The 57,671-nt window shown below is 62.7% G+C and carries 44 protein-coding genes and 2 pseudogenes (1 of these 46 running past the window's edge); 8 read left to right on the plus strand and 38 right to left on the minus strand.

Annotated elements, in window-relative coordinates; genetic code table 11:
* Positions 1 to 497: helix-turn-helix domain-containing protein (locus Uis1B_RS01470; protein WP_133124790.1), on the minus strand; the 497-nt coding region annotated here is incomplete at its 3' end.
* Positions 498 to 783: 286 nt separating this feature from the next.
* Between Uis1B_RS01470 and glf the strand changes: the two genes are divergently transcribed.
* Positions 784 to 1,995, plus strand: coding sequence for a UDP-galactopyranose mutase (gene glf, locus Uis1B_RS01475; protein ID WP_101615069.1), 1,212 nt, complete (start codon positions 784 to 786; stop codon positions 1,993 to 1,995).
* An 82-nt stretch (positions 1,996 to 2,077) separates the two neighbouring features.
* Here the strand turns inward: glf and Uis1B_RS01480 are convergent, their stop codons facing one another.
* Positions 2,078 to 4,336 carry an LTA synthase family protein gene (locus Uis1B_RS01480; protein WP_243390201.1) on the minus strand — a complete coding sequence of 753 codons (2,259 nt, stop codon included), beginning with the start codon at positions 4,334 to 4,336 and terminating at the stop codon, positions 2,078 to 2,080.
* A gap of 206 nt (positions 4,337 to 4,542) precedes the next feature.
* Here Uis1B_RS01480 and Uis1B_RS01485 point away from each other — a divergent pair, with 206 nt between their 5' ends.
* Positions 4,543 to 6,867, plus strand: a complete 2,325-nt coding sequence (locus Uis1B_RS01485) for a transglycosylase domain-containing protein (RefSeq protein ID WP_101614871.1) — start codon at positions 4,543 to 4,545, stop codon at positions 6,865 to 6,867.
* Positions 6,868 to 7,495: 628 nt separating this feature from the next.
* On the opposite strand, the gene Uis1B_RS01490 is transcribed toward Uis1B_RS01485, so the two are convergent.
* The 8 genes from Uis1B_RS01490 to Uis1B_RS01525 all read right to left on the minus strand — a co-directional run bounded on the left by Uis1B_RS01490 (position 7,496) and on the right by Uis1B_RS01525 (position 16,341).
* Complete coding sequence (locus Uis1B_RS01490; RefSeq protein WP_101614874.1) at positions 7,496 to 8,827, minus strand: MFS transporter; 1,332 nt, start codon at positions 8,825 to 8,827, stop codon at positions 7,496 to 7,498.
* A 148-nt stretch (positions 8,828 to 8,975) separates the two neighbouring features.
* A complete protein-coding gene (locus Uis1B_RS01495) occupies positions 8,976 to 10,274 on the minus strand; it encodes an MFS transporter (RefSeq protein ID WP_101614876.1) in 1,299 nt (432 codons plus the stop codon).
* A gap of 196 nt (positions 10,275 to 10,470) precedes the next feature.
* The gene (buk, locus tag Uis1B_RS01500) at positions 10,471 to 11,598 is read right to left on the minus strand and encodes a butyrate kinase (protein WP_101614878.1); all 1,128 of its coding nucleotides are present in this window, start codon (positions 11,596 to 11,598) and stop codon (positions 10,471 to 10,473) included.
* 44 nt (positions 11,599 to 11,642) lie between these two features.
* On the minus strand, positions 11,643 to 12,635 hold the full coding sequence (locus tag Uis1B_RS01505) for a phosphate acyltransferase (protein WP_101614880.1): 993 nt from the start codon (positions 12,633 to 12,635) through the stop codon (positions 11,643 to 11,645).
* Between the two features lie 47 nt (positions 12,636 to 12,682).
* Positions 12,683 to 13,105: an ABC transporter ATPase gene (locus tag Uis1B_RS01510; protein ID WP_101614882.1), complete on the minus strand. Its 423-nt coding sequence runs from the start codon at positions 13,103 to 13,105 to the stop codon at positions 12,683 to 12,685.
* Complete coding sequence (locus Uis1B_RS01515; RefSeq protein WP_101614884.1) at positions 13,102 to 14,145, minus strand: alpha/beta hydrolase; 1,044 nt, start codon at positions 14,143 to 14,145, stop codon at positions 13,102 to 13,104. Before Uis1B_RS01515 ends, Uis1B_RS01510 begins: the two co-directional genes overlap by 4 nt.
* 36 nt (positions 14,146 to 14,181) lie before the next feature.
* A complete protein-coding gene (locus Uis1B_RS01520) occupies positions 14,182 to 16,050 on the minus strand; it encodes a CocE/NonD family hydrolase (RefSeq protein ID WP_207763353.1) in 1,869 nt (622 codons plus the stop codon).
* A gap of 42 nt (positions 16,051 to 16,092) precedes the next feature.
* Positions 16,093 to 16,341 carry an acyl carrier protein gene (locus Uis1B_RS01525; RefSeq protein WP_101614886.1) on the minus strand — a complete coding sequence of 83 codons (249 nt, stop codon included), beginning with the start codon at positions 16,339 to 16,341 and terminating at the stop codon, positions 16,093 to 16,095.
* A 261-nt stretch (positions 16,342 to 16,602) separates the two neighbouring features.
* On the opposite strand from Uis1B_RS01525, the gene Uis1B_RS01530 reads away from it, so the two are divergent.
* Positions 16,603 to 18,213 carry a PucR family transcriptional regulator gene (locus Uis1B_RS01530; protein ID WP_165782670.1) on the plus strand — a complete coding sequence of 537 codons (1,611 nt, stop codon included), beginning with the start codon at positions 16,603 to 16,605 and terminating at the stop codon, positions 18,211 to 18,213.
* Positions 18,214 to 18,239: 26 nt separating this feature from the next.
* Here Uis1B_RS01530 and Uis1B_RS01535 read toward each other — a convergent pair whose 3' ends face one another.
* The 3 genes from Uis1B_RS01535 to Uis1B_RS12255 all read right to left on the minus strand — a co-directional run bounded on the left by Uis1B_RS01535 (position 18,240) and on the right by Uis1B_RS12255 (position 20,227).
* Positions 18,240 to 18,650, minus strand: coding sequence for a 4'-phosphopantetheinyl transferase superfamily protein (locus tag Uis1B_RS01535; protein ID WP_101614890.1), 411 nt, complete (start codon positions 18,648 to 18,650; stop codon positions 18,240 to 18,242).
* Positions 18,651 to 18,677: 27 nt separating this feature from the next.
* Positions 18,678 to 19,937, minus strand: coding sequence for a nucleotide sugar dehydrogenase (locus Uis1B_RS01540; RefSeq protein WP_101614892.1), 1,260 nt, complete (start codon positions 19,935 to 19,937; stop codon positions 18,678 to 18,680).
* A gap of 125 nt (positions 19,938 to 20,062) precedes the next feature.
* Positions 20,063 to 20,227 (minus strand): hypothetical protein, encoded by a 165-nt coding sequence (locus tag Uis1B_RS12255; protein ID WP_165782669.1) that lies wholly within the window; start codon positions 20,225 to 20,227, stop codon positions 20,063 to 20,065.
* Between Uis1B_RS12255 and Uis1B_RS01545 the strand changes: the two genes are divergently transcribed.
* Positions 20,196 to 21,221, plus strand: a complete 1,026-nt coding sequence (locus Uis1B_RS01545) for a glycosyltransferase family 2 protein (RefSeq protein WP_101614894.1) — start codon at positions 20,196 to 20,198, stop codon at positions 21,219 to 21,221. The genes Uis1B_RS12255 and Uis1B_RS01545 overlap by 32 nt on opposite strands.
* A gap of 62 nt (positions 21,222 to 21,283) precedes the next feature.
* Here the strand turns inward: Uis1B_RS01545 and Uis1B_RS01550 are convergent, their stop codons facing one another.
* The 8 genes from Uis1B_RS01550 to Uis1B_RS01585 form a co-directional block, all read right to left on the minus strand.
* Positions 21,284 to 23,458 carry a S8 family peptidase gene (locus Uis1B_RS01550; protein WP_101614896.1) on the minus strand — a complete coding sequence of 725 codons (2,175 nt, stop codon included), beginning with the start codon at positions 23,456 to 23,458 and terminating at the stop codon, positions 21,284 to 21,286.
* 263 nt (positions 23,459 to 23,721) lie between these two features.
* Positions 23,722 to 25,104: a hypothetical protein gene (locus Uis1B_RS01555; protein WP_101614898.1), complete on the minus strand. Its 1,383-nt coding sequence runs from the start codon at positions 25,102 to 25,104 to the stop codon at positions 23,722 to 23,724.
* Between the two features lie 195 nt (positions 25,105 to 25,299).
* The gene (leuA, locus tag Uis1B_RS01560; RefSeq protein ID WP_101614900.1) at positions 25,300 to 27,219 is read right to left on the minus strand and encodes a 2-isopropylmalate synthase; all 1,920 of its coding nucleotides are present in this window, start codon (positions 27,217 to 27,219) and stop codon (positions 25,300 to 25,302) included.
* A 213-nt stretch (positions 27,220 to 27,432) separates the two neighbouring features.
* Positions 27,433 to 28,542 carry an alpha/beta hydrolase gene (locus Uis1B_RS01565; protein WP_101614902.1) on the minus strand — a complete coding sequence of 370 codons (1,110 nt, stop codon included), beginning with the start codon at positions 28,540 to 28,542 and terminating at the stop codon, positions 27,433 to 27,435.
* Complete coding sequence (locus Uis1B_RS01570) at positions 28,542 to 29,966, minus strand: sugar porter family MFS transporter (protein ID WP_101614904.1); 1,425 nt, start codon at positions 29,964 to 29,966, stop codon at positions 28,542 to 28,544. Before Uis1B_RS01570 ends, Uis1B_RS01565 begins: the two co-directional genes overlap by 1 nt.
* 168 nt (positions 29,967 to 30,134) lie before the next feature.
* Positions 30,135 to 31,085: an AraC family transcriptional regulator gene (locus tag Uis1B_RS01575; RefSeq protein ID WP_101614906.1), complete on the minus strand. Its 951-nt coding sequence runs from the start codon at positions 31,083 to 31,085 to the stop codon at positions 30,135 to 30,137.
* Positions 31,086 to 31,408: 323 nt separating this feature from the next.
* On the minus strand, positions 31,409 to 32,173 hold the full coding sequence (locus Uis1B_RS01580; protein ID WP_101615076.1) for a LuxR C-terminal-related transcriptional regulator: 765 nt from the start codon (positions 32,171 to 32,173) through the stop codon (positions 31,409 to 31,411).
* 152 nt (positions 32,174 to 32,325) lie between these two features.
* Positions 32,326 to 33,648, minus strand: a complete 1,323-nt coding sequence (locus Uis1B_RS01585; protein ID WP_133124792.1) for an ATP-binding protein — start codon at positions 33,646 to 33,648, stop codon at positions 32,326 to 32,328.
* A gap of 262 nt (positions 33,649 to 33,910) precedes the next feature.
* On the opposite strand from Uis1B_RS01585, the gene Uis1B_RS01590 reads away from it, so the two are divergent.
* Both Uis1B_RS01590 and Uis1B_RS01595 read left to right on the plus strand, forming a co-directional pair.
* A complete protein-coding gene (locus tag Uis1B_RS01590; protein WP_165782672.1) occupies positions 33,911 to 35,647 on the plus strand; it encodes a PspC domain-containing protein in 1,737 nt (578 codons plus the stop codon).
* 56 nt (positions 35,648 to 35,703) lie between these two features.
* Positions 35,704 to 36,873: a hypothetical protein gene (locus Uis1B_RS01595; RefSeq protein WP_101614911.1), complete on the plus strand. Its 1,170-nt coding sequence runs from the start codon at positions 35,704 to 35,706 to the stop codon at positions 36,871 to 36,873.
* A gap of 13 nt (positions 36,874 to 36,886) precedes the next feature.
* Here Uis1B_RS01595 and Uis1B_RS01600 read toward each other — a convergent pair whose 3' ends face one another.
* The 8 genes from Uis1B_RS01600 to Uis1B_RS01635 all read right to left on the minus strand — a co-directional run bounded on the left by Uis1B_RS01600 (position 36,887) and on the right by Uis1B_RS01635 (position 47,102).
* A complete protein-coding gene (locus Uis1B_RS01600) occupies positions 36,887 to 37,513 on the minus strand; it encodes a DUF5701 family protein (protein WP_101615078.1) in 627 nt (208 codons plus the stop codon).
* A 379-nt stretch (positions 37,514 to 37,892) separates the two neighbouring features.
* A complete protein-coding gene (locus Uis1B_RS01605; protein WP_101614913.1) occupies positions 37,893 to 38,963 on the minus strand; it encodes an aspartate-semialdehyde dehydrogenase in 1,071 nt (356 codons plus the stop codon).
* Between the two features lie 72 nt (positions 38,964 to 39,035).
* Complete coding sequence (locus Uis1B_RS01610; RefSeq protein WP_165782673.1) at positions 39,036 to 39,599, minus strand: ACT domain-containing protein; 564 nt, start codon at positions 39,597 to 39,599, stop codon at positions 39,036 to 39,038.
* A gap of 88 nt (positions 39,600 to 39,687) precedes the next feature.
* A complete protein-coding gene (locus tag Uis1B_RS01615) occupies positions 39,688 to 40,452 on the minus strand; it encodes an aspartate kinase (protein WP_101614915.1) in 765 nt (254 codons plus the stop codon).
* Positions 40,453 to 40,596: 144 nt separating this feature from the next.
* Positions 40,597 to 41,262: a recombination mediator RecR gene (gene recR / locus Uis1B_RS01620; RefSeq protein WP_101614917.1), complete on the minus strand. Its 666-nt coding sequence runs from the start codon at positions 41,260 to 41,262 to the stop codon at positions 40,597 to 40,599.
* A 48-nt stretch (positions 41,263 to 41,310) separates the two neighbouring features.
* Positions 41,311 to 44,352 (minus strand): DNA polymerase III subunit gamma and tau, encoded by a 3,042-nt coding sequence (locus Uis1B_RS01625; RefSeq protein ID WP_101614919.1) that lies wholly within the window; start codon positions 44,350 to 44,352, stop codon positions 41,311 to 41,313.
* Positions 44,353 to 44,565: 213 nt separating this feature from the next.
* The gene (locus tag Uis1B_RS01630; RefSeq protein WP_101614921.1) at positions 44,566 to 45,468 is read right to left on the minus strand and encodes an aminotransferase class IV; all 903 of its coding nucleotides are present in this window, start codon (positions 45,466 to 45,468) and stop codon (positions 44,566 to 44,568) included.
* Positions 45,465 to 47,102: an anthranilate synthase component I family protein gene (locus tag Uis1B_RS01635; protein WP_165782674.1), complete on the minus strand. Its 1,638-nt coding sequence runs from the start codon at positions 47,100 to 47,102 to the stop codon at positions 45,465 to 45,467. The genes Uis1B_RS01630 and Uis1B_RS01635 overlap by 4 nt, the downstream gene beginning before the upstream one ends.
* A gap of 492 nt (positions 47,103 to 47,594) precedes the next feature.
* Between Uis1B_RS01635 and Uis1B_RS12410 the strand changes: the two genes are divergently transcribed.
* Both Uis1B_RS12410 and Uis1B_RS12415 read left to right on the plus strand, forming a co-directional pair.
* Entirely contained in the window at positions 47,595 to 48,083 is a 489-nt protein-coding gene (locus Uis1B_RS12410) for a formate/nitrite transporter family protein (protein WP_101614925.1), read from the plus strand.
* A 16-nt stretch (positions 48,084 to 48,099) separates the two neighbouring features.
* Positions 48,100 to 48,492, plus strand: a pseudogene (locus Uis1B_RS12415) (formate/nitrite transporter family protein); the annotation flags it as partial.
* A gap of 107 nt (positions 48,493 to 48,599) precedes the next feature.
* On the opposite strand, the gene Uis1B_RS01650 reads toward Uis1B_RS12415, so the two are convergent.
* From Uis1B_RS01650 to Uis1B_RS01690, 9 genes and pseudogenes are all read right to left on the minus strand, one after another.
* Positions 48,600 to 48,989 (minus strand): Rv3654c family TadE-like protein, encoded by a 390-nt coding sequence (locus Uis1B_RS01650; RefSeq protein WP_101614927.1) that lies wholly within the window; start codon positions 48,987 to 48,989, stop codon positions 48,600 to 48,602.
* Positions 48,982 to 49,320 (minus strand): TadE family type IV pilus minor pilin, encoded by a 339-nt coding sequence (locus Uis1B_RS01655; RefSeq protein ID WP_243390202.1) that lies wholly within the window; start codon positions 49,318 to 49,320, stop codon positions 48,982 to 48,984. The genes Uis1B_RS01650 and Uis1B_RS01655 overlap by 8 nt, the downstream gene beginning before the upstream one ends.
* Before the next feature lie 92 nt (positions 49,321 to 49,412).
* On the minus strand, positions 49,413 to 49,637 hold the full coding sequence (locus tag Uis1B_RS01660; protein WP_243390214.1) for a DUF4244 domain-containing protein: 225 nt from the start codon (positions 49,635 to 49,637) through the stop codon (positions 49,413 to 49,415).
* A gap of 361 nt (positions 49,638 to 49,998) precedes the next feature.
* Positions 49,999 to 50,559: a pilus assembly protein gene (locus Uis1B_RS01665; protein ID WP_243390203.1), complete on the minus strand. Its 561-nt coding sequence runs from the start codon at positions 50,557 to 50,559 to the stop codon at positions 49,999 to 50,001.
* Positions 50,556 to 51,263, minus strand: coding sequence for a type II secretion system F family protein (locus Uis1B_RS01670; protein WP_165782675.1), 708 nt, complete (start codon positions 51,261 to 51,263; stop codon positions 50,556 to 50,558). Before Uis1B_RS01670 ends, Uis1B_RS01665 begins: the two co-directional genes overlap by 4 nt.
* A gap of 230 nt (positions 51,264 to 51,493) precedes the next feature.
* Positions 51,494 to 52,501, minus strand: a pseudogene (locus Uis1B_RS01675) (TadA family conjugal transfer-associated ATPase); the annotation flags it as partial.
* Positions 52,502 to 53,725, minus strand: a complete 1,224-nt coding sequence (locus Uis1B_RS01680; protein WP_133124794.1) for a CpaE/TadZ family protein — start codon at positions 53,723 to 53,725, stop codon at positions 52,502 to 52,504. It abuts the pseudogene before it with no gap.
* 559 nt (positions 53,726 to 54,284) lie between these two features.
* Positions 54,285 to 55,721 carry an amino acid permease gene (locus Uis1B_RS01685; protein ID WP_243390215.1) on the minus strand — a complete coding sequence of 479 codons (1,437 nt, stop codon included), beginning with the start codon at positions 55,719 to 55,721 and terminating at the stop codon, positions 54,285 to 54,287.
* 268 nt (positions 55,722 to 55,989) lie between these two features.
* Positions 55,990 to 57,671 carry the 3' portion of a DUF4012 domain-containing protein gene (locus Uis1B_RS01690; RefSeq protein ID WP_101614938.1) on the minus strand. 460 nt of this gene lie beyond the right edge of the window, so 1,682 of the gene's 2,142 nt are visible here — the last part of the coding sequence; its start codon lies beyond the right edge, outside the window; its stop codon occupies positions 55,990 to 55,992.

Below are 57,671 nucleotides of genomic sequence, written 5' to 3' on the forward strand. Positions count from 1 at the left end.
CGCTTGCCGCGCGGCAGGTACTGCCTGAGGTCCAGCGCCTTCTGGGGTTTGGCGTAGATCCACTGGTAGAGGCACTCGTGGCTNATCCGCATGCGCGGGTCGTCGGGCCATTCGATTTTGAGCCGTCCCTCGATCAGCTCCGGCGTCCATCCCTTGCGCAGCGCGTCCATCACCCAGGAGAGCAGCGGGTCGTACGCCATGCGCAGGGGCTTGCGCGACCTGCGGGCGCGGGTCTCGGCCTTGCGCTGCGCGGTCAGGGCCGAGTAGAACGGGCGCGCGGTCCATGCGCCCGTCTTCAGGCGTTTCGGCCTGTACGGACGGTAGGAGTCGTTCTCGTTGGACGCGAACCACAGGCCGCGCCTCAGCTCGCGGCTGACCGTGGACTTGTCCCGGCCGATCCTCAGGGCGATCTGGCGCACGCCGAGCCCCTCTCGGTTCCTCAGTTCGTCGATCCGGACTCGTTCCTCGGCCGACAGGTGGGAATACACTTTCGTCATGGGCGCAGCACTTTCTCTTCGGTTGTGGACTTGAACACTTCCAACCTTAGACAGGTGTTGCGCTTCTATTTAGAACCCGGGAACGTTCGAATTCAGCTGTTCAATTCGGACCACGTCCGGGTCTGCATCCGTACCACGTCCGGGGGTCACATCGCATGATCTCGATCACGCCGTACGCTCCGGGCCTGCCCACGCCATAGGACGTCGGCAACGTGCCGTGATCGTGCATGTATCCTGAAACAGGACGAAAACGAAACCTGACGACGTGCGAATGAAGGAGTTCCCGATGCAGACAGCCGCCCACACCACAGCAGCCGAGGTCACTGCTCCCAGGATCGAGGACGTGGATCTGGTCGTGGTGGGTGCGGGCCTGTTCGGTCTCACCGTGGCCCAGCAGGCCGTCGAACATGCGGGCGCCCGCGTGCACATCATCGACGTGCGCGATCACATCGGCGGCAACGCCTACTCCTACATGGACGAGGAAACCGGTGCGGAGATCCACAAGTACGGGGCCCACCTGTTCCACACGTCCAACAAGCGGGTGTGGGAGTACGTCAACCGCTTCACCTCGTTCACCGACTACGTGCACCGCGTGTATGCCACGCACGACGGCGAGGTCTACCCGCTGCCGATCAATCTGGGGACGATCAACCAGTTCTTCCACGCGCACTACACGCCGGCCGAGGCCAGGGCGCTGATCGAGGAGCAGGCCGGGGAGCTGGCCGGCACCGATCCGACGAATCTCAACGACAAGGGCATCCAGCTCATCGGCCGTCCGCTGTACGAGGCGTTCATCAAGAACTATACGGGCAAGCAATGGCAGACCGACCCGGCCGAACTGCCCGCCGCGATCATCAAGCGACTGCCGGTACGATTCAACTACGACAACCGGTATTTCAAGGACACCTGGGAAGGACTGCCAACCGACGGCTACACCGCCTGGATGGAGCGCATGATCGACGACGAGCGCATCAGCGTGAGTCTGAACACCGACTTCTTCGACACCGACCAGCCGTTCAACCGCGAGGCACTGTCCGCGGCCGGCAAGCCCGTGGTGTACACCGGACCGGTGGACCGATATTTCGACTATGAGCTGGGCGACCTCAAGTGGCGTACGGTGGACTTCAAGGAGGTCCGCTACGACGAGGGCGATCATTTCGGCTGCCCGGTGATGAATTTCTCGGACGCCGACGTGCCCTACACGCGCGCAATCGAATTCAAGAACTTCAATCCGGAGCGCGCAGAGAGCCAGAACCCGAATCGCACCGTGGTGTGGGAGGAGTATTCCCGGTTCGCCAAGCGCGACGATGAACCGTACTACCCGGTGAACACCGAAGCCGACAAAGCCCTGTACGCGCAGTATGAGGCTCGCGCCGCCGAAGTGCCGAACACCGTGTTCGGCGGGCGGCTCGGCACCTACAAGTACTACGACATGCACAACGTGATCGACACCGCGCTCACCGCCTACGAAAACGCGGTTGCTCCGCTGCTCGGCTGATACACGGCCTCACAACTCGCAAAAAAGCCCCTGAAATCGACTGATTCGGGGGCTTTTTTGCGAGTTGTGAGGCCGGTTTCCGTCAAGACCTCATCCGTTCGCGAATTTTCGGCACCTCGCCGGTGTTCTTCACGCCAGGCTCGGGCAGCTCCTCGATCTTCGCGTCGCCGTCCGCATCGATCTCGGGCAGGTTCATGAACTGCGTGTTCTTCAGGTACCCCTTGCCCGCGGTGATGTCGTACTGGATGAGTTTGTAGTCCTCCAGCAGCTCCTGCGTCTCCTCGTCGGCCTTGGTGATGTCGAAGCGGTTGCCGTTCTTGTCGAGATACAGCGCCTGCCCACTCGGAATGCGACTCCAGCTCTGGATCTCGTTGACCACCGGCGGCTCCATCGCGGGCACCTTCTCGTGCATCATCGTCAGGAACGCCAGATACGGCGAGACCTTCGCGTTCATGTGTTCGGCCGCCTGCGCCATGAAGTAGTTCGGCGAGGTGATCGCCGTGGCGGAGGCCGGCAGCTTCGTGCCATGCGAGCTTGACGCCTTGTTCGACCAGATGAAATAGTCGGTTTCGTGCAGCTTCACCGAATTGTTGGAGTCCTGCGAAGCGGAGGCGTAGATGCCGGGCAGATGATCGCCGTAGAAGATCACGGTGATCGGCTTGTTGATGTTGTCCAACTGGTTGAGGAACGCCTGGGTCGCCTGATCCGTATACTCCACACCCTTCGCGTACGTCTGGATCTGCGTGGTCTCGTCGATGCCGAGCGGCTGGGTCGTCGAACTGCTCGCCTGGAACTCGTTGTTGGCGTACCAGTTGTCGTAGTTCATATGGTTCTGCATGGTGAGCACCGACAGGAACTGGCTCTTCGAGGTGTCGATCTTCTCCAGCAGGCTCTGGTAGGCGTCGGAGTCCTTCACATACGGCGAGGAGTCGATCTTGCCCTGATGCGCGATCACGTCCGGCTCGTTCAGCGTCCAGAAATGCTGGAACCCGAACTTCCGATAGTTCTCCGCACGCGAGTACATCGACGACTCATACGGGTGGAACGCCTGTGAGTTCTCGCCGCCGTTCCACAGCTGGTTGAACGTCGGCGCCCATTTGAGCTTCGGTACGAGCTGCTGATACGGGGAGCTGAGCGAGGCGTCGAAGTTCGCCATCGTCAGGCCGGTCATCGACATGAACTCCATGTTCGCGGTGCCGCCGCCGTATCCGGCCGAAAGCATCAGGCCGCTGGTCGTGCCCTGCTTGATCTTCCGTGTGTTCGGCATCGGGTCCTTGTTGAGCTTCAGTCCCGGCACGCGCGTCGGATCGGAATACGATTCGGAGAGCACCATGATCACGGTGCTGTCCTCCATGTTCGAGGCGCGATCCTCGTTCATCTCGTTCGCCGCCGTGGCGTATTTGCGGGCGATCCGCTTCATCGTCTGCTCGGAGTAGTTCGCCGGCTCATCCATCACCTTCGGATTGATGAAGCGTTCGAAGCCGATCAGCGTGCCGTTGGATTGCGCATCCCACACCGAATCCCACAGTTTCGGCGAATCACCGAGCTTCTGCGCGAACGTGTTCGCCCACGATCCGGTGGTGGCGAGTCCGGCGGTGAACATGCCGAGGAACAGCGACGGGATCACGATCATCACCACGCGGGCGGTGATGCACAGATTGCGACCGGGCCGACCAGTCTGACCGGACCGCCCGAAACCGCAGTCGATGAGTCTCCGACGACCGTCCCGCTTGCCCATCGAATAGCTGATCACCACCATCGTCAGGAAGAACATGGCCGCCGTGGCGATGATTCGCCCAGCGCCGCTGGGGATGAAGCTGGTCATGTTGCCGGCGTCGGATTTGAGGAAGTTCAGATCACTGGGCTTGATCGTCTCGTACCGAACGCTCACCTTGAACCGTTCGGCCACCGCGCAGAATCCGACGACGGACAGGAAGATCGGCGCGGCCACCCAGAATCGGTTGATCAGCATGGTCAACACGAAATAGATGATGCCGAGGATCAGCAGGTTGAGCAGGAACTGGAAGTCGCCGCTCGTCCACATCTTCGAGATGAACCCGCCGAAACCGCGCAGAGGCTCGACCGTCCACACCGACCATTGCAACAGTCCGACCGCGATGATGTCGATCGTAAGGAAGGCGACGACGTACACCCACCACGGCAGAGGCCGGTGATTGTTGCCCGGATACGCAAGGTCGGCGTCCGTCAGTTCGACGGTATTGTCGGCATCGGAGACATCGACTCCGGTGGTATCGATCACGCCGGTCGTATCGACGGCGAGGATCATCGTCTTCGCCGCAGCAGCAGCCGTCGCCGCCGTTCCCTCGTGTTCAACCGTCAACGATCCGTCTCCTTGCCCACAAAACGAACATGAATTCCAAGTAAACAAATCTAATATTCTACGTGCGGCATGATCGGGATTACGAAAAAACCAACCGATAATCCACAAAACCGGCCCCGCAAACCACGCAGTCATTCGTACGGATAATATGAACATTCACTCACCAATCGGTAGGTGTTCGGGACGGTCGGGGTAGCCTAGGCCGTATGGCTTCTCAGACTCGTAGAACTGCGTCATCCGCGTCCCGCAATTTCCAAGGCGCGTCGGGCTCGTCGGAACCGTCGTTCGCGCCCCCGGCAGGCAGCCGACGCGCCCGGCGTGCGGCCCAGCAGAACGCCGGCCCCCGCAGATCACGGCGTGCGGGGAACCGTAAGGGACGGGGTCCGAAGAGGAAGCACAGGATTCTCAAAGGTCTGCTGATCGCCCTGCTGACCATGATCCTGGCCGGCTGCGGCGTGTTCGCCTACATGTACGCCACCACGAAGATCCCCGACCCCGAATCGATCGCGCTGGCCGAGAAAACCAAGGTGTATTACGCCGACGGCACCACGGAAATCGGCACGTTCGCCGAGCAGAACCGTGAGATCATCGACTGTTCCGTACTGCCCAGCTATGTGGGCAATGCGATCGTCGCCTCCGAGAACCGCACGTTCTGGTCGGATCGCGGCATCGATCTCAAAGGCATCAGCCGAGCGCTGATCAACAACGTGACCAAAGGCACCCGGCAGGGCGGATCGACGATCACCCAGCAGTACGCGGAACGGTATTATCTGGGCGAAACCACCTCCTACAAGGGCAAGATCAAGGAGGCGTTCCTCGCGCTGAAGATCGCACAGAGCCAGGATAAGGACAAGGTGCTGTGCAACTACATGAACACGATCTATCTGGGCCGCAACACCTACGGCATCCAGGCGGCCGCCAAGGCGTACTTCAACAAGGACGCCAAGGATCTGACGCTGTATGAGGCCGCGACGCTGGCGGGCATCATCCCCTCGCCGAACAACTGGGATCCGGCCGTGAACAAGAAGATGGCCCAGCAGCGATTCGACCGCGTGATGAACATCATGCAGGAGGATGGCTACATCAGCGCGAAGCAGAAAACCGACGCGAAGATGCCGAACACGGTGAAGCAGTCCGTGAACAACGTGTATCAGGGGCCGAAGGGCTATCTGCTGAAGATGGTGCGCAACGAGCTGGTGGCGTCGAAGGCGTTCACCGAGCAGGATCTCGACACCGGCGGATACAAGATCATCACCACGATCGACAAGTCCAAGCAGGATCTCATGTATCAGGTGGCCAGCAAGAAGGGCGGCACCAACAGCATCCTGCCGGACGGCGTGCAGATCGGCAGCATTTCGGTGAACGTGAAGGACGGTTCGATCATCTCGCTGTACGCCGGCGAGGATTATCTGACCAAGCAGTTCAACAACGTGACCGACGCCACCTACGAGGTGGGCTCCACGATGAAGCCGTTCACGCTGCTCGCCACCGTGCAGAAGGGCGTGAGCCTCGACACCGTGTTCAACGGCAATTCGCCGCGCGACTTCCCCGGCCTTTCGACTCCGATGACCAATTCGGGCGGCGAAAGCTTCGGATACATCAACCTGTACCAGGCCACGGCCAACTCGGTGAACACCGTGTACATGGATCTGCAGCAGCATCTCGGCGCGCAGACCATCATCGACACGGCTCACACGGCCGGCATCAAGGGCAAGATCACGGCGGACGCCTACACCACGCTGGGCACGTCGGCGTTGAGCGTGATGGATATGGCCCGCGGATTCTCCACCATCGCCAATCAGGGGCAGAAGCCCACGCTGCACATGGTGAGCAAGGTGCTGAACTCCTCGAAGAAGGAGCTGTATAACGCGCCGACCACCACCACGCGCGTGTTCGACGCGAACGACGTGGCGCTGGTGACCAAGGCCATGGAGGGCACCGTGCAGAGCGGCACCGCATCCGAGGCCAGCTCCATCGGCAAGACCATGGCCGGCAAGACCGGCACCGCCAACGATGCGAAGGCATTGAGCTTCGTGGGCTTCACGCCCTCCACCCTGACGCTGTTCGCCGCATGGAACCCCGATCCGAAGACCGGCAACGCCAACGACATGCCGGAGATCGGCGAATACGGCATCTTCGGCGCATATGCCGTGCACCTATACACCGAATACATGTCGCAGGCGCTGGATGGCGTGGCTGACGAGGCCTTCCCCGAACCGGAGGATGATGGCACCGTCGGCGGCTCCGATGGCACCTGGGGCACCGGCACGGGCAGCAGCTACACCGGTTCCGGCAAGTCCTCGAAGTCGGATGCGAACGATTCCGGGTCCGGCGCCGAAAGCAGCCCCAGCCCGAGCGCCTCGGCCAGCCCCTCGGCGAGCGCATCGTCGCCCGCCGCCTCCGCCAGCCCGAGCGCCTCGGCCAGCACGGGCAGCGGAACCGGAAGCGGCGGCAGCGGCACTTCGAGTGAAACCGGCGGATCGGGAACGTCCGGCGGAACACAGTCCGGCCAAGGCGGCGCCACCGAATAGTCGCCTAGCGGTGCTGCCGGGACGGAGTACCACCGAGCCGCATTACTTACTCCGCACGGTACTCGTGGACTCAATACCACCCCGGTAGTACCACCAAGGTTGCATTACTCGGGTCGCAGTGCCACCGAGTTGCATTGATGCCGTGTCACATTGTGGACCGAGCCCGCGTATTTCGATATGGATGGCGTGACTCGGCATAGGTATGCGTGACCGGGCATACCCATACCCCGTCACGGTGAATATGCCCGGTCACGCTTTATCCACCGAAAGCACCCCCGACCACTCTGACCACCGTGCAGGACCCATCACGACGGATATCCCGGTCGCATCTGATTCCACGGCGGAAGTCATCCATTGCCGCGAATCTGCCGTCAACGAATCCGAATGACTCGGTGCCCTCCCCCGGCAGGAGACGGTGCGGGCGCGGCTCATTGCGCCTCCCCGCGGAACGCGTACCGCACGCCCTCGAATACCCAATCGCCCATCCGGGAATCCCCTTTCGGATCACCGGATGTTGCAACGACCACTGGAACCCGCCGACCGGCCCGATGTCGCCCCATGCCTTCCCCCACCGGGGGAAGGTGGCCGGCGAAGCCGGTCGGATGAGGGGCTTGGAGCAACGATCCCGCTATTCGCTGAGATGCTCGATCTTCCTGGCCTGTTTCAGCGACCACACGCCGAGCACGAATGCAAGAACCATACACCCCAGACTCAGTGTGAACATGATCGGGAATCCACCTGGCAGATCGACGATGAATCCCCAGAACACTGCGGCGAACGCACCAGCGAGCGCACCCACGGAGGAAACCCTCGAATAGATGTTCGTGTAGTCACGCGAACCGAACACGGCACGTACCAGCAGCGGAGTCTGCACAGTGGTGCAAGCGTAGACGAAACCGAACAGAAACGCACCGACCATAAGGATCGCAGCCTGCGCGGGCAGGAACCACATGAGCACCACGCCGATGATGCCGCCGCCGATACCGGTGGAAAGACCGGCGACCACGCTCTTGTCGTTGATTGTGCCGAGCAGCACCTTGCCCAGCGCCTGACCAGCCATGCATGCAGAGGCGACTACGCCAGATAATGCGGCGATCTGCGGCAGAGACGCTTCGAACGACTGACAATATGAAGGCAGGAACTGATACACCGTCTGGTTGATGGTGATGATGCCGCAGAACACGGCAAGCGCGAAGAACGCCGGTGTGCGCATGGCTTTGGATGCGGAAACGCCACGGACCTGTTCGGCCTCGGCCGTGCCTTCGGCTCCTTCGGCGTCCGCGTAATCTTCGGTGGCGCCATACGGCAGCAGCCCCTTGTCCGACGGCTTGGATCGAACGACGAAGACGGTGAACGGCAGAGTGACGACGAGAATGATGATGCCGAACACCAGATATCCGGTGCGCCAGCCTTCAGGCCCGGACTTGATAAGCGCGGTACCCAACGGGTTGAAGATCACACCGCCGATGCCGGTGAACGCCATGCACAGTCCGACGAAGAAGCCGACGCGCTTGCGGCACCAGGCGTTGATCAGTGTAGGAACGGCAAGATACAGCAGCGGAGCGGTGCCGAGACCGATGAACACGCCGGCGATGTAGAACTGCCATACGGCATGGAAGAACGACATGGCGATGCAGGCTGCACCATCGAAGATCACACCCGTGGTCAGTACGATACGGATGTCGAGTTTGCTCATCAGTTTGCCGGAGACGGGCAGGCCGATCATCATTGCGATGTTGGCGATGCTGAAGTACAGGGTGAACGTTGCCTTGGCCACATGGAAGTATTCGCTCACCGGAGTGAAGTAGATGCCCGCACAGCTGTACACCAGCGCGCAGGGCACGCAGGTGAGCACAATGCCGCTGGCCACGATCAGGAAAGCGTAGTGGAATCCGCCCTGCTTCCGACCGGCCGGGGACGGAGCCGCGGGCCGCTCCGATGGCGTAACGACGTTGTTCATGATGGTTCCTTTCCGCGGGGTCTCTCGTCCCCGCTCGCGACTGTGGCCTCTGGTCATGGGACTCGACCGATCAGCGTGTTCCATGACCAGAGGCCACGAGGTGGGATGGTTGGATCGTCGGAATAGACGAATCGGATTCAGAGGCCGATCACTTGATCTGGCTGCCGATCTGTTTGGAGCTGCACAGTCCGATCGGGATCAGGGAGACGACGCAGATCACGACGAGGGCCATCATCACGGAAGGCTGTCCGAAGATCGCGCCTACCATGGCCATCACGGTCACTCCGGCGAAGTTGCAGATGTTGTAGATGATCTGGATCGGGGTCCATGCCATTTCGAAATCCTGGCGGCCGAACACCGTCGTGGTCATCGACATGCATACGTTGGCGTTGCCGGAGATGGAGAACATCAGCAGGGCGACGGCGACGGCGCACACGATGTTGTTGGAGCCGAAGAAGAACACCAGCGCACCGGCGATGATCATCATCGCCACAACCACGAAAGTGGTGTTCTTGGTGCCGAACTTCTGGTCGAGCACACCGATGATGTAATGACCGAGCATGCCGAAGGGCCACATCGTGCCCATGAGCAGGATCGCGAAAGTGAGTTCGTGACCGTAGGAGACCAAAGTGGGGGCGAGCAGGGCCATGGTGCCGGAGGCGGCGAGCATCGCGATGCCCCATCCGAGTCCGATGAGCCAGGTCTGCGGGGTCTTCAGCACCTTGGAGACCGTCCACGGACTGTGCTTCTTGTACTCCTCGGCGGCGGCGAAATCACGCTCGAGCTGCTCGCGGGAAATGCTGCGATCGTTGTCGGGCCAGGCACCGGCCTCTTCGGGATTGTCCTTGACGAACAGGAAGGTGACGACGGCCAGCAGGGCGCACAGCACGGCGCAGCCCCAGAAGAAGCCGCTGATGCCGATCGAGGAGCCAGCACAGGCCACCACCACGGCATTGATGCAGGCACCATTGAGGGTCATGCCCATCGTGGCCATGCCCATGAACATGCCCTTCTTGTGCGGGAACCAGCTGGAGCCGAGCTTGCCCAGTCCGATCACCGCGTAGGCGGTCATGGTGACGAAGAACAGGAGCACACCGATGAAGAACATCGTAAAGCTGTTCATCATGGCCAAAACGGCGAAGGCGACCATATTGCCGATCAGGCCGATGATCGACACGTTGCGCGCGCCGATCCTGTGACCGATGATACCGAACAGCAGGATGCCGACCAGCGAAGCCCATCCGGATACGGTGACGACCATCGACATCTGCGTGGTCTGCCACCCGTACATTTCAGTGAAGAGCGAGAACAGGGTGTTGGAACCGTTGTTCCAGAAGTTGTAGAAGAAATAGAAGCCGATGCAGGTGGCGGTGACGCCCCAGCCTTTGACTCCGAGATCCGGTATCCAGTGATTGGTCTTCTTCGCCGTTATGGTGGTGCTAGTCATAATCCTGTGGTGTGCGTCGGCGCACACGCTCTCCTTTCTGCTGATGCCGCCTCATTGCGACTGTTGTTTTCGCCGGCGCCTCTTCGCACCGGCAACGTTTCACGATGCTGTCGTTGGCCCATAGCGGACCGTCTCATTGGCAGGTGCGGCGGATGACAGCTTCCACCGCACCACGATTGTTTTACCGGTCTCGGAATCAGCCGATGTCCGGAATGGCGCCTTCCTGGGTGAATCCGGCCCACGAGGGTTCACCGGTGTAGGTCATCACCGCCTCGGTACCGGCGATCGCTCGGACGGCGCCGGCTGCCAGCGCCTCCATCTCGAAATCACCGCCATATGCCTGAACGGGGGCGATCCAACCCACACGATCGACGATCTTGGCCACGAACGTTTTGTCGTTGCTCACGCCTCCGGTAAGGATGATGCCGTCAACCCGACCCTTGAGCGTAGCTGCGAACCCGCCGATGGCCTTGGCCACCTGATATCCCATGGCGTCGTAGACGATGCGTGCCCATTCGTCGCCGGCTTCGATGCGCCGACCGATCTCACGGGCGTCGTCGGTACCGACCAGACCCATCAAACCGCCGGTCTTGCCAACCACGTTGAGCACAGACCTCTGATCATGCTCACCGTCGAAGCACAGCCTCACCACCGGCTTGAGCGGCACGTCACCGGAACGGTTGGGCGCAAACGGGCCGGAACCTTCCAGAACGTCATTGGTGTCGATCATGCGACCGTGTTCGTGCGCGGCCACGGAAAGTCCGCCGCCGATATGCGCCACGATCACGTTGATGTCCTCGTAGTCGCGACCGAGTGACTTGGCGTAGCGGATCGCCACCTCCTTCTGATTGAGGCAGTGCACATGACTCTTGCGGTAGACGCCTGGGTATCCGGTGATGCGGGCCACGTCGATCAGCTCATCAGTGTCGGGCTGGTTCACGGCATAGGCCGGCTTACCGGTGGCCTTGGCGAAGTCGTACAGCAACGGGGCTCCGAGGATGGCCGGATGATTCACGCCGGTATGGGTCACATGTTCGCACACCGTCTCGTCGATGGCGAAGATGCCGCCAACCGTGGGCCCCATCGATCCGCAGTAGCCGGAGAAGGCGTCGATGTCGTCGAGTGACATGTCGTGTGTTGCCAGCTCGTCGAGGATGGTCTTCCTGCGGTAGTCGAACTGATCGATCGCGTTGTCGAAGGCTGCGAGTTCGTTGGCGGGATGCTGAACGTTGGCCTTGAAGAGCACCTCCTCGCCTTTGAACACGGCGATCTTGGTAGAGGTTGATCCCGGCGACAATGTCAGAATGACGGGGGTTGCGGTCATGATGGTCCTTTCTTGATCTTCGTTGATCTTCTGCTGAGTGGCGGTTACTCGGCCCGGACGAGCAGCATCAGGATGTTGCCCATCATTTCGGAAACGGGTGCACTGCGGGAGAAGTCGCATACCGGCTTGGCGAAGCCCTGCAGCACCGGCCCGTACACGTCGGCGTGGCCGAAGGTCTGGATGAGCTTGACGCCAATGTTGCCTGCGTGGATGTTCGGGAAGATCAGCACATTGGCCTTGCCGGCGACAGCACTGTCACGTTTCACTTTGCGTTCGGCGGTCTTCGGGTTGATGGCGGCGTCGAGCTGGAATTCACCGTCGAAGGCGATGTCGGGACGGCGCTGCCGGGCGAGTTCGAGTCCGCGACGGATCACGTCTACGGAGTCGTCCTCGGAACTGCCGCAGGTAGTGAAGGAAAGGAAGGCTACGCGCGGCTCCCATCCCAGCAGCGACGAAATGGTATCAGCGGAGGAGATCGCAATGTCCGCGAGCGCCTCCGCGTCCGGTAGCACGTTGATCGCGCAGTCGGCGATGGCGAGCATCTGTCCCTGCGGACCGTCGAAGCCTGGGGCGTCCACCACGCCAAGGCTGGAGACCACGTTGATGCCGGGGGCGAGTCCGATGATCGACTGGGCGGCGATGATCACGTCGGCGGTGGTGAGCACACGGCCCGCAGCCACACAGTCGGCCCGACCGGCGCCGACCAGCATCATGGCGGCGTTGACCGCGGTCTTGGCCTTGCGCAACACGGCCTTTTCGCTCAGGAGTCCGGCGGCGACGACCGGCTCGACCAGTGATCGACGGGCTTCTTCGTCGGTGTTGTCGAAGTATTCGGCGCCTGTCAGGTCGAGACCATGTTCGGCGGCGAGTGCAGCGATATCCTCATGTCGGCCGATCAACGTAACGTCTGCGATATCGTCGGCAAGCAGATTGGCCGCGCATTCGAGGATTTCGGGACAGTCGGTTTCAGGGAAGACGATATGCTTGTGGCCGGCCTTGGCGCGTTCGGCCAGCTGGTCGATGAATTCCTTGTCCATGATGGTTCCTTTTTGTGTTGGTTTGACGCTTTTGTGTTGGTTTTCCGCTACCGTGCGGGAACGGGTTTGGTGACGATTGATGTGGCGATGTAGTACAGCGCCATCGAAGTGATGTAACCGATGGCAACCAGTTGACCGTAGGTGGCAAGCCAGGTGGCGATGATGCCGTTCGGCCCGGTCTGCATGACGGCCATGGTCAAGGAGATGCAGGTGACGAAGATCAGGTTTTCGACGAACACGGAGGCCCATGGACGAATCTTGGATTCGCCCAGCCATGTGGAACAGAGTCGCCCGGCGGCGGGAACAGGGAGGATCAGCTGCAGCAGCACGTTGGTGCAGAAAGCGGTGCAGGTTCCCGGATACCAGGAGGTCAGGGTGATCGCCGCGCCGGAGAGCAGCATCGCCGAGGTGTTGATCACCACGGCCAGCACCAGATCCTGCAACACCATCAGTCGGGTGACGGGGGTCATGAGCGCGCCTCCCGAGGTTTGAAATCACTAGATTCAACCGAATCCGGTAACTGGGCCTCATCACTCAGCCATGGGAACGGCACGGATTGAGGAAACGCATCAAGCACGTCGCTCAACGCTTCGAACACCATCTCACCGGCGAGCCGGTCGGTACCTTGCGGCCGGGCCTGAATGGTCTCCGGCGGATTGGCCGCACGGTAGGCTTCGGGGTTCACGGCGTCTTCGATGTACCCGTGGTAGGCGTGCGTCACCATGTGCAGACGAGCGTCGACGCCAATAGACCGCAACCGGTCCGCCATGCGTACGCCTTCGTCGGCCATGGCATCGCCTTCGACGGGAAGGATCGAAGAGACCGGCAGATCGGCCAGTTCGGCATCGGAAGAGTAGATCGGCGAGATACGGGGGTTACGGCGATCCGCGTCGCCACAGTACCAGTCGTTGAAGGCCTCCATCAGATCGATCGGCAGATCAATCTCACGCAGTGCCTTGTCGGCCGGGGCGGTGGATGCATCGAAGAACGGGTAGTGCAGAGCGAGGCCGGACACATGATACTCGGCGACCGCCTTGCTTTCGATCGCACCGACAAGTGCGAGCTGAGCCCCGGCACTGTAGCCCATGAGGATGAATCGATGGGTGTCCATCCGGTATTCCGCGGCATGCTCGGCGTACCATTGCAGCACGTCGAGCACGTCGTCGAGTGCTGCCGGCCATGGATGCTCCGGCGCCAGACGGTAGTTCACACCCACCACATGCACATTGAAGGCATCTCGAATCCACTCGCATAGGGCATCGGTCTTACGGGCGTCGCCCATGGCGAACCCGCCGCCATGCAGTTCGAACACCACCGGAGCGACTTCTCCTTCCGGCACATCGGCCGGATGCAGCCAGGTATCGAGAGCGGGATGCGAGTCGTCGCCTGCGGGCATCACCTTGCAGACGATGTGACGCCCGCGGATCGGACCGGCAAGAACCGGTTCCAATGCCGCTTCACGCAGGGAGGGAAGGATTCTGGCGAAGCTTCGCAGTTCGCGGGCGTCCATGGTTACTCCTTTCGAAAATTTGCGCGCGAGGGGTCGTCAGCGAACGACGTAGTCGCCGGCCTGATAACGGGGAGGAATCACCGGGATTTCGATCCAGGATTCGTATTCGCCGCCGCCGTGCACGTTGTGGGTACCGTGGTTTTCGGTGTCCCAAGCCAGTGGCTCGAACCATCCCTCACGGATGTAGCGGCCGGCGATCTGCACGCGCAGGCGCTCCCCCTTATGCCAGATTCGGCTGGAGGGGACGATGGCGATGTCGACCGGAACGATTTCACCATCCTTGAGCTTCTCTTCACTTTCGTTGGCCAGCACCGGAATATGCCGCTTGGAAAGCTTTTCGTCGAGCTTGCGACGGGAGACTCGGCACTTGCCCCAGGCTCCCGGATGCGGCTCGTCCAGCGTGTACCAGGGAATCCATTCGCCGTCGGCCGAAGCTTTCTGAATGTTGACGAACATGTCCATGTCGTCGTAGCCATCGCAGGAGACGAACAGATGCAGGTTGATGTAGCCGGTGATCTCGGTGTCCTCGCCGAAGACGTAGTCGAATTCCAGCTGGCCGGAATCCGGATCGTACGAGGCCTTGGATGCGTCAGTGAGCGGCGAGTCCTTGAGGGTCACGGTGGCGGGATCGAAGTAGAGTTTGCGGTACTCGGTACGCTGCAGCGGGAAGGTCTTTTCGGCGCGACGGTCCTGATAATCGCAGTCGTAGGCGTCCATCACGTCGAGGCGGACACGCGGGGTCATCTCCCATCCGTTGTGGATGTCCTTGAGGTAACGGTCGTAGAAGCGCTTGAGATCCTCGAGGTTCTCGGGCTGATAGGTGTCAGGCCATTCGAAGTCGCGATGGGCGCGCATCCACTTGAGGCGGGACTTGCAACGGCGCCAGGCGTTGAACGAACCGGGAAGGTGGAAGTGGCTCCAGCCGGCGGTCTGGTAGACGGGGATGCGCACCTTGGAGAAGTCGGGCATCTTGTCGCGCCAGTAGGCGTTCTCGAACGGGTACATGCGGGCCATGGCCACCTGATCGTCCACGCCGTTGGGGCCGGTGACCTGTGCGGCGATGAACTCGTTGAAGCTCAGTGCCGGAATGCCACCCTCGAACAGACTTTCACGGTACAGATCCGTGGTGGACTCCCAAGGTGCGATGCAGGCCAGATGCGGCGGCTGCTCGGCTGCGATGCCCCACTGGTGCATGGCCACGCCGGAGTTTCCGGACATGCCGACCTTGCCGTTGCACCAATCACGCTGGGCCAGCCATTCAACGAAGTCGTAGCCGTCCTCGCGGTCCTGATGGGTGAACATGTGCACGTTGCCTTCGGAATGGCCGGCGCCGCGCACATCCACATTGGCCACGGCATAGCCCTGATGGCACCAGTACAGCGGATCGGGAGATTCGAACTTGGCGCAGTTGGATACGGTCTTCGGCGGCACGCCCATGATCTGCCATTCGCTCATGCCGTCACCGGGACGCTTACCGAACCAGCTCCACGAGACGATCGCCGGGATCTTCTCCTCGGTCACCGGGCGGTAGATGTCGCAGTAGATCGTGGCACCGTCTCGCATGACGACGGCCTGATCCTGCTCACAGATGATGCCGGGCGCGGCCTCATAGGTACGCTGATTGAACGGCGGACAGAACCCCTGTCCCATACGGGCCATCGGATCCTCGGAGTTCGCGAGGTCCACCTCCTCCTGATCGGCGACGGGCTGACGCGAGACGCGGTAGCAGACCTTCATCTTCTCGCCCTGGAATTCCTCCTCCAGCAGGTAGAAGATTCCGCCCTTGGAATCCTTGTAGATCGGGACGTCGTCGTTGACGTTCGCGTTTTCACCGGTCTTGGTGATGAAGTCGGAGAGCTTGCCGTCTACCTTCTCCCAGTCCTCGGGGATAATCGGCTCGATCATGATATGTTCCTGTCCTGTTCTGTGTAGTTCTCTATGATTCGGTTACATGTCCAGCAGTTCGACGACGTAGTCGGCGGCATCGCCGAACGTCTCCTTGCGCCGGAAGGTCATATACGGCACCTCGACGTCGAATTCGTCCTCCAGATACGTGGTCAGCTGCGAGTACTGCACGGACTTGAGCTGTAGATCCTTGAAAGCAGTGTCCGCAGAGAACTCGGAGGCGTCCTTGCCGGTAAGCGAGGCTGCGCGGGTACGGATCGCGTCCAGTACTTCAGTGCGTTCGTCGGCCATGATGATTCCTTTCGTAACTATGTAGGGGGTATGACTTGTACAACAGTCCAAGGCATTTCGGTCTTCTTCCTTGAGACCTCCGCTTGCCTTGTGCTTTATAGATTAAGGATTTTGCATAGGTTTGTCGCCAAAAAACGATGTGCGTCGGCATGAAGTTCAGCGTAAAAACACTCGCGTAATTGTGCATTTGCACAATACATGTTCTATCATGGATCCAGCAGTATGCCTTCATACCCCCGACCATGGGAAGGCGGTTCCACCATGCACCTACGCACGATTCTGACCGAACTCGACGTCTCCGAGCACCTCGCCTCGAACGACGCACTGCTCAATCGGGATTTTGTCTGTCTGCCGGCGAACGCCGACTCCCCCGAACCGGCCGACACCGAACACACGGTGCTACTCACCCAGCTCTCCGATCTGCACCATCACGTCGGGGCCCGACACCATTCCGCGGTGATCGCCCTGACCGACCGGCCACTGGATCATGATCAGGATGTTCCGCCGAAGACCACGATCTGCCGATCCGCCATACCCTTCGACGTGGCCCGCCAACGATTCGATCGCCTTGCCCACCTCGCCCCTTCGCTCGACTCCGCCAAGGCGCGGCTATTCGATTCGTTCCAACGAACCTACAACATCCAGCAGTTCACCCGTGAAGCATATGACGTGATCGGCAATCCTCTGATCGTCACCGACACCGGCAATCGCATCATCGCCACGGCAGGCGACTTCCCCGCCAATCGTCCGGACATCACCGAACAGCTGAGCAAAGGCTACGTCTCGCAGTCAGTGCACCAGTCGATGCTCGACAACAATGTCATCGAGGAGGCACGCCGCAACCGATCGGCCACCATCTCGGTCAATAAGACGTACAACCAGGAATGGATCACGTCGATCATCTACTACAAGAATCTGGAAATGGGCCGTTTCGACGTCCTGGCGATGTCCCGAAACTTCGGCGCCTACGATCTGGAGTTGGTGGAATACGCCGGAGCATTGGCCGACATCCTGCTCGACCGCATGAACCCGGTAGCCGCGCAAACCATCTCCAGCGCGGCAATTCTGGAAGACGTAATGAACAACCGGTTCATCCACGAATCCGAGGCCGTCGAAAGACTTTCAGGAGCCGGATTCACCCCATCGCCGGCATACGCGCTCATCATGATCCAAGGCAACCAGAGCTTCGCCACACCAAATTACAACTCGCACATCGGCGGCATTCTGCACACGATCTTCCCCGAATCCATCTGGCTGGTGTATAACGGCTACTTCTTCCTGCTGCTACCGCTCAAGCCCACCTCTTCATCCGGATACGAATACTATGAGATACTGCAAGAGCGCATACTGCATGACGGCGCATTGGAGCAGGCACTGCGGAACAACTCGCTACGGGCATACGTCAGCGATCCATTCCATCAGATTCTCGAATGCCGCGAGCAACTGTACGTATGCCGAATGCTCAGCCGCGTGATCTTCGACGACGAACCGATCAGCTTCTGCCGTCGTCATCGCCAGCACATCATGGCCTATCACTATTCGATCCGCCACGACATCTCAGTATTGCTCGACAAACGCATCCTGCGCATGTACCAGTACGACGTCAACAAGCACACCGAATATATCGCCACGTTGGCCGCACATCTACGATTCCCCGGCAATGCGGCCAAGGCGGCCGCGAGTCTGAACGTGCACCGAAACACATATTTCTATCGGCTGCGTAAGCTGCAGGAGATTTTCCACATCGATCTCGGCGACGGAAAGGACATGATCGACGTGGCGACGACACTCGATGTGACCGAGCACTTCCCCACGATTTCCGGAACCGCGCCGAAGATCAATCCGCTGCCGATGGATACGAACGAGGAGTAAAGACGCGATCGGCCAATTGCAACCGATCAATCGGCCGGGTCCGGATTGGCGAAATCCGTGACGGCGGTGGACATCACCAGATCACCGTCGTAGGAAAACGAAACATCGCACGACACCACGCCCAAAATCCCGGCAAGATCATCGGATAACGACGCGATCGGCCAATCCTGCGAGCAGTCCACACGAATGTCGCGGAACGACAGCGACCGACCGAGCATCCGTTCCAGGTCGGCACGGCGCTCATCGTTGATGCGCAGCGTCTTATACACGGATTCCTTGATCGAGAACACCTTGGCGTAATACATCCGACGGTTCGGAGATTCCGTCGCCGCCGAAATCTCCGCATCCGTGAACGTGCTCCGAACAAACGGATCGGATGCGTCCAGCATCGCGTCGGTCAAACGCCCGACCCGCATGAGATCGCATCCGATGCGCATAATCCGCAGCCCCGCCCGACCGTGCGATCAGTCGCGCTTGAAGAGGTCGCGGGTGAAGACCTTGTCGCCTGCATCGGCGAGATCATCGTTCCAGCGGTTGGCCACGATCACGTCGGCCTCGGCCTTGAACGCCGCGAGATCATGCGTCACCGGGCTGCCGAAGAAGTCGGGGGCGTCCAGCGTGGGCTCGTACACCACCACATCCACGCCCTTCGCCTTGATGCGCTTCATCACGCCCTGGATGGCGGACTGACGGAAATTGTCGGAACCGCTCTTCATGGTCAGGCGGTACACGCCCACCACCGGCGTGGCATTGCCTTCGGTCTTCGCCTCGGCCACGCGGGCGAGGATCTCGTCGGCGATGAAGTCCTTGCGGGTGCGGTTCGCCTCGACGATCGCGCCGATCAGGTTCTGCGGCACGTCGGAGTAGTTCGCCAGCAGCTGCTTGGTGTCCTTCGGCAGGCAGTAGCCGCCGTAGCCGAAGCTCGGATTGTTGTAGCCGTTGCGGATGCGCGGGTCGAGGCACACGCCGTCGATGATCTCCTGCGGGTCGAGGCCACGCGACTCGGCATAGGTGTCCAGTTCGTTGAAGTAGGCCACGCGCAGCGCAAGATACGTGTTCGAGAACAGCTTGATGGCCTCGGCTTCGGTGGGACCGACCACCAGCTGCGGAATACCCTTGGAGCCGTCGTGGTTCGTGCGATCATGCTCGGCCGGGTCCGCACCGTCGGCCAGCAGCTTCACGAACTCGTGCGCGGCCCGCACGGCTTCAGGATCGTTCTGCGGGGCACCGGCCACGATGCGGCTCGGATGCAGGTTGTCGTACAGCGCGTGGCCCTCGCGCAGGAACTCCGGGGAGAAGATGATGCGATGATCGCCGGTCTCGTCGATCAGCTGCTGCGTGTAGCCCACCGGAATCGTGGACTTGATCACGATCCACGCGGTGGGATTCACCGCACGGATCGCCTTGATCGCCGCCTCCACGCTGGAGGTGTCGAAGTAGTTCTTCTGCGCGTCGTAGTTGGTCGGCGTGGCCACCACGGCGAAGTCGGCGCCGGCGTACGCCTCGGCCGGATCAAGCGTGGCATGGAAGTCCAGCGGCCGTTCTCCGGAGGTGTTGCCGTCGAGGAATGCGGTGATCTCCCTGTCCACGATCGGGCTCTTGCCGTTGTTCAGCAGCTCCACCTTCTCGGGCACGATGTCGAGCGCGTGCACCTCGTTGTGCTGCGACAGCAGCAGCGCCACCGACAGGCCCACATATCCGGTTCCGGCAACAGCAATCTTCATGGATCCACACCTTTCCGATCAGATCAGAATGACTATCTACGCTTCGCGTGCCACAACGGACGCGAACACTATCTGCCATAGTAGCCCGATACGGCACCGACCGGACCGATACGCGGCCGATCCCGTCACCCACCGTCGAACCACCCCACCGATCGGCCCGATACACTGGGGACCATGATCTCCACCACATCGTCTTCTGCAACCACATCGTCTTCTTCCGCATCATCGCCAGCATCATCAGCCACGTCATCGCCCACCGTGCCCGCCCGCCAGCCGCTGGTGTCCATCATCGTCCCGGTGTACAACGCGCAGCGATATCTGCCCTACTGCATCGAGTCGATCACCGGGCAGACCTACCCGAATCTGGAAATCATTCTGGTGGACGACGGCTCCACCGACGATTCCCCGCGGATCTGCGACTCCTACGCCGTGAAGGACGACCGCATCGTCGTGATCCATCAGACCAACGGCGGCATCGCCAAGGCGCAGAACGCCGGTCTCGACGCAGCCCGCGGCGAGTTCATCGCCTTCGCGGACAACGACGACATGCTCGATTCACGCAATATCGAGATTCTGCTGCATGCGTTGGAATCCACCGGCGCGAGCATGAGCAAGGGCCGTTGGGCCCAGTTCGGCGTCTCCTCGCTCGACGATGTCGCCGAGCGGATCGGTCTCGGCGTCGAATCGCCGCAAACCGTGACGGTGTTCCGCAATCCGCTGCGCGCCTATCAGAGCGTGTTCTGCAAGAGCCTGCGACTGCTGCTCGACTCGCTGGGCAGGCACGGCGAGGCCCGGTATTTCAACGAGGCGAACTGGTGCCGACTGTATCGCCGAGAGCTGTGGGACGGGGTGCGGTTCCCCGAAGGCATGTACGCGCAGGACGTGATGGTGGCCGGGGAGCTGTATTCGCGCATGGATGCGGTGGTCGATGTGGATGCGGTGCTGTATCACTGGCTGCAGTCCGGTGGGTCGGTGACGCATTCGCAGCGCAGCCTCGGGTTCTATCATGACAACGTGATGGCCGGTTTGACGAATTTCGATCATGCGATGGCGAACGGCATCACCCCGGCCCGCAGCTACTATACGATGACCGAGCAGCTGCGCGAGGCGGAGCAGACGTATGCGGGGAAACACGGCACCGCGCTGCTGGACGCCGATCGCGACCAGGTACGCAAGGCCATCGCCCGGCTCACACCCTTCCAGCGTCTGCGATGCCGAACGCTGGCAACCGTGCGATACGCCGAAAAACTCGTCTATGATCGGCGAGTCAAATCGATGCGATAGCGCGGCCACGCGGCGTAGGCAATACGGCAAAGACCGCGTAGTCACTACGGCAAAGACGCGGATCACCGCCGTTTCGACCGGGCGCGCAGGAAAGCCGCACCGGCCGCGAACGCCACCAGCAGCAAGCAGGTGCCGAACGCCCAGGCCACATCGCTGCCGGTACGGGACAGCGCCGAAGCGCCTCCCGACCGGCTGCGGCCGGCATCGGTGTCCACCTGCGTCCGTTCGGGGGACGGTGCGGGGGTGATCTCAATGCCGTCGAAATCGGCGTTGCCGTCCGTATCGCCCGTGCCGTTCGACCCGGCACCGGGCGTCACCGTACCATTGGCCGTACTGTCATTCGGACGGCCTGATTCGCCGGATTGACTACCGGCCTGGTTACCGGCCTGCCCGTTGCCGTTCTGATTGCCGCCGTTACCATTCGTGCCGTTTTGGCCTCCCGACGAGCCGGTCGAGTCAAGATCCCTGGTCACCGCGGCAAAAGCGCTGATCAGACCGGATCCGCGATACTCCTTACCGTCCGTCGGCTTGGTCAGACGACCGTAGTAGTAGCCGGCCTGACGCTTCAGCAGTGCAATGATTCGAGCAGCGTCATAGCTCGGATGCTCGGCACGCAGCAACGACACCACGCCGGACGTCAGAGGGGTGGATAACGACGTACCGCTCAGATAGGCATAACCGGTCGAATCAGCATACGGATACCATGACGGCACGGTGGAGTAGATCCCCGAACCGGGAGCCGTGACCGTAATCGAATGCTTACCGTAGTTGGAGTAGGAAGCCCGCGCCAGAGTCCGTACGTCGGCGACGTCCACCGGATCCGAGGCGGAGACGACGATGACCCCGGGCAGCATGGACGGCATTTGGATCTCACCGGCATACGGGGGATTGTCGAGGTCGGTGTCATGATTGTGCGCGGCGGCCACGACCACGACGTCGCGCGACTGCGCGTAGGCCACGGCCCGCTTGGTCACCTCGATGGATGCGGTCTGCGCGGCATCATCGGGATTCCACCACGACCCCCATGAGGTCATGCCGTAGCTGTTGTTGGCCACGGCGAAGTGATGGTCGGCCGACCAGACCAGGCCGCACACCGCATATTCCGGGTAGACCCAGTCGTAGTCGTTGGTCACGCGGACCGACGCCAGACGGGCTTTCGGATTCACGCCGTCGATGCCGATCGCATTGTGGGCCGCGGCGATCAGACCGGCCACATGCGTGCCATGCGCATACACCGTCTGCCAGTCGCCGTATTGAGTGGACGGGGGTTGCGAAGAGGGTGTACCAGCCAGCTGCTGGTTGGCGATGCCGTTGATCTGGCAGCTCACCGAAAGATCCGGATCGACCTGCCCTTTGAGATCGGGATGGGTGGCGTCGATGCCGCTGTCGAGCACACCGACCGTGACCTCGAACCGGTCATCGGTCGTGCGCGCTATGGTACCAACGGCCTTATCGACGCCGATCGCCCGCTGTGCCCAATTCCGGTCGGAGGCCTCGGATGAGCCCTGGACGGCCGAGGAACCGCCGGCGGATCGAGTAGAAGACCGATTGGCTGACTGGCTGGCGGATGACCGATTCGCGGACCGAGCGGCGGCCTGCGCAGCGGTCCGACCTACGGATTCGACCGCGAGACTGTGACCGGAAACGTCCTGGGTCACGCGACTGCCATCCTGATTGTTGTTTCGCCGCAGGGAGTATGTCTGTACCGACACATTCTCCTCGCCGGTGACCGGCGTGCGGCGGGTAGGGCCCACGGAATCGAGCGCGATGCCTGCGGCCTTGGCTTTGTCGGCGAAATGGCCGGCGAACGAGCCGTCCGTGGATTGCACGAACAGCGAGCCGAACTGATCATATCGGGTCAGCACGGTGGCTCCCAGCGATTCGGCGAGGGATGCGGCCTTCGCGGCGTCGGTGGCGTCCGCGGCGCCGGGGTCTTCCGCCGATGATTGAGACAATGCGGATTGAGACGACTTCGCCCCTGCCGATGCTGATTTCGTCGGTGATGATTGCGTCAAATTGATGACGTAGTTGCGCGGCGAATCATCCTCATAGGACGGGGACACCGTCGTCTTGGGAGGGGATTGTGAGGATATGGACCGGATAGATTGGGACGGGGAGGAAGCCGGAGTCGCCGGCGCGGAATCGGCTAGGGCCGGAACTCCCGCCGTGGCGATCAGCCCGGCGCCCACCGTCACGGCGGCGATGGCTGCGGACAGTTTCCGAAGCAAACCTCGCATATGGTCGTCCCCTTCCCTGTTTCCTGTCAGAATACCCGCTCCGATTCTCGCAACGCGAAAATCTTTCTCACCTTCACAGGAAAGAACCCCACACCCAGCTCCCGCGGTCGGGGGCTGTCGGCAAAGCCGACCGAGGGTGGACGAAGCGACGCGTCACCCGGACTCCCCCAGTCAGCTACCGCTGACAGCCCCCTCCAGAGGGGGCGAAAACACGAAACACGGAAGGCTTCCCCTCGAAGGGGAAGCCAGAAACGGAGAGGCGATCACAGGCTCTTCCAGGCGATGCCTTCGCCGCGCCAGCCGGCGCGCTGAACGGCCACGTACTCGCCGTAGCTCGTCGTGTAGACGTGCTCGCCGGAATTGCGGTTGTACAGACGGTAGACCTTGGTACCGGCGTTGGGATTCACCGTCCACGCGGTGTTCTCGTTCTTCCATCCCAGACGCACCAGCATGTTGTGTTCGGCGGCGTTCATCGTCCAGTTGTGGTTGCCGGTGCGACGGTTGTACTCGCGGTACACCGGGGAGCCGATGCGAGCCGCGTTGAACGAGACGCCCTCGTAGCGCCAGCCCTTGCCCACCAGCATGTTCTTCTCCGCAGCCGAAGTCGTGTAGTGGTGCAGACCGGAACGACGATTGTACACGCGGTACACCGGTACCTTGGTCACGGCCAGATCGGAAACGGTCACGTTGTAGTTCAGCGGCGGAATCGCACCATACACATCAGCGGTCAGCTGCAGGTAGTAGGTGCCCGCACCCAGATTCAGCGTATCCGACTTCGAGGTCTGGGCGAACTGCCACTGGTACGACTTCACCTGCGCGAGATTCGAACGGTACAGTCGCACGGTCCAATGGTCGATCGACCCGTATCGTGCAGTACGGAATTTCAGCTCCACCTTGGTGGCCTTGGAGATCGTGAACCGGTACCAGTCCTGTTCGCCGGTCTTGGCGTCCGCCCACGCGCTGGCGTTCGTCGTCCGGCCGAGCGTCAGCGCATCGGCCACGGAATGGCTGTTGTTCCACTCGGTCTCCCATGTGGAGTTCTGGCTGTAGTTGATCCGGAGATTGGCCGTGGCGCTCGTCATCCAATACAGGGTTCCGAACTTGACGTAGTAGGTGCCGGGTGCCAGACCCTGATTGCCCAGCGAGGTCTTGCTCATGTTGTCGTAAGCGTCCCTGGCGATCACCCTGCCGGCGCTGTCAAGCAGGACCGGCGTCGAGAATCGATTGTTGGTGTTGGGGAACGAATAGGTGACGTTCACCACGCCCTGCCTCGGCACCGAGAATTTGTACCAGTAGTCAGGCTGATGCTGCCCGTCGTTACGCCTGATCGTGTAGGACCTGTTCACCGCCACGGCCGCGGCACTGGCCTTGCTGAGGTTGGTGGCCGCGGAGGCGCCACCGGAAGTCTGGGCCGAAGACTCGGCCTGCCCCGATGCCGGCGCGGACTGTGCCGGCTGAGACTGTGCCGACTGAGACTGAACCTGTGCGGACTGTGCCGGCGCGGACGCGGATTCCTGCTGGCTCGAGGACTGCGTCGTACCGGTCTCAGCGGCGCTGGCGAACGACACCGGAACGATCATGCTGGCCACGGCCAAGGCCGCAATGCCCAGCTTTCCCCACCTATGCAACGTATGACGACTCTTCATAACAACCTTCTTTCTCATACGGTCGCCGCGGAGAGCCCCCGGCAACACCCCACCATTGTCTCACCGACTCGCCCACCGGCGGAAGGATGGTCTCACCCCCGAATACCAGAACGCCGAACACCCAACGAACACCCGAACACCCAACGAAAAAGCCTTCCCCCCGATGGGAGGGAAGGCTTCATTCGCGAGAGAGGATCAGCGCTCGGAACGGTTGATGGCGGAGATGATGGCCTTCAGCGAGCTGGTGGTGATCGAGGAATCGATGCCCACGCCCCAGATGACCTGCGTCTCCGGCTTGTCGCCGATCTCGCATTCCACGTAGGAAGCGGCCATGGCGTCGGTGCCGGCGGTCATGGCGTGCTCCACGTAATCCATCACCGAAACGTCGATGCCCAGCGCGGAGATCGCGTTGAGGAACGCGGCGATCGGACCGTTGCCCACGCCGGAGAGCTGGCGTTCCACCGGCTCGGCGGTCCTGTCGGCGCCGCGATCCAGCACGGTGGCCTTGAGCACGGTGTCGGAACCATCCTCGCCGGAGGAGACGGACACCTTGAGCAGCTTGAGACGGCCCCACTGCTTCAGCGTCTCATCGTTCGTATCGCCCACGATCTTGCCGGCCGAGGTCACGCCGCCGGACTCCACGGGCAGGTACTCGTCCTTGAACAGACGCCAGATGTCCTCGTCCTTGACTTCCTTCTTGGTGTCGTCGGCGTACTTCTGCACGATCTTGTCGAATTCGACCTGCAGACGCTTCGGCAGATCGAGGTTGTGATTGGTCTTCAGCAGATAGGCCATGCCGCCCTTGCCGGACTGCGAGTTCACGCGGATGATCGCCTCGTACGTACGGCCGATGTCCTTCGGATCGATCGGCAGGTACGGCACCAGCCACACGAACTTGTCGAGATCGGCGCCGGCACGGTCCGCGGCCATCTGACGGGCCTCCAGACCCTTCTTGATGGCGTCCTGATGGGAGCCGGAGAACGCGGTGAACACGAAATTGCCGGCGTACGGGTGACGTTCGGAGATCTTGATCTGGTTGCAGTACTCGACCGTCCTGCGGATCTCCGGCACGTTGGAGAAGTCGATCTGCGGATCCACGCCCTGCGTGAGCAGGTTCAGGCCCAGCGTCACGAGATCGACGTTGCCGGTGCGTTCTCCATTGCCGAGCAGGCAGCCCTCGACGCGGTCGGCGCCGGCCAGCACGCCCAGCTCGGTGGCGGCCACGCCCATGCCCTCGTCGTTGTGCGGGTGCAGGGAGAGCACGATGGCGTCGCGGTTCCTCAGATGCGTGGAGACGTACTCCACCTCGTCGGCGAACACGTTCGGCGTGGTCATCTCCACCGTGGCCGGCAGGTTGATGATCATCGGGTGTTCGGGCGTCGGCTTGATCACGTCGATCACCGCATTGCACACCTCGACGGCGTACTCCGGCTCGGTGCCGGTGAACGATTCGGGGCTGTACTCGTAGTAGAGGTCGATGCCCTCGGCCTCGCCTTCGAGATCCTTGCACAGCTCCGCGGCGTCGGTGGCGAGCTTCGTGATTTCGGCGCGGTTCTTGCGGAACACGACCTCACGCTGCAGCACGGAGACCGAATTGTAGAAGTGCACGATCGCACGCTTGGCGCCCTTGAGCGCCTCGTAGGTGCGGCGGATCAGGTGCTCGCGGCACTGGGTGAGCACCACGATGGTCACGTCGTCGGGGATGAGCTCGCGCTCGATGAGCATGCGGATGAAGTCGAAGTCGGTTTCGGAGGCCGAGGGGAAGCCCACCTCGATCTCCTTGTAGCCCATGGAGACGAGCAGATTCCAGAAGCGCAGCTTGCGCTCGGAGTCCATCGGGTTCACCAGCGCCTGGTTGCCGTCGCGAAGATCGACGGAGCACCAGCGCGGGGCGCGCTTGAAGGTCTTGTTCGGCCAGGTGCGCTCCGGGAAGCTGAACGGCACCTGAAGTTCATAGGATGCGTACTTGTTGTACGGCATGTTGCTCGGCTTCTGCGGGGAGCCGATGAAGCGTGCGGGAGGCAGCAGCGGGTCGTTGTTCCCTCCGTTGGATGCCGCAGCCGCAGCTGCAAGATCGAATACCGAATCGACGTCGGGATTGTGATCCTGGCCCATAACTTCCTCCTTTTCCATATAGTCTGCGCATACGCAGTCGGCGCAATCGCGCCATGTTTCCTTGTGCCGCATGGAGACCGATCCACGACCACCACGGGCAATTCCCACAGTCTACAATCCGGCAACAACAGAAACACCCGACCGGGGGCGATACGCCTCCGATCGGGTGTTCAATTGGACTGCCGGACCGTCCGGTCGCCGGTCATCCGCCGCCTACTCGCTGGCGACCAGCGAGGTGCGGGGCGTGAGATGGTCGGTGAAGAAGCCGATCAGCGATTCGACCGCGTCACGGCTTTCCTTCAGCCACGGCATGCCGACGATGAAATTGTGCGGCAGGCATTCGCGCGACCCGGCGCGATAGTCGAGCACCTGATGATCGATGCCCAGATCGCGCAGCTTCGCTCCCAGCTCCAGACTCGTGGCCTCAAGGAAGTCGTCGGTGCTGGTCGCCACCCACGTCGGAGGCATGGCCGCCGCGCCGAGCAGATCGTCGAGACGGGCCAGCCCGCTGCCCTGCACCATACCGCGGTACCGCTCGAAGAACGGTTCCAGCTCCTCGACCAATCCTCCCGCGTCGCGGGCCGACGGGTCGAACAGCCGGTCGAGGTTCAGCATGGTCGACTTGAATCCCACGGCCAGCACGCCGAACTTCACCGGATGCACGTCGAGCAGATCGGCGTATACGCCGTTGTTCATCGCCGCCAGCAGGTGCAGAGCCTGCACCGCGCCCGCGGAATCCGCGGTGATGAACGCCTGATCGGCGTCGAGCAGATACCGGGGGCCTTCCTCGCGCATCCATCGGGTGACCTGGGCGAGCTCGCGCAGCTGGTCGATGAAATCCACGGCCGGGTAGAGCGAGTAGCTGACGCTGACCACGGCGTAGCCATGCTGTGCCAGCACGATGGCATGAGCCCTGTTGATCTCCTTGAATCCGTAGAAGAACGCACCCCCGTGAATCTCCAGAATCACCGGGATCGGAGCCCCTCCGCGCACCACGGCGTCACGGGGAAGCAGCACGTCGAGCAGATGCTCCCGCCCCGCCGATGCGGCATCGGCACCACCCATGTAGGGGATGTCGCGGTACAGCACCACGTCGTCGGGAATGTCGCGTTTGAACGCATACCTCGGCAGATCGTTATGGGCGAAGTTCGTCCGATGCTGCAGGATGTCGGCCGCAACGGACGGATCCACCCCGGCGAGATCCTCGTCGAAGTACGTCCACTCCTGGGCGATCCTCTTCTGCTCGTCGGTCAGACCGTCGTTCCTGTCGAACATCAGCGCATCGGCACCCTGCAGATCGGCCTTCTGCGTAGTCGGCAGCATCAGATGTCCTCCTTCATGTCCTCAAGCTCGACGCCGTTGGTCTCCGGCAGCTTCTTGGCGATGAACCAATAGCCGAGCACCGCCATCACCGCGTACAGCGCGAACGTCCAGGTCAGGCCGAGGCTGTCGCGCAGCGGCGGGAAGGTGGTGGAGACCAGGAAGTTGCCCACCCAGTTGGCCGCGGTGGCGAGAGCCACGCTGACGGCGCGGATGCGGTTGGGGAAGATCTCGCCGATGACCACCCACATGGCCACGCCCCAGGTGGCGCAGTAGGTGAGGAAGAATCCGTAGGCGCCGATGATCATGATGAAGGCCCACGCACCCGGCAGGTTGATGCCGCCGTCGGCGGTCATCGTGGACTGGCTGAAGCATACGGCGACCACCACGAGCAGCACGGCCATGATCAGCGAGCCGACCTTGAGCATGGCGCGACGGCCGACCTTGTCGATGATGAGCATGCCGAGCACGGTCACGGCCGTGGCGAGCAGGGCGCGGACCACGGCGATGGTCATGGATGCGGACTCGCTGAAGCCGACCGCCTTCCACAGGCTGGAATCGTAGAACATGATCACGTTCGCGCCGGAGACCTGCTGGAACAGGGCCACGCCGATGCCGACCCACACCACGCCCTTGAGGCCGAGCACGCTGCCCTTCAGATCGCTGACCTTGGGCTGGGTCTCACCCTTCAGCGTTTCGGCGATCTGCTTGACGGTCTGGTCGGGACGGGTGTCGCCGACGACTTCGGCCAGCACCTTGGCGGCTTCGGTTCCGCGGCCCTTCATCACCAGATAGCGCGGGGATTCGGGCAGTGCGAAGGTCAGCACGAGCATGATCGCGCCGGGCACGGCCGTGGTCATCAGCATCCAGCGCCAGGTCTCAAGGCCGGCCCAGAAGGCGGTGGCGGCGCTGCCGGAGCTCAGCAGGTAGGAGTCGTTGACGACCAGCGAGGCGACGATGCCGAGCGCGATGGCCATCTGCTGGAATCCGGTGAGGAATCCGCGCCTCGATGATGGCGAGATCTCGGAGATGTAGGCGGGTCCGATGGCGGACGTGAAGCCGACGCCGAGGCCGCCGACGATGCGGAAGATCACGAACAGCGCGATGTTGTGCGCCAGACCGGTGAACAGCGCGCTGAGCACGAACAGCACGGCGGCGATCTGCATCACGCGCACACGGCCGATGCGATCGGCCAGCGTTCCTGCGAACCATGCGCCGACCACGCAGCCGATCATGGCGCTGGACACGGAGAATCCGCTCATCGCCGCGTTCAGGCCGAAACCGGCATCCGGACTGGCGATCGCGTCGACGGCACCATTGATCACCGACGTATCGTATCCGAACAGGAATCCACCAACCGCTCCGATGGTGGCGACGGTGATCAGCTTCGCATGCAGCTTCACCGGTACTTCATTACCCTGACTCATGTTCCCTCCTTTGCGATTTCCATGAATCTCAAGGCTCAGCGTACTGATCCAGCCCCGTGCGCACCGCGAGGGACTGTGACCTGTTCGGAGCCGATCTGTGACCCACCCGACCGGTTGGTTTCACGATCGGTTGGTTTCATGCCCGACCGGATTCACGCTCGTTCGGGTTCACGCCCGGTCTGAAGCGCCGGCGTCCTCGGCCGACCATTCCCCGGTGGGCCATTCCCCAGTCGGCCAATCCGTATTGGGCCAATCCTGCCCGGCATACCTGCGCTCATTGCAACGGTACTGATCCGGCGTACAGCCGAACTTGCGGAAGAACACATGACGGAAACTCTTCTCATTGGCGAAGCCGGACATCCTCCCGACCTGACCGATGGGAATGTCGGCGTCCCGCAGCTGCTCGCAGGCCACGTCGAGCCGCAGTTCATTCACGTATTCCCGGAACGAGACGCCCGCATACTTTTTGAAGAACCGCGAGAAGTATTCTCGGGAGTAGCCGAAATGGCGGGCCACTTCGGTGGTGGTCAGCGGATCCATGAATCGGGTCTGCACGTATCGGTGCACCAGGGCGATCGTCCGCTCGTCGCGCGTGGAGGAGTCGCCGCGCAGATCATCCGGGGAGACGAAGCTTCCGAACAGTTTGGCGATCAGCGAATAGAACAGGGAATTGGCTTCGAGATACCGGACCGGCGAGTCGCCGACCAGCAGCGAATACAGGTCCTCGCAGTCCCCGACCAGCACACGGGAGCCCTGCCGGTTGCACCGCTGATAGTCGAGCGAACGCTGCGCCTGCATGATGTTGGGGAACACGGAGGCCATATCGGCCGGATTGAGCGTGACGGACAGCGCACGAGGCGCGACCGACGCGGGATCGCCCTCCATCATCCGTATCGCATGCATGGTTTCCGGCGGCACGACGAATATGCCTCCCGGATCGAGTCTCAGCGTCCGATCCCTCAGCGAGACCAGCACCGGGCAATCCTTGGCGTACAGCAGTTCCAGGCCGGCATGCCAGTGGAACGGCGCCTTGTCCCACGAAGCATGGGCCAGAACCAATGCCGGAAACTGCGGAGAGGAGATCAGCAGCTCCTGTCTGCTTTCATCGACGTATCGCATGTCCGTCCCCTTTGATCACAACACATGGCCAGAGAACCATCCGACACCGATACCATATCCCGAGCACCGAACGCCGGCCCGGATGAGGTGGCTCAGACGCAGGCCTCCACGTCGAAGGCTCGCCTGTCGGCTCGCATTTCACCTACAGGCAGTTCCACCGCCTGCTTCACGGTGAAATCCCCTCATCAGTCAGCCTTCGGCTGACAGCTTCAACCGCAAGAACGGACGGCCTACAGCCGCATCTCATTAGCTCGCCTTCCCCTCCGAGGGGAAGGTGGCCGGCGAAGCCGGACGGATGAGGTGGCTGCGATGTGAACTGCGCCTCACACGATGCGACGATGGGCGGCCCAGCGGGCGAGCTCGCCGCGGTTGGACAGCTGAAGCTTGCGCAGCACCTTGGAAACATGGGTTTCCACGGTTTTGACGGAGATGAACAGTTCGGCGGCCACCTCCTTGTACGAGTAGCCACGGGCAATCAACCGCATCACCTCCTGCTCGCGCGGACTGAGCACATCAATGTCGATGTCGTCCCGCGTATCGATGTCGTCCCGCATGCCGGTGTCGTCCCGGAACCGGCCGGACGGTATTCCCTCGCCCCCCGCGTCGACCGACACGGAATCGACTCCCGAAGATCCTCCTCCGGGACCGAGCGCGTTGAGCACGAATCCGGCGAGTTTGGGGCTGAACACCGCATATCCGTCCGCCACCTGACGGATCGAAGCCACCAGATCGTCGGCGGTGATGGTTTTGGTCACATATCCGCGAGCGCCGGCACGAATCACCGCGCCCACATCCACCGGAGCATCGGACACGGACAACGCCAAGTACAACGTATGCGGGGCGGCCGCCACGCTGCGCAGAATGATCTCGGAACCGCCGCCTCCCTCGCCGCCCGGCACATGCACGTCGAGCAGCACCACGTCGGGCTGGGTGTCGGCGATCATCGCCACGGCGCCCTCCACGTCCCCGGCCTGCCCGACGATCTGAAAATCGGGGGCCACCGCATTCAACGTACTGATCACACCCGCCCGAAACAGATCATGATCGTCCACCACGCCGATTCGCACCGTCTTGTTCTCTGATTCCATCGCCATCACACCTTTTCCTGTGTCTTCCTGTGGTCAAAACCCGAGTTGTGAGGCTTTGCTCCGCGATCCGACCGTTCAACCCATTGAAGAATCAACGTTTTCGTCGCCCTTGACCGCGTTCTCCCCAAATATAACCCACACAACTCGCCGATTCAGCCTTCCAATGGCTGACCGAGCCTGATTTCGGTGCCCCAACCCGGCCTGGAGACGATTTTCGCCGTGCCGCCGGCTCGCCGCATACGACCGATGATCGATTCCTTGACCCCCAAGTGGCCAGCCGGCAGAGCATCGGGATTGAACCCGCGCCCGTGATCGCGCACGAACACCTGCAATCGCCCGTCGCTCACCTCCATATAGACGGCGATCGGCGGAGCGCCATGCTTGGCCGCGTTGGCCATGGCCTCGGCGGCGGCGTCAAGCAGCGACGCGAACTCAGGAAGATACCGGCACTCGCCCACAGTCACCACCTCGATGGGCCGCTCATAGGTATCCTCCATCTGGGCTGCGACCCGTTTGAGCACCCGAGAGAACGGCTCGGAAGCCTTGGAGTCCACGGTGGCGGACGGTACGACAGACCCGACATGGCCGACAGAGGCGACAGACCCGTCCGGCATAGCCGGCGAGGACGGTTGACTCCGAACCGTCACAGCCGAAGCAGAGCCATCGTTCTTCGAAGCATCGGAACGCCCTCCCCCGGCGACCGCCTGCGGATCGCCGTACAGCCATTCGCGCAGATCACGCTCCTGCGAGCGCGCCAGAGCCGCCACCTTCTGCGGGTCATCGGACTGCAGCTGGATCAGCGCCAGCGTCTGCAGCACCGAATCATGCAGCCGCGAGGCGATATCGGCCCGCAGCTCCTCGCGGGCGGTCTGCGCTCGTTGCGCGCCAAGATCGGAGACCAGACTGATCCACCACGGCGCGATGATCATTCCCACGGCGAGCAGCATCACCAGTCCGGCGAGCGCGCCGATCAGCAGCACGCCGATGCTGGAGAACAGCGAGAACATCACCAGCACACCGAACAGGGTGAGCCCGATGCTGCAGCCGATGAGCACGATGGTCGACCGGCTGGTGTGCACTTCGGGATGCAGCCGGTCGTCCATGATGAAGCTCATCAGGGTCCATCCGATCGTGATGCCGATGAACACCATGGCCAGGCCGAGCACCAGTTCCTCGGGCAGTCCGGAGACCGTCCCCCAGATCGCCAGTCCGATGGCCAGCACGCAGACGAGACCGAGCATCATTCCCGCGGTCGCCGGTTTGATGTGGCGTTCCCGTTGGGCGTCCCGCGCGCGACTGGCCGCGTCGACCAGCGAGTCGAGGGTGGTGCGTCGCAGCGGGGAATCGAACGAAGCCCTCTGGTCGGCGTGAGGGTTTCCCGACCGTTCGCGACCGGACGGTTCAAACGTTTCGGCTTTCCGCGTCGTTTCGGAAGTCCCGCCGCCCAACGGCGTTGCGCCCTGCGGTGTACGCATGATCAACCCTTTCGCGTTCTCGATGCCCGTTATCGTCAACTGCCTCAACCCTAGCAATCACAGTGCGCTCTCATTGGGGTGTTAGGGGACGTCCATGCGGGAATCAGGGTTCTTTCAGGGTGTTCCCCCATAGCGGCGGCGAGTGGATTGCGGTGGAATGGAATCAGCAGGAACCACGCGTCATGGCAGGCGGAACGACCGTTGATGAACGGACCGGCCGCTCGGCATGGCGCCCGACACGGTATCCGGAAGGATGATCACCATGACCAATGCAGGAACCGGCCCTCAGTATCCGGGTCAATATCCTGGATCGCAGGGCAATCGAAACAATCAGAACAACCCCTATAACACGTTCAATCAGAACGATCCGAACGGGCAGTACGGCCCCGCAAACGGGCAGGGCAGTCAGTACGGTCAGTCCAACCAGTACGGACAGTACGCTCAGTACGACCCGTTCAACCGTCCGAATCAGCAGGGCCGGACCGGCCAGCCGAATCAGACCGGCCAGCCGTATGGTCAGACCCCGTACGCCCAAGGCCCGTATGGCCGCCCGCCGCGTCAGGCGTTGGGATCGGAGTTCTTCAACTGGATTCGGTCGTTGAATTTCTACCGCAGCTCCGACCGCTGGGTCGGCGGTGTCTCCGGTGCGATCGCCAACCGCATCGGCTGGGACCCGTTGATCATCCGCATCATCTGGTTCGCGTTCTTCTGCGCGGCCGGATTCGGCGCCCTGCTGTATGGCGTGGCCTGGATGCTGATGCCTGATGAGCGCGACGGCACGATCGTGCTTGAGGAGGCGATCGTCCACGGCAAATTCCCGTCGGCGTTCTGGCTGTCGCTGCTGTTCATCATCATCGGATGCCCCGGAAGCGCTTTCGCGGTACCGTTCATTACGATTCCGGTGTTCATCGCATTGATCGTGGCGGCGATCGTGCTGTATAACCGCGACCGCAAGAAGAAGGCGGGGCCCGACGTGCGATCAGGTCAACCGCAGCCGGGACCGCAGTCCAACGGCACCGCACGGCCCGGTCAGCAGCCGGGACCGCAGCCGAACCAGCCAAATCCCGGCAATCCCTACGATCCGCAGCGCGGTCGATCCGGTTTCAATCCAGGTTCCGGCCCCACCTACTATGCCGGCCCGCAGCGCACGCAGCCCAAGGTTCCGACCGTCGTCTACCGACGCAGGCCGGCCGGCCCGGTAGTGGTGGGCATCGCCTCCGGTCTGATCCTGATTTCGCTGGCCGTGCTGGTCGCGATGGTGGCGTTCGGGTTCATACCCGGCGAGGTTTCGGTGCTCACGCTGATCGCCGTATGGACCCTCGGCATCACGCTGGCGCTCGGTCTGCTGACGATCGTGCTCGGCTTCATGGGTCGCAAGGCCGGCGGGCTGATCCCGATCACCATCGTGGCGGTCATCGCCTCGCTGTGCTCCTACGCCCTGCTGCCGTCCGCGCACGTATCCGGCGCGACCATCGATGCGTTCAACCGGTCCAGCGGCTATAGCACCACCCTCTACTCCCAGAGCCAGACGTTCCGTACCAACGATTGGGAATCGCTGGTGAACGGCGGTCTCAAGGCCGTGAACTCCACGGTGCTCATCGATCTGCGCAGCTGGGGAGGCTCCTCGGAAGGCGACGGTCTGAACTACTCCTATCTGGACTATCGCGGATGCCCGACCGGCGAACTGGATCTGGAGGCCGTGAACTCCTCGGTAACGCTGATCGTGGACAGCGGATGCGCCACCGGCATCGGCGATGTGAAGCAGGCGTTCAGCCAGGTCGCCCTGGAGGATTCGAACGGCACCCGGTACAGCACCGGGCAGCCGATGATGATCAACCGCAGCGGGAATTCGTCCTATCCGTGGGAGCAGGGCTATGAGGACACGGCCGACAAGGCCGCGTATGTAACCGGCGATCTGGTGTTCTCCTCGGTCACCGTGCTGCGCGAGCTGCCCAGTGATTCCGATTCCTCCAGCTCCTCCAATCCGTATACCGACTGACGAGCCGGCCGATATCGACAGACATGACAGACACGACAGATGAAGGCGAGACGATCATGAACCAGAACAACGACACCATCCGCGCCACGGCGGATGACTTCACCGACACCGTGGCCCTGCAGCAGGGCGACGCCGACGAACAGCATCATGTTGACGGACCGGTCCGCGCCGACGAACCGATCCGTGGCAACGACGACGATACCGTGGCGTTCCCGGAGATCGCGGCGCACAAGGCACTGGCGGCGGCACCGACCCAGACCCTGAATCCGGAGCGGATCAAGGCGCAGAACGCACAGACGGAGACGATGACGCCGCTGACCGACACCACCGCCATGCCGGTTGGGGCGAACGGGGCAGACAGCGTGCCGACCACGGTTATCCCCACGGCTGGCGAAAGCGGCCCGACGGCCACGGCCGACACCGCTGCCGAACCGACAGTGACTGAACCGACAGTATCCGAACCGACAGTGGCCATTCCTGCCGCGGAAACACCCCTGCCAAAACCGTTGACGTTGGCGGATCTGACGGCGAACGGGCGGCCGGGCAACACCGAGCCCGCCGCCCAGCCTACCGTCCAGCCGATGACCGGCAAACCCGCGGGCGCCCTGGCCGGCACCGAAAGCCACACCGCCGATGCCAACGGCGGCGGGAACACCGGCGTCAGCGCAGGCAACACCGACGGCCCTGTTCTTGGCACCCCCATCTCAGACGGTTCCGCTCCTGCCGACGCACGCCAGCAGGAGGCGTGGCAGCAGCAGCAGGCTGCGGCGCAGGAGTATGCGGACGAGGCGAAGCGCAACAGCTACCCCGGATCCGGCACCACATACCAGCAGATGGCCGGCACCTCCTACGCCAACTATCCCGGATGGCATCAGTACGCGCCGGTCAGGCCCGCCATCGAGTACAAAACCGGTCCGAGCGCGCCCACCATCGTATGGGGCGTGATCATCGCAATGGTGGCGGTTGGCGGACTCGCTGGTTCGTGGATGTTCGGTTTCAGCCCCACCTCATGGTCGGTGCTGCTGATTCTGGTGCTGGTGGTGCTGGGCATGGTACTGGTGATCGGCGGCATGGTGGCCGCGTTCCGGCGTCCCGGACGCCAGTCGCGCGACAAGACCACCGCGACCAAGACCACCGGAGTCAAGCACGCCGGAGTCAAGCACGCCGAGCCGAAGCAGTCCGAATCCGGACAGTCGGAATCCGGCAACGGCGGAAAGACCAAGTGATTCCGGCGGATCGTCACATGTAGTGGAACAGGGAGACGCCGCGTCGAGCCATACAGTACGCATTACCCAGCCAGGTGTGTTTGCTGGTGGGCCATACCGCACCGAGACGCGGCGCCCCCTGACTCATCCAGATGCTCGGCACCCGGCCATCCGCACTGCGGGAGCCAAGCAGATTGAACCCGTTCTTATGCACCAGCCAATCCGGATGCTGCGTGGCGATGGCCAGACCCTCCTCAAGGGTGAGAGGAAGACGGCCGTCGGATTCCACCAGCTTGCGGGCGATATCCGGCTCGCGATTGGTGTATTTGGTGCCGGTATGCGGATCGATCACCACATAGAAGGGGCCTTCGGGAGGTTCGAAACCGTCCTGCGGCAGAAAACTGGCGATATCCCTCGGAGGCATGGTGGTGAATCCGGCCATGCGGTTGATGCTGGTTCGGGAGATCAGCGATTCCGGAGAGACGAGTTCTCGCGTCGGCACCAGAAGAATGTTCGATCCCAGATCGGACTGCTCCAGAGCGGTAATGATCGGCGTGGCCAAAGCCCGGAACGCGGCCGCGGAAAGATCGGCGACATCCGGATATCCAAGAGCCACGATTCGGTCGAGCTGCTTTTGCGCTTCGCGAGATGCTTCAGACATGCCTACCAGTATCCCCATCGACAATGACAAAGCATGCTCTTGCCTTCCCCTGGAGGGGAAGGTGGCCGGCGCAGCCGGACGGATGAGGTGACCCGGACGGAACAAGGTTCAGTTCCTGCACCGCCCGGCCCTCATCAGTCAGCCTTCGGCTGCCAGCTTCCCCCAACGGGGGAAGCCTGAAAAACAGCCAACCGCAAGAACGGACGGCCTACGGCCGCATCTCATTAGCTCGCCTGTCGGCTCGTTCCTACAGCTCGCCTGTCGGCTCGCCTGAGTCCTAGAAACGCCTCCGGCGTTTCCTTAACGGGTTCAGCCCACGGGGGGGGGGGAAGCCCGAAGGACGATCACAGCTGATCGGCACAGTGCTGTCTGTCGCCGATCACAGCTGATCGGCGAAGTGCTTCCTCGCTACGATTTCGGCGAGCTCGATGGCGTTGAGGGCGGCACCCTTGCGCAGGTTGTCGTTGGTGATGAACATCGACAGGCCCTTCTTGCCGTCCACTGCCTGATCCTGACGGATACGACCGACGAAGCTCGGGTCCTTGCCGGCGGCGAGCTGCGGGGTGGGGATGTCGTCCAGCACCACGCCCGGAGCCTTGGCGAGCACCGCGCGGGCCTCGTCCGGCGTGACGTCCTTCTCGAATTCGGCGTTGACGCTCATGCCGTGGGCGGTGAACACACCGATGCGCACGCAGGTGCAGCTGGCCTTGAGTTCGGGCAGGTGCAGAATCTTACGGCTCTCGTTGCGCAGCTTCTGCTCCTCGTCGGTCTCCTCGCTACCATCGTCCACAATCGCACCGATGAACGGCACGGCGTTGAAGGCGATGGTGCGCACCACCTTGGTCGGCTCCGGGAAATCAATGGCGGAACCGTCGAACACCAGCTTGTCGGCACCCTGCTCGATGGCGGCCTTAGCCTCGTTCATCAGCTGCAGCACGCCGGCGCGACCGGCACCGGAGACGGCCTGATAGGAGCTGACGATCAGTCGCCTGAGGCCGAACGCATCGGAAAGAGCCTTCATGGCGGGCATGCATGCCATGGTGGTGCAGTTCGGGTTGGCGATGATGCGGTCCGGCACATCGTTCAGATCCTCGGGATTCACCTCGGCCACCACCAGCGGCACGTTGTCGTGCATACGCCACTGGGAGGAGTTGTCGATCACGTAGGCGCCGGCCTCGGCGAACTTCGGAGCCCACACCTTGGAGGTGCCGCCGCCGGCGGAGAAGACGGCGATGTCGATGCCGGAAAGATCGGCCTTGGCCACATCCTCCACCACGATGTCGTGACCACGCCAGTTCAGCACGGTACCGGCGGAATGCGCGGATGCAAGGAACCGCAGATCCTTCACCGGGAAGTCACGCTCATCGAGAATGCGGCGCATCACCATGCCCACCTGACCGGTGGCGCCCAGCACCGCTACGTTTACGCCCTTATCGTTGATTTGCACCATTTCAGTGTCCTTCTCTTGTTCCGAACAGTTCCCAGATTTCCCAGACGACCGACCGGCGGCCGGGCGAGCGGATCAGCGGCCGGTACCGCCGTAGACCACGGCCTCAACCTGATCGGAGTCCAGGTTGAAGGCGGTGTGGATGGCACGCACGGCGTTGTTGAGATCGTTCAGCGGCACCATGGCGGAGATGCGGATCTCGGAGGTCGAGATCATCAGCACGTTGATGCCCTTCTCGCTCAACGCGCGGAAGAACGTGGCGGCGATGCCGGAGTGGGTCTTCATGCCGACGCCGACGAGCGCGACCTTGCCCACCTCCTTGTTCATGTCCACGGTTTCGTAGGCCAGCTCCTCGCGCTTCTCGTCAAGCACCTGCTCGATCCTGTGCAGCTCGGATTCGGAGGCGGTGAAGGAGATGTCGGCGGTGCCGGTGGATGCGGCCGCCTGCACGATCATGTCCACGTTCACGCCGGCTTCGGCGAGGCTGGTGAACACGGAGGCGCACACACCGGGACGGTCCGGCATGCGCCGCAGGGTCACCTGCGCTTCGGTGCGGTCGTGCGCGATGCCGGAAACGACCGGATCTTCGGGGCCGAGATCGGGGAAGAGATCGCCCATGGACTTCGATTCGTTGCTCATTGTTTCACCTTTGGGGTTGGTCTGGATTGGTCTGGTTGGTTGACGGATGACTGGTTGCTGAAGCTCGCTCGTCGGATCGCCCGACTGACTACCGCAGATTCGGAATGCTGCGCGGGTCCACGCCGTCGGGCAGCACCAGCGTACCCGGGCGGTGGGAGAAGGAGCTGCGCACATGCAGCGGCATCTTGAAGCGTTCGGCGTACTCCACGCAGCGCAGCGCCAGCACCTTGGAACCGCAGGCGGCCATTTCGAGAATCGCCTCGTAGCTGATCGCGGGGATGCGGCGCGCGGTGGGCACGATACGCGGATCGGCGGTGAAGATGCCGTCGACGTCGGTGTAGATCTCACACACGTCGGCCTCCAGCGCCACGGCCAGTGCCACGGCGGAGGTGTCGGAGCCGCCGCGGCCAAGCGTGGTGGCATCACCTTTGGCATTGATGCCCTGGAACCCGGCCACGATGGCCACGTCGCCGCGGTCGAGCACGGCCTTCACACGCGCGGGCTTCACGGCCTTGATATGCGCGGCACCGTATCGGGTGTCGGTGAGGAAACCGGCCTGCTGACCGGTGAACGAACTGGCGTGGGAGCCGGCCGCGTGAATGGCCATGGCCAGCAGGCTCATCGAGATGCGCTCGCCTGCGGTCATCAGCATGTCCATTTCGCGTTCGGGCGGATACGGATCGATGTCCTTGGCCTGATCGATCAGATCGTCGGTGGTGTCTCCCATTGCGGAAACCACCACGGCCACATCGTTGCCTTTCTTCTTGGTATCGATGATGCGGCGGGCCACGCGCTTGATGGAATCGGTGTCGGCCACCGACGAACCGCCGAATTTCTGAACGATGAGTGCCACTTCAATCCAATCTCGTGTCGTGCCGCAGCGGTGGAATCCCGCCACGCAAGTAGTCTTCTACTCTACGCAAACGGCAAGATTATAAGGATCGTCGCATTGCGAATACGGTACGTCGCCAGCATTTGGACACTGTTTACCGATCCGTTACGCCTCGCGACGGCCGACGAGAGCGCGGCCGAGCGTGATCTCGTCGGCGTATTCCAGATCCCCGCCCACCGGCAGACCGCTGGCCAGTCGGGTCACCTTCACTCCGCACGGGGAGATCAGCCGTGACAGATACGTGGTGGTGGCCTCCCCTTCGATGTTCGGGTTCAGGGCGAGAATCACCTCCTGCACGTCCTCCGTGCCCTGAGCGGCCACGGACTCCCCGGACCGCGAATCATCGTCGGGATCGCCCGCCGTCTGCGGGGAAAGTCTTCTGAGCAGCTTCGGGATGTTGAGATCCTGCGGGCCCACGTTCGCCATCGGATTGATGGCGCCGCCGAGTACGTGGTAGACGCCGCGGAACTCGCGGGTGCGTTCGATGCTCATCACGTCCTTCGGCTCCTGGACCACGCAGATGACGGTGTGGTCGCGACGGGGGTCGGCGCAGATCGGGCACGGACTGGTTTCGCACACGTTGCCGCAGATGTCGCAGAACCGTACGCGCGCCTTCACCTCGGTGATCGCGTCGGCCAGCTCCTGCGCTTCGGCGTCATCGACGCCGAGCAGGTAGAACGCGATGCGCTGGGCGCCTTTCGGCCCGATGCCGGGCAGTCTTGCGAACGAATCGATGAGATGCTGGATCGCTCCGTCATACGCCAGTGCCATGGCATGTCCTTTCCGTAATGTCCACGATCCGCGCCGCAGATTCCTCCATCAGTCCGAATCCTTGTCCTTCTGCCGTTTGGCGGCGATATTGCGCGGATTGTTCGGGTCGTTGGCGGAGAGCTCCTCCACGGTCTTGACGTCGAACATGCGCTTGAGTTCCTCCACGTCGAGCGCGGTGTCGGAGCCGAGCACGGCGTCGTCCATCGAATAGTCGTCGTCATCCGGATCGACCTGCGGTACCGGCCGGCCGGCAGCGACGCCGTTCGCGCCGAAACCGCCCGGGGCACCCGATCCTCCCGGATTGTTCGGACCGTTCAGACCGTTCGGACCACCATGACCGGCATTCGCCGTGTGGGCGAATCGTTGCCGTGCGGTCGGGTCGAAGTGCCGTTGCGGCTGAGTATGCGACGCGGACTGGGCATGCGACGCCGATTGGGTCATCTGTCCGGCGGCCTCCCAGCTGGTCGGCGCCGGAGCGGGACCGGCCGACTGCCAGGGATCGGTGTCGTCGAAGCCGGGATCGGCCGGCGGCATCGGAGCGTTTGACATCTGCTGCCACGGATCATCAGGGTCGGGGGGTACGTCGGCATGACCGGTCGGAGCGGACTGTGGCATTGCCGAAGACTGTGGCATCGCCGAAGACTGTGGCATCGCCGAAGACGGCGGCGTCACCGGCGACGATGGCGTTGCCGGCGCATTGCCGGAGGGCTCGGGCGAACGCTGCGCGGAAGACGCGGGAACGCCGACGGGCACGGCCGTGTCGGCGGACGCGGGAGAGGCCCAGGGATCCACGCCGTCGCTGAGATCAGGGACGGCCACATGCTTGACATGATGAGGCTCACCTGAGCCCCTATGGTGTTCCGACTGCTGGGAAAGATCCTGATACGGTTCGGGATCGCCTCCGGGAATGGCCCACGGATCCTGCGAAGCGTTCCGTTGTGGACCGCCTCGATCGGCGTCGGTGTCGGCCGCGCCCGCGGAACCGGAGTCCGCATCGGCATGGGAGGAACCATGATGGCCCGATTCGGCATGATCGGCGGTGGATCGACCGGCGTGACCGGTGTCGGATACGGGATCCACGGTCTTCGGTGCAGACGCGGCCTTGGCCAGCGAGGCCATCGAGCCGAGACTTTCCTGCAGCAGCTGCGATTTGATCCGTTGACGCTCCTCGACGGGAAGCTTGCTCAGCGGCGGTGCGATCTGACCGTCGGCCATCTTCTTCGTCGGGGCGAGCGAGATCTGCGGGCCGAACACCTGATGGGTCCGGGCACGCACGATATCGACCACCTTGGTGGTACCGTCCACGCTTTCGGAGGCCACGCCCATCGCAAAGGCGTATTTGTTCAGCGCGGTGGCGAACTTGATCCACAGACGCATCTGCCCGGTTTTCGGGTCGGGGGAAAGATGCACGCGCGGTACGCGGTCACGGCTGACGTATGCGCGCACATCCTGTGGCAGATCGGCGACCAGCGCATCCCATTTCTCGTCCGGCGTGCGGGTATCGTCCGGGTGATCGCCCGCTGGCTGGGCGGGTTCGGTCGGCTGAAGCGGCTGTTCGGACCGAAGCCGCTCGGACTGAGACTGCACGGACTGAGACTGCACGGACTGATTGAATCCGTGTTCCGGCTGATCGGATCCGTGTTCCGGCCATCCGCCGAAAGCGGTCGAGGAATCCTGCGGCGCCGTCGCAGTCAAGGAGGAATCCTCAGCGTCGTTCCGGCGTCCCGCGAATCCTTCCTGCCGAGCCGGCTGAACGGACTGTACTGATTGTGCCGGCTGATCCGACTGAGCAGTCTGTACAGACTGTGCGGCCTGTCGGGCGACATTGCGGCGCGCGCCGGCGAATCCGTGCGTTCCCGCAGCCGGCTGCCCACCGTGCGTGCCGGAAGCCGACGAGCCTGCGCCTACGGCGGCAGAGGTTGCGCTCCCGTCCGCGCCGGATCCCGCAACCGGCATGCCGGTGGAGGAGCCGGCCGCGGCCAATGCGGACTGCGGCACCAGCAGTCGTGCCGCCAACAGTTCCAAACGCATACGCGGTGAGGTCGCTCCGCTCATCGAGCCGAGGGCGTCGTTGACGATGTCAGCGATCGACGTGAGCCGTGCAAGCCCCAGCTCACCGGCCTGACGCTTGAGATCATCCAGATCCTCGGCTTCGGCGTCGTCGCTCAGCACCGATTCGGCACGCTCGCCCGCGATGCTGATCACCAGCAGATCCCGCACGCGCGACAGCAGATCCTCCACGAATCTGCGGGGGTCGAATCCGCCGACCACCACCTTTTGCACCACGCCATACAGCTTCTCGCCGTCCGCCTCGATCACCGCGTCCACGGCGTCACCGATCAGCGCGTCGGGCGTGAAACCGAGCAACGCCACGGAAGCGTCGTGGGTGATCACGCCATCCACCGCGCCTACCATCAGCTGGTCCAGCACGGAAAGCGTGTCTCGCATCGATCCGCCGCCCGCGCGCATCGCCAGCCGAAGCACACCCGGCTCGGGCTTGATGCCCTCCTTGCCGCAGATCTCCTCCAGATACGGCCCCATGATCTCGGGCGGCACCAGACGGAACGGATAATGGTGGGTACGCGAACGGATGGTGCCGATCACCTTCTCCGGCTCGGTGGTGGCGAAGATGAACATCACATGGTCCGGCGGCTCCTCCACGATCTTCAGCAGCGCGTTGAATCCCTGCTGGGTAACCATGTGGGCCTCGTCGAGGATGAAGATCTTGTAGCGGTCGCGGGCGGGGGCGAAACCGGCGCGTTCACGCAGTTCGCGGGCGTCGTCCACACCGTTGTGCGAGGCGGCGTCGATCTCCACCACGTCGATGGACCCCGGCCCTCCGGTGGCGAGATCCCGGCAGCTTTCGCATTCGCCGCACGGATGCGAGGTGGGGCCCTTCACACAGTTCACGCAGCGGGCGAGGATTCGCGCCGAGCTGGTCTTGCCGCAGCCTCGCGGACCGGAGAACAGGTAGGCGTGCGTGAGTTTGCCCTCGTCGAGGGCATGGGAGAGGGGGATGGTCACCTGATCCTGACCAATGACCCCGTCGAACGTGTCGGGACGATATCTTCTATACAGTGCAAGAGCCATGCGTATAAGTCCTTACCTCAATCCCTCACCGCTACCATCATGCTCAGCCACCTTACTATGTTCCATGGCCGTGGGGTTTCGCGGCTGCGGGTGCGAGCAACGGCATCGCCTCCGCAGCCGGAACGGCCGGTGAGACCAGTGCAGCCGGGGCAACGGGATAACCGGACAACCGAAATGACCAGTGCGACCGGAACGACCGACCGTCGGCTGCGATCACGCGCGTCCCAGTCCGAACTCCTCGCGGTATCGCGCGCGCAGCCGACGCGCGAACACCACAGCCGGGAACACCCGTTCCCCGATGCTTGCCACCGGCCATACGCCCATCAGCGAATTGGTGATGAAGCATTCGTCGAAGGCGTTCAGATCCGACGCAGTGATATGCGATTCCTTCACCGGCACGCCGAGCGCCGGCGCGCCGTCGCGCATCACCCAGTCCCTCAATACGCCCGGCAGCAGACCACAGTCGGCGGCCGGGGTGATCAGCTCGATATCGGGAAGACCGTCCGAGGAATGCTCTCCCCCGCGCTTCACGAAGAAGATGTTCGCATTCGTGGTTTCCGCGATCTCCTCGCGGGAGTTGAGCATCACGGCACCGTCGAATCCACGGGATTTCGTCAGTCTTGTCTCCAGTATGCCGTCGCCCTGATTCAGGGTTTTGTGGTGCACCAGCGGCGACGTCTCATTGCGCAGCACCTCACTCCACATCAGTCGCATCGGTGCGGACGGGTCGCGCCGCTCATACGGATTGGCTCGGGTGGTGACCGCCAGATTCCTTGCCGAAACCATGATCTTCAGCACTTCCGGCCCGGCGACCGCATGTCCCACGAGCGCGGCCATCGGCTCGTAATCCCGTCCATTCGAGCGCACCAGCCGTTCCACCGCCGCGGCCGCCTCTGACGCGTCAACACCGGCACCACCAGTGGCAACGGCACCACCGGCATCGATCCTCCCCACGCCGGACACCCGCGCTATCGACCGACCGTCGATGCCCAGAAACCGCAGTCCTTGCGCCAGCCGACGCATATGCCGATCGAACAGCAGCGGACGCCCCTCATGCACCGCAATCGTTTCGAACACACCCAGACCGAACTGATATCCCTCGTCCAGATAGATCATCGTTCTCCTCCGCGCACGCCCAGTATCTCCAGCACGCCCAGCGCCTCCAGCACGGCCCGCGCCTTATGCACGGCCTCATCGTATTCGGCTTCCGGATCGGAATCCAACGTCACGCCGCCACCGGCACCGACCAGATAATCGAACCGGTTTGCCCCTGACAAACATCCTGTCCCCGCCGACCGGCCTGTCCCCGCCGACCGGTCTGCCCCCGCCGACCGGCCTGTCCCCGCCGACCGGTCTGTCACCGCTGTCCGACCGATCCCCGACGTCCGGACGCACCCTGCCGACCGTTCCATTCGGCATATCGCCGCGCGAATGATGATGCTCAGATCGCACACCGGCTGCGAGCCACGATCCGACCGTCCGGACAACGAATCGCCCATATGCAGCCAGACGCCCGGATCAGCCCCCACATACCCCAGACTGCCGGTGTACACGTCCCTCGGCGAGCGCTCGCATTCGGCGATGATCTCCATCGCCCGGCGTTTGGGCGTGCCGGTGATCGATCCGCCCGGCGACATCATCCGCAGCGCCTCGGAAACCGTCACGCCCGCACGAAGCCGCCCCTCCACTACGGAAACCGTGTGGAACACATGGGGGAAAGCGCGGATCACCTCGAATTCGGGGACGCAGACGCTGCCCGGCGCGCAGATGCGGTTCATGTCGTTGCGCTCCAGATCGGTGACCATCAGCAGTTCGGATCGCTCCTTGTTCGAGCCGCGCAGATCGGCGCGAAGTTCGGCGTCCTCGGCCGCGGTCGCGCCGCGCGGCCGGGTGCCCTTGATCGGCTCGGTCACCACCCTGCCGTCCCAGATCGAGAAGAACCGTTCCGGCGACGAGCTGACGATCACGCGGTCCCCGAAATCCAGATACGCGGCGTACGGCGAGGGATTGTCCGCATACAGGCGTCGGAATACGGTGATCGGCGTGATGTCGCTGTGGACGGTGAATCGCATCGACATGTTCGCCACGTAGATATCGCCGTCGCGCATATGCCGCTGCATGCGCCTGACCGCCTCGATGTAGCCTTCCCGGCTCTGATCGGCTCGGATTTCGCATGCAGGATCGGAACCGGCCGGGTGGCGACGGGACGGACGGGAGTCCCCCGACGGTACAGTGCTTCCCTCAGCCGACACGGTGCCCTCCTCAGACGGCACGGTGCCCTCCGTTGTGCTCAGAGCCTCGGCCCACATGGTTTTCAGCTCCTCGATCTGGGCATCGGCGTCAGACAGCCTGCCCATCGCCACGGCATGCACGGTCCGATCACGATGATCCTCGACCAGCCACATATCGAACCATGCCCATCGGGAGACCCCGTCGTCGTATCCGTGGTATCCGATCGCCCCGGCCGAAAAGGAACCAGCGGATACCGCACAGCCCCCAGGTACCGCACAGCCCTCAGAACACTCGCAGTCCGCGGAAATACGGTATGCCCGCACGCCGATCAGCGAATACCGTGCGCGCGCAGCCGGCCGATTCCCGACGGCCGACGCGATCGACGGTCCTACGGAGTGCAGATAGGCGATATCCCCCGCATACTGTCGTGCGAGGAAAGGCAGCATCTCGATCAACGGCCGGTATGTCAGCAGGACGGAAACCGGAAAGACAGACTGGGCGGCATCAACGGCAGACACGACGATCCTTTCATCCGACCGGAGATCACCGCTCATTCGAGACGGTGCCACCGGAACTCCAAGGACAGTCGTTATCCGCCGCGGCGCCATTCAATCAAGTCAAGCCATGCAGCCAAGCCGTAGAGCCAAGCCGTAGAGCACCGGGGCGGTCCGTAACTGCAAAACCGCCGTCAGTCTACACCCGTCGCGAGGCTGCCGTCTGACCACATATCGCAATGACCACCCTCAGTCAGCGAAGCCGACAGCTCCCGCCGGCAAGAGCGAGATGGAATGCCGGTCCGTTCGACAACACGGACTGAAGAAACAGTCATCTTATTGCAGTACATCGGTGGACTTCCTTTGCAAACGGTGGGAACGAATGCGGTCGGGTCAACGGGGTGCGCGAATATGGTGTGCGGTTAACGACACGGCCGTTGATCGACTCGGATCGACATCGAAGTGCGGTACGTCGAAGCGAACCACCATGATTCACCCCAGAGGAAGGGAACCACCATGCCGGAGAACGGCACCACTGCCCAGCAGCACGCGAAGGACGCGCAGACCACGAATTCCCCAGCCCCCAAGGCACCCGTCATCAACATCAACGCGCTCAACCCCGCCGAAACCGAAGCGGCCGTGGAAAACGCCGGCGTCGCGAAGACCCGCCTCAGCTCAGGCAAGGCCTTCGTCTCCGCCATGTTCGCCGGCGCGTTCATCGGCTTCGGCGCCCTGTTCTTCCTGATCGTCACCTCCGATCCGTCCATGACGTGGGGGCCGAAGCGCTTCGTCGGCGGCCTCGCCTTCTGCATGGGCCTGGTGCTGGTGCTGTGCTGCGGCGCCGAGCTGTTCACCGGCAACTCGCTGATGGCCTCCGACATCGCCGCGCACAAGATCAGCTGGGGGGCGCTCGCCAGGAACTGGGTGATCGTCTGGTTCGGCAATCTCGCCGGAGCCCTGCTGCTGGTGGCGCTGATCGGATTCGCCGGTACGATGGGGGCTTAACGACGGAGCAGTCGGCGACACCGCCGTGGCCACCGCCGCTTCGAAGATCACGCCCGACTGGATCACGCTGTTCTTCCGCGGCATCCTGTGCAACATCCTCGTGTGTCTCGCCGTGCGCATCGGATTCTCCGCACGCTCGGTGGGCGACAAGGTGCTCGGCATTCTGCTGCCCATCGCAGGCTTCGTCGCGATGGGATTCGAACACTGCGTGGCGAACATGTTCTTCCTGCCCGTAGGCCTGCTGTCAAAGCTGCTCGGCTTCGGCGCGGACGCCACCGGCGCGAGTGCCGTCACCGTGCAGGGCATCCTGTACAACCTTTCGGCCGCCACACTCGGCAACATCGTAGGCGGCGCGGTGTTCGTGGCTCTGGCCTACTGGTTCGTCAACGCCAAGCGTTCCCAGAACTGAGAGCCGCACTGGTCTGGTGCCGGTCCGCCACAGCCCACGGTCGGACCGGCACCTGAACGGACCAACGTCCCGGCCGGAGCCAAGGCCTGGCTGAAAGCGCGAACCTTCTATTCGCAGTCCTTCGGACCGGCTTTCGCCTGAGCCCGCACCTTGCCGATCAACGGCACACGAGAATCCACCGACGCGGAAACAACGACGTCTTCGCCCTGCACCTGGCATGCCCGCACAACACCACGATTCCGTGCCGCAATGCGGGCGGCAGCCGCACATGGATCTCCCGTGGATTCATATAGCGCATCGGCGGCGGCGAGTGCGGCACCGTCCGCCGCGGTCTGCGCCACCGACTTGCAGATCAGCACATTGCCCACGGTGAGGATCACCGACAGCATCACCCCCACCGCACATACCAGTCCGATGCCGACGACAGTGCCGCTGCCGCGCTCCCACCGGCTCATCCGTGGCCTTTCAAGGCCCAATGCATTGTCTGATTCACTCATGGAGTATCGCCACCGCCTTTCCCGTCATCGACGCCGGTACGATGCCCAATGGCCCCGGCAGCACCGGACACCGCGTGGTCACCGCCACTTCCCTGCCGCCTTTCGCCACAGCCACGGAAACGCCGGTACCGGCGATGCGCGCCGCCACGCCGCTCGGATTGGCGGCACCGGAATCCGCGGCGACCACGATCTCCCTCGCCGCGGCACGGGCGGCCTCCTGACATTCCATGCCGACGGTCACCGCTCTGGCCGATGAGAACAGCAGCAGAGCCACCACCATCACCGCCGGCAGGATCACCGCGAATTCGGCCGTTACCGTACCGTTCTCCACGAAGGCTCGTCGTTGTGGTTCCGGCCCGCCCGTCTCACACCCGGATGGGCCGGAACCGTTGCGTCTCAGTCGCATCGCGTCAATCAGGCGCATCAGACGTTCAACGCCTGCCGGACGATGTTGGTGAGCAGGGATTTGACCGCACCGGATTTGAGGATCGCGACCAGAAGACCGGCGAATCCGGTGGCCGCGATCATCACCACCGCGTATTCGGCGGTGGCGAGGCCTTTCTCCGGCTCATCCGTCATCGTGCGTAATCGGGCGTCGAGCAGGCACGCCTTTCGACGCAGGTAGGCCATGGTGCCGGCCGTTCTCATGGCCGGCGTTACGGGAGCAAGGTCCCGGGTAGTATCGATCGGTGTCATGGCATTGTTCCTTTCAGAAAGCTTCGGAAAATTCGATGTCGTGAAATATGCCGGTCCGGCTCGTGGTCCGGACAAGCCGAGCCGGGCCGACTGTGTGTAGGGGGTGCGCCCGTGTCTGCGGGCCCACCCATGCTCGTAAGTGCAAGGCCCGCGCCCGCATGCATAAGCCGCACGCACGAACCACACGCACAATCCGTATATGGAATCCGTATGTCCTTGTGAGCACACACCTCCTTTCGTTGTTGTTCCCTTGGCTTTTCCTCGGCGGTCTGCGGTCGCTTCCATCCGCCGACGGGATATCATTCATCCGGCGCTATCCACCGGCGAACGCCGCAATGGACGGCACCACGCCGATCAGGATGAACGCCGGCAGGAAGCACAACCCCATCGGCATCAGCAACCGTACGGAAAGCCCGGCGGCCTCTCGTTCGATCCGCTGCCGTTCATCGCGATCGATCCGCTCCACCTGCGCGGCGATACGCAGCAACGGCGAAACCCCATGACGCCACGAAGGCTCCAACGCACCGCGGATCAGCTCGAACTCCTCCGCCTCGCGACCTCGAGGCGACACCACCGTCCAGGCCCCATTCCATTCGACTCCTCGATTCAACGCCGAAGCCACACACATCATGTCACGTCCCAGTCGGGTTCCCGACGTCACGCCGATGACCTGAAGCGCGCGAGGGATCGAGGCCCCCTGCCGCACGGCCACGGCGATCAGTTCCAGCATCAACGTCACCGGAAGCGGCGGCGCATCCATCCCCGCGGATCGAGCCACCAAGGGCATCCACCGCGTCGGACGCATCCGCAGATACACGCCGACAACAACCCCAACGGCACAGAGCATCGACCACATTTGAACGTCGACCATCATCGTCGCCTCCTTTCATTCCCGCGTCGGTCGGCTTGAACCTCGGACGCGACCCCGCGCTCCTCCAGCCGCATCAGCAGCCGTCGCATCCACAACAGGCCGATCAGGCAGCACATCAGCCCGCCCGACAGGCACATGCCACCGATCGCGCTGCCGAACAGGAACGACAACGGACGTGCACCCAGCAGCTCGCCCAGCGCAATGGTGATCATCGGCAACGAAGCGAGCAGTCTCATCGTCGCCCGGGGTACGGCAAGCGCCTTGGCACGCAGCTCATCCACCAACTGCGAGCGCCGATGCGAAGCCGCAACCGCCTCCAGACACCGCGCAGCCTCGCACCCCAATCGTTCGCTGACCAGACAGGCTACGGTTACGCTTCGGGCCACGCTCAGAGCCTGATCACTGGTCTCATCACCCGCACGCCTGGATTCCATCACCTCACGCACGCGGTATTCGCTGATCGAAGCCGTGGGAAATCTGCGCCCCGCCTGCTCCTCGAACGCCTCGACAAGTCCGCCTCCATTGCGCACGAATGCGATCAACGACGCCAACACCGATGCGATGCCGATGCGGGATGCCGGGCGATCGACCGTACCGTTCAATGCCGATATGCGCCGCAATCTCCGCACCGGCGCGCACAGCAACAGCCATACCGTCCCGCCGACGCAGACTCCGGAGCACCACACATACGCCTGCAACACATGCATCAGTCTCACCTCCAGCCGTTCCACATCGATTCGGACAAGCCCATCGTCGAAGCCGCCGCGATAACCGCCGTCGGGCAATCCGGGCCGACCATGCCTCGCCCGCCGTAGCCAACGCCACCGACCGCTCCGGTACCCACCCCGGCACCGCGAGCGGAACCGTGTCTCGCATGTACGACGCCGGGCGCAGCGATACCGGCCGTTCCGGCAGAGGCAGCGGCGTCGATGCCGCTTAACGCCCACCGCCGAACGAACGCCGCCCACCCGTCGTGACATCGCGGTTCGTGCTCGCCATCCCAATCCGCAAGAATCCGTCCGATCAGTCGCCGTTCCCGGTCAACCTGCAGCACGCCGATCTGAGCGATCCTTCGCCGACCGTTCCGACGCTCCAGATGAATCACCACGTCGAACGCCCCTTCGGCGAGCATCGACAGCGCGGTCGGGTCGAGTCCCGCCAGCAGTCCCAACGTCTGCAATCGCGACGGCACACGATCCACGCTGTCGGCATGCAACGTGGTCATACCGCCGTGATGCCCGGAATTCAGCGCTCTCAGCAGATCGGCGATCTCCTCGCCACGGCATTCGCCCAACACCACACGGTCCGGACGCATCCGCAGCGTCGCCTTCACCAGCTCAGCCAAGCCAATCGCACCCTGACCTTCAATATTCGCTTCGCGAGCCACCATCGACACATGATCGCCATGCGGCAGACCGCCCAGCTCCCTGGTCTCCTCCACGCTGACGATGCGCTCTCGCTGGCCGCATTCGGCCAGCATCGCCTTGAGCAGCGTGGTTTTGCCCGTGCCGGTTCCTCCGGTGATCAGCACCGTCGCCCGCCCGCTCACCAGACCGTGCAGCACAGCTCCCCATCGCAGGGGGAACATCCCGGAAGCTCCCAATGCGGACAATCTCGCCAGGGTGCGGTCCGGGAATCGTATCGAAAGCGCTGCACCCTGCGCAACAAGCGGAGCGATCACCGCATGGATGCGTATGCCGTCAACGGTGGAGGCGTCGGCGATCGGATGGGAATCATCCAGTCGCCGTCCCAGCTGCGCGCACAGCTGGACCGCGTACTCGCGCACCACTTGCGGCGAGCGGAATCCCATCGGCACCCAACGCTCCTCCATGCCATCGCCACGATCCGCCCATATACGCCCGTCGCAGGTCACCGCCACGTCGGTGACCGCGGCATCATGCGCCAACATGTCCAATGGTCCGAAAATCAGTCCGTTCTCCATCATTCACCGCCTTCCGCGCAATCCGCCGAACGGCGACCTGCCGCCTGAAGCAGCCACGCCATCGTTTACGCCTTCGTTGCCGCCAACGGTTCTGCGTTTCAGGGGACGGCATTCACGTTCAATCCGTTCGCATACGACATCCACGGTCGTTCGAAGGCGCCGAGGCACCGTCGTCACGCCCGTCCCGGCCAGCACCGACCGTCCCAGAGCAGCATCCCGCGCAAGCATCCCCACCATTTCCCTGCCGAGATAGTCCTCCGCTTCGCCGATGTCCACCGTTCCCATCTTCGATGACCAGGGCGGAGGCGCCCCCACCACTACGATCGCGCCATCAGCCATGCCACCGGCCAGATTCACGCCAACGCCCCCACCTACCGTGCCAGGCACACCACCTACCATGCCGGCCGTCCCGCCCACGTCGCCTTCGACCAATCGAAGCAATTCGGCACGCGCCCTGGCAAGCCCGAGCACACTGAGCTCCACGACAAGCACCACCACCGCCGGCCGCAACTCCCGCCACCGTTGCGCGTGCCCGGCATCCAACACCAATACGTCGCTGATCTGCGACAATGCGCGCACTGCGGCATGCACCTCCCACCAGTCCGGCAACGATGCGGACCACGAATCGGCGGCGAGCACCGGCATGCCATCCCACTTCGGAAGCTCGTTCCTCAGTGAACTCGGCTCTATCCTGCCCAGCGGCGCATTGATGCCGCCCCATCGCAGACCAGGCTCCGATTCCAGCCCAAGAACCACATCCATGCCACCGGCCGGCAGATCCATATCGGCCAGCGCACACGACGTACCGCCCCGAACGATGGTCCGTGCGCACAGTGCCGCGAAGACACTGACCCCCACGCCCCCGGAAGCCGAGACGAAAACCGCGGCATTGCGGAGATCCGATCCACCGGTCGATCCCGATCCATCGGTTGATCCGCCGACCGCTCCGGCAGCTGATCCGCCGACCATTCCGCCGGAAGGCCCACCGACCCCGACGCCGACACCGCCAACCCCGCCGGTGACGCCCGTACGCGCACCGACGGAGCCGGCGTTCGCATGCGGCATGGAACGCGAAGCGCCTTCGAACGGCGTCCGCGCATCACTGCGTACCACATCACTGCGCGCCGCATCGCCACGCACGTAGAACCGTTGCGGCGGTGAAGCCGGAATATTCGAAGCCTTCGACGGGGACGGCGCCGGTATCGATGAAGTCGTTGCATTGGTCATGCCCCGATTGTGGCAAACAGCGCCGTTGCGGACAGGAAAAATCGGGGTATGTGGTCGAACGTGAACGATTACGGCGAGTTATCCACAATGAGCGCTCACACGCACAATTCACTGCACTTCAGCTCAAAAACAACACAGTTCAGCCTATGGAAACGCACACCCCGCACCACTTTGCGACACTTCGGCACAAAACGGACGAACCCCTTAGTTCAGCTTGATTTTCGGTCGGTTACGTAGATAATGGAACTACAAGCAAAACAGAAGAGCGGAGCCCACAAAAGTAGATGATCACCATGATTGAATGATGTTGGGCGGATTGCAAGGACTTACCGCCACGACAACGTTGTTGTGCAGAGATTCCGCATTCCGTAGCGCTTGTACATAAAGCCGGCCCCTGAATGGGGGTCGGCTTTTGCTTTGCCCGCTTTGTCCCCTTTGCTCCGCGGCTCCCCACGTACCCGCCGCTCCGACCGCCATTACCCACGTAATTGGTCAAACGACTCACCAAGCGCCCAAAATCGGGCCGTACATGAGTCGATTGACCAATTAACCGGATTGATCACGCCCGGCCAGTCCCAGAACCGACCTCGGACACAGCCTCCGGAACGGTCTCAGCCCTTTTCTCCCAGTTGAACGTGACCAGATGCTCCTCACGCCGTTCGCCACCGAACCGACGCTTGATGAAGTAGATCGCATAGCACAGCACGATGAATACGATCTCCGCCGCCAAAGCGAACCGCTGCGAAGGATCGAACACCACCAGCACGCATGACGCGGTGCACAGAATGAACGCCGCCCACGGCACCCACGGAAATCCCGGCGTGCGATACTTCAGCTCACCGTCCGTGCGCCCGGTGGCCCGCCAACGCTGTCGGAACCGAATCTCGCAGTACGCGATCGCAATCCACACCACCACGGCGGAAAGACCTGAAATCGCCACCAGCACCAGATACACGGTGGACGCCGCCACCACCGAAGACAGCAATGCCAGCAACCCTCCGGCGATCGACGCGCACAGGGCCAGCATCGGCACGCCGCGCCGGTTCGTCTTGGCGAACCACACCGGAATCATATGCTCATGGCCCAGCGACCACACCATTCGCGTGGAGGCGTACAGACCGGAGTTCGCCGCGGAAAGCACGGCCGTGAGCACCACGAAGTTCATGATGTCCCCGGCGAACGGCAGACCGATCGCATTGAACACCAGCACGAACGGGCTTTCGTCGACGCCGGCTTGACGCCACGGGATCAGCGAGGCCATCACCACGATCGAACCGATGAAGAACAGCACCAGACGCCACAGCGTGGTGTGGATGGCCTTCGGCACGGCCTCTTCCGGATTGCGCGTCTCACCGGCCGTCACGCCGATGATTTCGGTGCCGCTGAATGCGAAGTTGACGGTGAGGATCGTGGTGAACACCGGCATGAATCCGTTCGGGAAGATGCCGTCCTTCACCAGATTGTGGAACATCGGCGCATGATCGTATCCAGCGATGGGAATGATGCCGAAGATCGCCGCACCGCCGATGAGAATGAACGCGCAGATCGCGATCACCTTGATCGACGCGAACCAGAACTCCGCCTCGCCGAACACGCGCACCGACAGCGCGTTGACGCCGAAGATCAGCACGATGCAGATCGCGCTCCACATCCAGGTGGGCGTTTGCGGGAACCATCGCTGCATCAGCAGACCGGCCGCGGTGAACTCTGATCCCAGCGCCACCGTCCAGGTGATCCAGTATTGGATCGCGATCACGAATCCGGTGGCTGGTCCGATGAACTTCTCCGCATACACATGGAACGAGCCGCTCACCGGCATGGCCACGGAAAGCTCGCCGACGCACAGCATCACCAGGTACACGATCACCGCACCGATGGCGTAGGCCAGAATCGTGCCGATGGGGCCGGCCGTGTTGATCGTGAATCCGGAGCTCAGAAACAGACCGGTACCGATCACACCGCCGAGGGAGATCATGCGCAGATGGCGCGTCTCCATGCCTCGTTTAAGCTCCACATGCGTCTGCTGGCTCACGCGGTGTCGGTCGTCATGATCACCGTTCGCATCGTCATGATCATCATGATCGTCATGATCGGGTCTGATTGCACTATTTGCACTATCGTCGGCCACTGTTTTCCCGTTTCGTTGTTTCTACGCTGCATCATGTGCACGACTCCGCGGAAAGACCGCCGCCCTACGCACACTAGCCCACCACCATACTCAGAAACGGACCGTACCGCCAACCGAACCGGTCAGGCCGTTCCGGTCAACCCGCCATGGCCCGGATGTCCACCGGGCAGGAGAACCGGCTCTTCAGCTCGTCCATCGAGGCCAGCGGATCATCCCCGGACGAACCGGAACCGGAACCACTGCCGGAGCCGGACGCCGAACCACCGGACGCCGATGCCGACGAGGAGGAGGAAGAAGACGGTGCGGACTGGGCGCTCGACGTGGAGCCGCTCGGAGCCGGTGCCGGAGTCGTCTTCCCCGCCGCGCACTTGTCGGTCACCTTGCCGCCGGAACCGGTCTGGATGCCGGTTTCGTTGATGATCGGCGTGGTGACCAGATTCAGCGACTTCTTGGCGGTATTCGGCACGCGGACCGTGTACGCGATCGTCATGGACTCGCCGGGACCGAGATCGGCCATCTTGATGTTCATGAACTGGTGGTTCTCCACCGTACCGTTGGAGATGAAATCGGCCTTCTCATAGGCCACGGAGGTGATCTCACCGCCCTTCGGCGCCATCAGGAACACACGCAGCTGCATGTTGCCGGGGGATTTCTCGCCTACCACGAAGCTGGGCAGCTTCTTCACCTGATCCTTGGTCAGCGTGTTCTTCATGGTGAACGTCACGGTGTATTCGTCGCCGAGATCATCGCTGCTCACCTGGGCGAGCGACGTGGCTCGCGGCCAGGCGTCCACCTTGTCGGTCAGCCGGCTCTGCATCGACTGGTAGTTGTCGTCGCAGGTCCTGATCACTTCGGTTTCGGTCTGCAGATACCAGTCGAGCTTGCTGGGCTGGGCCTCGGTGAGATACACGCCGGTCACCGGATCGGTATCGCTGTCGGGCAGCTTGCCGGCCGCGTTCTCGTTGATGATGTTCGTATCGACCAGCGCATCGAATTCGCTCTGCGTCTTCATCCACATCTTGAAGTGGCCGGACTGCGAGGTCTCGCGCAGGGACTTGAGCACGCCGGAGACGGTGGAGCTGTTGAGATTGGAGAAGATGCTGTTCATGATCTTCTTCGAGGCCTCGTCCACGTACTGGTTCTGCTCGTTGAAATCGGGATGGTCCACGTACAGGTCCTTGAGGAAGAATCGTACGGTGGAGGTGCCGTCCACCACCTTGCCGTCGTCGAGCGTCACGGAGCCGGTCGCCCCCACCAGCGACTGGAGGAACACCGGATCCACCGCGATCACGCCGGCCACATCCTTGTTCTTGTTGCCCTTCTGCGCCTTCCACAGGTTCTTGAGGTTCACGGCCGCGCGCTGATAGTTCGGGTTCACCGTGGTGGTCTGCGGATACCGGTACACCTGATCGCCGAAGATCGCGGCCTCCTGGACGTTCTGCGCGTCGAACGGCGAGGTGCCGTACTTGAAGTTGATCGTGCTGTTGAAGTCCTCGATCGTCACCTTGCCCTTGTTGGCGGTGATTTCGGCCACCGTGCCGACCATGCCGCCGCCGGAGCGCAGTTCGGCCGGGTTGTACACGGCCATCAGATACGTGCGTTCGCCCTTTTCACCGAGCAGGTCGGGCAATGCGTTCACCAGATTCGTGTACTCGTTGATCGTGGAGTCCACGGATTTGAGGCCGGCCTTCTCCATCTGCACCAGCTGACCGAGCTTGCCGATGCGCGTGGCGGGAACGGCGTCGAGCGCCTCCACCTGGGTGTTGATGTCGTTGTGCGCGTTCTTCAGGATCTTCGGCGCGTCCATCAGCGCACTCA

The sequence above is a fragment of the Bifidobacterium margollesii genome (genome assembly GCF_002860355.1).
Classification (GTDB): Bacteria; Actinomycetota; Actinomycetes; order Actinomycetales; family Bifidobacteriaceae; genus Galliscardovia; species Galliscardovia margollesii.

What these genes read in the sequence shown, in the direction of transcription:
- Uis1B_RS01495 (WP_101614876.1), bottom strand. Translation starts at nt 10,274, where the DNA reads ATGACTAGCACCACCATAACGGCGAAGAAGACCAATCACTGGATACCG.
- Uis1B_RS01630 (WP_101614921.1), bottom strand. Translation starts at nt 45,468, where the DNA reads ATGATCTATCTGGACGAGGGATATCAGTTCGGTCTGGGTGTGTTCGAA.
- Uis1B_RS01590 (WP_165782672.1), top strand. Translation starts at nt 33,911, where the DNA reads ATGACCAATGCAGGAACCGGCCCTCAGTATCCGGGTCAATATCCTGGA.
- glf (WP_101615069.1), top strand. Translation starts at nt 784, where the DNA reads ATGCAGACAGCCGCCCACACCACAGCAGCCGAGGTCACTGCTCCCAGG.
- Uis1B_RS01485 (WP_101614871.1), top strand. Translation starts at nt 4,543, where the DNA reads ATGGCTTCTCAGACTCGTAGAACTGCGTCATCCGCGTCCCGCAATTTC.
- Uis1B_RS01625 (WP_101614919.1), bottom strand. Translation starts at nt 44,352, where the DNA reads ATGGCTCTTGCACTGTATAGAAGATATCGTCCCGACACGTTCGACGGG.
- Uis1B_RS01565 (WP_101614902.1), bottom strand. Translation starts at nt 28,542, where the DNA reads ATGCTGCCGACTACGCAGAAGGCCGATCTGCAGGGTGCCGATGCGCTG.
- Uis1B_RS01665 (WP_243390203.1), bottom strand. Translation starts at nt 50,559, where the DNA reads ATGATGGTCGACGTTCAAATGTGGTCGATGCTCTGTGCCGTTGGGGTT.
- Uis1B_RS01685 (WP_243390215.1), bottom strand. Translation starts at nt 55,721, where the DNA reads ATGGAGACGCGCCATCTGCGCATGATCTCCCTCGGCGGTGTGATCGGT.
- Uis1B_RS01670 (WP_165782675.1), bottom strand. Translation starts at nt 51,263, where the DNA reads ATGCATGTGTTGCAGGCGTATGTGTGGTGCTCCGGAGTCTGCGTCGGC.
- Uis1B_RS12410 (WP_101614925.1), top strand. Translation starts at nt 47,595, where the DNA reads ATGCCGGAGAACGGCACCACTGCCCAGCAGCACGCGAAGGACGCGCAG.
- Uis1B_RS01605 (WP_101614913.1), bottom strand. Translation starts at nt 38,963, where the DNA reads ATGGTGCAAATCAACGATAAGGGCGTAAACGTAGCGGTGCTGGGCGCC.
- Uis1B_RS01530 (WP_165782670.1), top strand. Translation starts at nt 16,603, where the DNA reads ATGCACCTACGCACGATTCTGACCGAACTCGACGTCTCCGAGCACCTC.
- Uis1B_RS01510 (WP_101614882.1), bottom strand. Translation starts at nt 13,105, where the DNA reads ATGACCCCCGTCACCCGACTGATGGTGTTGCAGGATCTGGTGCTGGCC.
- Uis1B_RS01490 (WP_101614874.1), bottom strand. Translation starts at nt 8,827, where the DNA reads ATGAACAACGTCGTTACGCCATCGGAGCGGCCCGCGGCTCCGTCCCCG.
- Uis1B_RS01535 (WP_101614890.1), bottom strand. Translation starts at nt 18,650, where the DNA reads ATGCGCATCGGATGCGATCTCATGCGGGTCGGGCGTTTGACCGACGCG.
- Uis1B_RS01555 (WP_101614898.1), bottom strand. Translation starts at nt 25,104, where the DNA reads ATGAAGAGTCGTCATACGTTGCATAGGTGGGGAAAGCTGGGCATTGCG.
- Uis1B_RS01650 (WP_101614927.1), bottom strand. Translation starts at nt 48,989, where the DNA reads ATGAGTGAATCAGACAATGCATTGGGCCTTGAAAGGCCACGGATGAGC.
- Uis1B_RS01580 (WP_101615076.1), bottom strand. Translation starts at nt 32,173, where the DNA reads ATGGAATCAGAGAACAAGACGGTGCGAATCGGCGTGGTGGACGATCAT.
- Uis1B_RS01505 (WP_101614880.1), bottom strand. Translation starts at nt 12,635, where the DNA reads ATGGACAAGGAATTCATCGACCAGCTGGCCGAACGCGCCAAGGCCGGC.
- Uis1B_RS12255 (WP_165782669.1), bottom strand. Translation starts at nt 20,227, where the DNA reads ATGATGGACACCAGCGGCTGGCGGGCGGGCACGGTGGGCGATGACGTG.
- recR (WP_101614917.1), bottom strand. Translation starts at nt 41,262, where the DNA reads ATGGCACTGGCGTATGACGGAGCGATCCAGCATCTCATCGATTCGTTC.
- Uis1B_RS01575 (WP_101614906.1), bottom strand. Translation starts at nt 31,085, where the DNA reads ATGCGATACGTCGATGAAAGCAGACAGGAGCTGCTGATCTCCTCTCCG.
- Uis1B_RS01600 (WP_101615078.1), bottom strand. Translation starts at nt 37,513, where the DNA reads ATGTCTGAAGCATCTCGCGAAGCGCAAAAGCAGCTCGACCGAATCGTG.
- Uis1B_RS01570 (WP_101614904.1), bottom strand. Translation starts at nt 29,966, where the DNA reads ATGAGTCAGGGTAATGAAGTACCGGTGAAGCTGCATGCGAAGCTGATC.
- Uis1B_RS01515 (WP_101614884.1), bottom strand. Translation starts at nt 14,145, where the DNA reads ATGGACGCCCGCGAACTGCGAAGCTTCGCCAGAATCCTTCCCTCCCTG.
- buk (WP_101614878.1), bottom strand. Translation starts at nt 11,598, where the DNA reads ATGACCGCAACCCCCGTCATTCTGACATTGTCGCCGGGATCAACCTCT.
- Uis1B_RS01660 (WP_243390214.1), bottom strand. Translation starts at nt 49,637, where the DNA reads ATGAGAACGGCCGGCACCATGGCCTACCTGCGTCGAAAGGCGTGCCTG.
- Uis1B_RS01540 (WP_101614892.1), bottom strand. Translation starts at nt 19,937, where the DNA reads ATGAAGATTGCTGTTGCCGGAACCGGATATGTGGGCCTGTCGGTGGCG.
- Uis1B_RS01520 (WP_207763353.1), bottom strand. Translation starts at nt 16,050, where the DNA reads ATGATCGAGCCGATTATCCCCGAGGACTGGGAGAAGGTAGACGGCAAG.
- Uis1B_RS01585 (WP_133124792.1), bottom strand. Translation starts at nt 33,648, where the DNA reads ATGCGTACACCGCAGGGCGCAACGCCGTTGGGCGGCGGGACTTCCGAA.
- Uis1B_RS01595 (WP_101614911.1), top strand. Translation starts at nt 35,704, where the DNA reads ATGAACCAGAACAACGACACCATCCGCGCCACGGCGGATGACTTCACC.
- Uis1B_RS01525 (WP_101614886.1), bottom strand. Translation starts at nt 16,341, where the DNA reads ATGGCCGACGAACGCACTGAAGTACTGGACGCGATCCGTACCCGCGCA.
- Uis1B_RS01680 (WP_133124794.1), bottom strand. Translation starts at nt 53,725, where the DNA reads ATGACCAATGCAACGACTTCATCGATACCGGCGCCGTCCCCGTCGAAG.
- Uis1B_RS01610 (WP_165782673.1), bottom strand. Translation starts at nt 39,599, where the DNA reads ATGAGCAACGAATCGAAGTCCATGGGCGATCTCTTCCCCGATCTCGGC.
- Uis1B_RS01550 (WP_101614896.1), bottom strand. Translation starts at nt 23,458, where the DNA reads ATGCGAGGTTTGCTTCGGAAACTGTCCGCAGCCATCGCCGCCGTGACG.
- leuA (WP_101614900.1), bottom strand. Translation starts at nt 27,219, where the DNA reads ATGGGCCAGGATCACAATCCCGACGTCGATTCGGTATTCGATCTTGCA.